Below are 56,930 nucleotides of genomic sequence, written 5' to 3' on the forward strand. Positions count from 1 at the left end.
TCGAAGTGGAATTACGCGGCGCGACGAGTTGAGCGGACAATAAAAAACGGTGCGCTTTCGGGCACACCGTTTTTTGATCAAGGCTTGGGTCAAGCCTGAACCGGATCTTCTTCCTTGTGTGCTGTATGCAGCACTTCAATCAGGCAATCTTCCAGTTCGAAACGTTCGTGAAGCAGGCCGCCGAGCTCCTTGAATTTCTCGGCAACGCATTTGCCTTCATCGCAAAGATCATTGAACGCAAGAAGCTTTTCGGTGATGACATCGATGCGCGGGTATATCGTCTCGGCGAGTTCGAGGCCGCGCTTATCGTTGAACGCCTTGGCTTCGCCGGTCAGCTGTTCATAGATTTCGAAGTGCCCGGCCGAGACGTAATCGACCAGCACGCCGCAGAATTCCTGCAAAGGCTTGCGGCTCTCCGACAGCGACTCAGGCTGTGCGCCGAGCTTGTCATAGGCGCCGATCAGCTCTTCACGCTCCTGCAACCAGCGGTCGATCAGCAGATGAACTCCACCCCAGCGTTCCTGAGCATTCTGACAACTTTCGAGCATGGCGATCTCTCTTCCCTTGTGGGTCATGCTGCTCTACACCCGCGCCCCTCTTTTGATTTTGACTTGGGGGACGGCCGGGCAGAGCGTCATCGAGCAACATAAATCCAATGACACGTGCGGGCCAGATTATGCCCGCACGCCTATGGCTTCAAGGTACGCAGGAGATAAAGTTCATACAAGTGTTTAATCCCGTAGCAGCTGCCGGTGCGACGCTTCGCCGCTGAGCGGGCGTTGCAGAGCACTCCAGGCCAGCCGTAACAATTGATACACCGCCAGTATCGATACCGCGACAAAGAACAACAGGCTCCACTCCGGGATGCTCAGGTCGAACAGCGTCCAGGATATTTCCGCGCAATCGGCACCACCGCTAAACATCCTTTGCAAGGCGCAGATCCAGGGCAGACCACTGAACAATGTCTCGGGGTGCGGGGTACATTTGAGCAGTTGCAACATCGGGTCACTCTGTATCAATACCTGTCGCCAGGCGGCCGTAGTGCCGCCCAGGCTCGCGACCAGCGTCAACAGCCAGTAGAACCACAAACCGACACGCCCGGGGCCGTGCACCGCTGCCATGCCACTGCACACGCACAGCAGCGTAAGGAACAGGCGCTGCACCAGACACAAGCTGCACGGCTTCAGACCGACAGCATATTCAAGATAATAGGAAGCTCCCAGAGCAAAGGCCCCCGCAGTGAAAGCCATGAAGAACAAGGAGCGTGAGCAGGCCAACGACATGGCTTTTCCGTAACAGTAGAGACAGACGGTTACGGTAGAGGAAAGCGTGTCAGCCTTTCAAGGCGAGGCCCTGCCGACAGTTCACCAGAGGTGTAGGGAAAACCCGACAGGTTTGAGAGGAATCGGTGTAGACCGCTGTAGGAATTTGCTTCTGGCGCTCAACGAAGTTGAAATTTCAGCCACAAAAGGTAAGCGAGGGAGCTGCCTCCCCCGCCACTTCAGACCTGCGCTGGAACCGGCAACGGCGCGGCCAGCAGGCGTTCGTCCAGCAGACCGAGGCCTTCCTGGAACAACTGATTGCTGCGCTCGGTATCGCCCAGCTGTGCGAGCAGACGCGCCAGTTCCGCACAGGCTTCAGGATTGCGCTGCACACGCAGGCTGCTTTCCAGATAATCCCGCGCCTTGCCCCACAGACTGGTTTGCAGACACAGGCGGCCAAGGGTCAGCAGCAAGCTCGGATCGTTGGGGTGATCCTTCAGCCAGCCTTCGGCAGTTTGCAACTGACGGGCCGGATCACTGCCGCGCACCAGACCGTAGAGACGGGCCAGATGGCTGTCGTACTTGCGCTTGAGGGCGGTGCGCAACACTTCTTCCGCTTCGACCTGAGCGCCCAGCTGGCGCAGCTGTTCGGCGTATGCCAGTACCAGCGGTGGCTCCTGACGCTGCGCCGAGGTGAGCTGCTGCCAGGCACGCGTGAGCGACTGCAAGCCAACGCTGCCGTCCTCCTCGCGCTGCGCTGCCAGCGAGAGGTTTTCACCCCAGGCACGGCGCTCAAGTTCAGCCAGTTCGGCTGGGGGCAAGACTTTGTCCTTGCGCAATTCCGGCAGCAAACGAATCACCGCCGACCATTCGCCGCGCTGCTGATACAAACGCTGCAACTGGCGCAGCGTCTGCGCATTGTGCGGATGACGATCATGCATCGCTTGCAAGGTCACCAAGGCACCGTCGGTATCGCCACGGTCGGTCTGCAACTGCGCATGGCTTAAAGCGATAGCCAGCTCTGCTTGAGGCTGACGCTCCAGTGCGCGCTCAAGCAAACGATCGCACTCTTCGTAATTGCCCTGCTCATTGGCCGCACGGGCAGCACCGAGGTAGTACAGCAATGGCTGACGCTCGGCTTCGGCCGCACGATAAAGATGACGCTGAGCACTGGCCCAACGACCTTCGGCCAGATCCAGTTGGCCGTGTTCGATGGCGACCTGCACCCGTCGACTGCGGTTACGCCGCGACCATGGATTGACCACACCACTCGACGTCATGACCAACTCGACCAGCGCCTTGATGCCCCAGATCAATAGCCACAACACCGCGATGACCGCCAGCGTTGCCCAAAGACTCGCTTCGTAACGGAAGCTCTTGTAGGCAATCAGCACGTAGCCAGAATGCTGTGCCACTGCAAAGCCCAGCGCCGCCGTCGCCGCGATCACCAGAAACACGATCACATACAGGCGTTTCATGGCGTGGCCTCCTGCGCGGTGTTGGCGGCAGGTTTGGCAAAGGGTTTCACCGACTCTTCGGCGTTGACGTTGCGCCGCTCAAGATAGGCTTGCACCGCACTCAGCGTACCGGCCAGATCCGGAGTCACGACCGTAACCGGTTCCTTGCTGAGCTCGCCGACCTGCTCCAGCATCACTTTGCTTTGCGGATTGTCCGGATTGAAATTGCCCTTGAGCACATCACGTGCTTCGGCCAGTGCCTGGGTGTAGACCGGCGCCTGCCCGTTGAGCGCTGCCCACTGCGCCTGTTCAAGCGCAAGGCTCAGGGCCAGACGAACCTGACTCAGGCTCTGCCCGGCCAGCAACGGCCGCACATTCTTGTCGGCGTTGAAATCGATACGGATGTAGCGCGAGACCTGATCCCACCACTGCGCCCAGCGGCTGGCGCCATCACCGTCGGCCGTCAGGCCCAGCAGCGACTCGCCACGATCCTTGTACTCCGGCGCCAGCTCGGTGAGCTCGATGACCTGATCACGCAGCGCGCCGAGACGCAGGAACAAACCGGTTCGATCCGGCTGCGCAGTGCTGCGCAGCGCCACGAGGGTTTTCGCCACTTGCTCGCGAGCGGCGAAGGAGCCGGGATCGTTTTGCTCACGGAGAATTTCGTCAGCGCCCTGCACCAGCGCCTGAGCGCTGCTGATGTCCTGCAACGCCGAAAGACGCAGGCTGGCCAGACGCAGCAAATGCTCTGCCTCAGCCAGGCGCCAGTCCTTGCGGCTGGCGCCAAGGACGGTTTCCAGACGTTGATTGAGGCGCTGTTGATCGCCCTGAAGTTGCGTCACCAGACGCTGGCGCTCGGCGAGTTCGTCGGCACCCGGCAACTGCGCGAGGCGCTCGGTCAGTCGCTGTTCATTGAGCTTCAGGCTCTGCGCCTGATCGTTCAATGCCTGTACTTCACCGGATTGCTGCTGAGTATTGGTCTGCAGATGTCGCACCTGCCAGACACCCCAGCCACCGATCGCGACGCCGGCGGCGCCGAGCAACAAGGCGACGATGGCCAGTCCATTGCCTCGGCGCGGCTCTGTGGCCGGCGGTGGAGTTTCAACCTGGGTTTCAATCACAGGTTGCACATCATCTTTAGGCAAGGCTGTTTCGCTCACGTATCCATCCTTTGCATTAGAAAACGGGTTCGGGATGCTCCCGTAGCGCCGTCAGCAAAGCCGCGGCACTCGCGCCGCGGCAATCCACAACTGTTTGAGCCCCGGCGGCAAATGCCTGCTCGGCGACTCTTGGGCTTGGTACAAACAACGGCAATTGCGCGATTGTCGGCCAGGAGTCGCCAGCCATCTGACGCAGGTGCTCAAAACCCTGTCCACTGCTGACCACCAGCCCGTTCAAGCGTTCCGCTTCGATCCGCCGCGACAGTTCCTTCGGGGCGTAGGCTGGCAGATCACGTCGATACAATTCCAGATACTCGACACTAGCACCTAGCTCGCGCAGGCGCTCGGCGAGTAGTTCGCGGCCGCCCTCACCGCGCAGGATCAACACCTGCGCACCGGGCTGGCTGACCGCCTCACGCAGACGCGGTAATTGCAGCAAGGCTTCGCTGTCATCGCCGTCAGCCGGGAAGCTGACGTCGAGGCCGTGATCGCGGAGAATCTGCGCGGTCGCGGCTCCGACACTGAACCAAGGCATCGTCAACGACGACGAGCCGTCTAGCAGATCCACCGCAATACGTGCCGCCGGTTTGCTGACCACAATCACCGCGTTGCAACGCGGCAACCGCGCAATCGCCTGACGAATTTTGTCAGAGACTGGCAGCGCGACAATGTCCAGAAGCGGCAAACAACTACTGAAAATCCCCTGCCCGGCCAACGTCTCGGCCAGCGCCGCACAGTCCTCCGCAGGGCGCGTCAGCAGCAGGCGCCAGCCAGTCACTCGTGACCTGCCTCGCCATAGACCGCTTTGAGAATATCGTCGGCGCCCTGGCTGAGCAGGTCTTCGGCGACCTTCACGCCCAATGCTTCGGCATCGGCGCGCGGCGCGCGAGCTTCGGCGCTGAGCAGCTTGCCACCGCTCGGTTCACCGACCAGACCGCGCAGCCACAACTGCTCACCTTCGAGCACGGCGTAGCAGGCGATCGGCACCTGGCAGCCGCCATTCAAATGTTTATTGAGGGCACGTTCGGCGGTCACCCGCGAAGAGGTGTCGGCATGATGCAAAGGTGCGAGCAAGGCGTGGATTTCAGTGTCGGCACTACGGCACTCGATGCCGACCGCACCCTGACCACCGGCCGGCAGGCTGTCATCAACGCTGATCGCCGAGGTGATGCGGTCTTCGAAACCGAGGCGGATCAAACCCGCTGCGGCGAGGATGATCGCGTCGTACTCGCCAGCATCAAGCTTGGCCAGACGGGTGTTGACGTTGCCACGCAGAAAACGGATTTCCAGGTCTGGACGGCGGGTCAGCAATTGCGCCTGACGACGCAGACTCGACGTGCCGACAATGCTGCCGGCCGGCAACGCCTCCAGACTTGCATACGTATTGGAAACGAAGGCATCACGCGGATCTTCACGCTCGCAGATGCAGAACAGACCGAGGCCTTCAGGGAAATCCATCGGCACGTCTTTCATCGAGTGCACGGCGATGTCGGCTTCGTTTTCCAGCAGTGCGGTTTCCAGTTCTTTGACGAACAGGCCCTTTCCGCCGATCTTCGACAGCGGCGAATCGAGCAGCTTGTCGCCGCGACTGACCATGGGCACCAGCGTCACCAGCAGGCCCGGGTGGGCCGCTTCCAGACGGGCTTTGACGTATTCGGCCTGCCAGAGGGCCAGCGCACTTTTACGGGTGGCGATGCGGATTTCGCGAGAGGACATGGATCAATCCGTACTGAATAGATACGGCGGATAATAACAGCTCAGCCAAATCCACTTTGACTTGAATCAGAAACGGCGCGGCCTCCCTGGCCGGCAATGCCTGGTAAAGGAACGAGGAGCCGCCCGGAATGACCGGGTTACAGCCCCTGCATCATTTTGCGCACACCGGCCACATGGCGACGACTGACGATCAGCGCATCACCATTAAGACCTTTGAGGAACAGCTGAAAATGCCCCAGCGGCGTGCGTTGCAGCCGCTCGATACGATCGCGGGCGACCAGCGCGTTGCGATGGATACGCACGAAGCGTTCGCCGAATTCGTCTTCAAGGGCTTTGAGCGGTTCGTCCAGCAGCACCTCACCGGCTTCGTGACGCAGGGTCACGTATTTGTGGTCGGCAATGAAATAGACCACCTGATCCAGCGGGATCAGTTCGATGCCTTTGCGGGTGCGGGCGCTGATGTGGCTGCGCGGCCCGGTGCCACTTTCGGCAGCGGGACGGGTCAGGGCCGAGAGTTGCGCCCGATTGGGACGTTCAGCCCGTTTCAGGGCGTCATGCAGATGTTCGGTTCGCACGGGTTTCACCACATAGCCCACGGCGCTGGCCTGCAGGGCTTCCACGGCAAATTCATCGGGGCTGGTGCAAAACACCACGGCCGGCGGCGTTTCGCGTTCGCACAGACGGGCAGCAACCTGCAGGCCATCGAGGCCCGGCATGCGGATATCGAGCAGCACGATATCCGGTTTGTGGCTGTCGATCAGTGCCAACGCCTCTTCGCCATTCGTGGCGCTGGGCTCCAGAACTGTATAACCCTCGAGCTCGCTCACCATTCGGCTGAGGCGCTCGCGAGCCAGTGGTTCGTCATCAACGATCAGGACATTCATATTGCGCTGGATTCCTGCGTGAGTCTCGCACAAGGATAGCGTAGACAGGTGAAGTGACGTCCGTCACCGCGATCCACGCTAAGACTAGCCCGAGCGCCAAAAAGTGCCGTACGTCGGCCAGCAATATTTGCCAGTGTCCGGGTCGTACTGCTCAAAGCCCGCTGTTTCCTGCGTTTCTCACGGGGATTGCCGAAGAACAATTACACCCACCCCCTCTTCTTATAGTCGGCGGCCAGACCTTTGCGCGATCCACAGCCGCGTCGACCCTTATGTCCAACTGTAGACGTTCGTCGGGCCGATATTGCTCAATCGAAAAATATCCTTGCGCAAAACCGCCGCGGTCAGCGTCGACTATGGCGCAGACAATGAGAAAAAAACGTATCGACCAGTGTCAACGACAGGATTGGCAACCCTGTTATTATCCGCGCCAGCGTTTCACGCCTTTTTTCTTCAAGCCGATACGAGCGAATTCATGAGCACTGACAAGACCAATCAGTCCTGGGGCGGCCGCTTCAGTGAACCCGTCGACGCCTTCGTCGCCCGCTTCACCGCCTCCGTCACTTTCGACCAGCGCCTGTATCGCCACGACATCATGGGCTCGATCGCCCACGCCACCATGCTGGCCAAGGTCGGCGTGCTGACCGATGCCGAGCGCGACAGCATCATCGATGGCCTGAAGACCATTCAGGGCGAAATCGAGGCCGGCCAGTTCGACTGGCGCATCGACCTCGAAGACGTGCACATGAACATCGAAGCACGGCTGACCGACCGCATCGGCGTCACCGGTAAAAAGCTGCACACCGGGCGTAGCCGCAACGATCAGGTCGCCACCGACATCCGCCTGTGGCTGCGTGACGAGATCGACCTGATCCTCGCCGAAATCACCCGCCTGCAAAAAGGCCTGCTGGAGCAAGCCGAGCGCGAAGCCGCGAGCATCATGCCGGGCTTCACTCACCTGCAGACCGCGCAACCGGTGACCTTCGGGCACCACATGCTGGCCTGGTTCGAAATGCTCAGCCGCGACTACGAGCGTCTGGTCGACTGCCGCAAGCGCACCAACCGCATGCCACTGGGCAGCGCCGCGCTGGCCGGCACCACCTACCCGATCGACCGTGAATACACCGCACAATTGCTGGGTTTTGACGCGGTTGGCGGCAACTCGCTGGACAACGTTTCCGATCGCGATTTCGCCATCGAATTCTGCTCGGCCGCGAGCATCGCGATGATGCACCTGTCGCGCTTCTCCGAAGAGCTGGTGCTGTGGACCAGCGCGCAGTTCCAGTTCATCGATCTGCCGGACCGCTTCTGCACCGGCAGTTCGATCATGCCGCAAAAGAAAAACCCCGACGTGCCGGAGCTGGTACGCGGCAAGACCGGCCGTGTGTTCGGCGCACTGATGGGCCTGCTGACCCTGATGAAAGGCCAACCGCTGGCCTACAACAAAGACAACCAGGAAGACAAAGAGCCGCTGTTCGACGCCGCCGATACCCTGCGCGATTCGCTGCGGGCCTTTGCCGACATGATCCCGGCGATCAAACCGAAGCACGCGATCATGCGTGAAGCGGCGCTGCGTGGTTTCTCCACCGCGACCGATCTGGCGGATTATCTGGTGCGCCGTGGTCTGCCGTTCCGTGATTGCCACGAGATCGTTGGCCATGCGGTGAAGTACGGCGTGGACACGGGCAAGGATCTGGCCGAGATGAGCCTGGAAGAACTGCGCCAGTTCAGCGATCAGATCGAGCAGGATGTGTTTGCCGTGCTGACACTGGAAGGCTCGGTGAATGCCCGTGACCATATCGGCGGCACTGCGCCGGCGCAGGTCAAGGCAGCAGTGGTTCGCGGTCAGGCCCTGATCGCCAGCCGCTAACAGAAAAAGCCAAAAGCATCGCGAGCAGGCTCACTCCTACATTGGAATGCGTTCCCCTGTAGGAGTGAGCCTGCTCGCGATAGCTGCTTTCAACTCAACTACAAACCTCACTTCTTGGCAGCGATCATCGCCAAAAACGCCGGCATCGCCGCTTCCTTGTCCGCCGCAATCTTCTGCACATGCGGATTCTGCTCAAGCCGCTCCAGCAACGCCTTCGCCTGCGGCATCTCCGCCAGCAAATCAATCCCGAACAGTTTCTGCCCGACGGCACAGGCCAGCGGCACGCTGTAGAGGAAGTACAAATCGGCGATGCTCAGACTGTCGCCCGCCACATACGGGGCGAATTTGCCGTGCCGTCCCAGTGCGGCAAACCCCAGCAGCAATTCGGTCTTGGTCTTTTCCTTGATGGCGTCCGGCAAGGTCATGCCGAAGAACGCTTCGCCATAGCAGGCGCGTCCCGGCAGTTCGATGTACAGCTCGATTTCCTTGGCAATTGCCAGCACCTGCGCGCGCTTGAACGGATCGCTCGGCAGCAGCGGCGTGCCTTTCTCGGTTTGCTCGAGGTATTCGAGGATGATCGCGGTTTCGTTGATGAAACCAGCGTCCACACCAAGCACCGGGACCTTGCCGCGCGGGCTGATGGCCAGAGACTCGGGTGTCTGCGTCGGGTAGAACGTGACCTCTTCGAACGGCAGGCCTTTTTCCAGCAGCGCCAGTTTGACCATGTTGTAGTAGTTGCTGACTGAGAATCCGTAGAGCTTGAACATCACATAGCCTCCAGGCCGTGCGGGGTGGGCAGTGCCTGTTTATAGATCGCGCAGGCGAATCGCGCCAGCAGCATCACGCCGCTGAATGCGGGTAAACTGGCGCCTTTCCATGAGGAGCCTGCCATGAGCGAGCCGACAGACATCGACAACGACGAAGAAGAGTTCACCGAGGCTACTTTGATCGAAGCCATCGAGAACCAGATCGAAAGCGACAACCCGCCAGCGGCCAAAGCGACCTTCAACAAGCTGACCCTGGTGGGCGTTGAGCGTGAAGAGATCCTCAATCTGATGGCACATGTGCTGGCCTACGAGATTGACGCGATGCTCGATGAAGACCGCGCGTTCAATACCGAATGGTACGAAGCGGCGTTGCGTGCATTGCCTGAGTTGCCGCCAGAAAAGTAGTAACAACATATTCCCCCCTGTGGGAGCGAGCTTGCTCGCGAAGGCGTTTTATCAGTCAACTTATTTGGTGAATGACACATCGCTTTCGCGAGCAAGCTCGCTCCCACACAATTTGTCACCCATCTATCGGCCCTGCGCCTGAGCCCCGACTACACTGGAATCCGCCTCAAGACAAAATCCCTGATCTGAGCACTGGACATGCCGCAAAAGCGGGTTCACCTTAGGGACGCTGTCGTCCAATTCCTAGAAAGTCTGGAGTCCTTATGTCGCTTACCCCTGAGTTGGTTGCCGAACTGGAAGTCCTCGCACTCTTTCCCCTGGACAGTTCCCAGGAAGGTTTGAAAATTCATCAGACCGCTGCCCCGAAACATATTTCTGCCGCCAAACGCCTCTTCGAGAAAGACCTGACCGATCAGCCCGATGGCGGATATCTGACCAGCCTCGGTCGCGACGCCGCACAAAATGTGCAAACCGTGCTGACCATTCTGAGAGAGCAGGAAACCGCCTGATTCCCCCTGACTTTGCCCACGGGAACTCCTGCCACGGGATTTCCGCGGGCCTGCCCGGTCATCCGCGATAGAAATCTGACGTCAAAAAACAAATTCAGCTTAAAAGTCCCGCTGCGCAAAGGCTAAACTGCCTCCCATTCCGAGACCCTCTTCGTCCGAGCCTGCGAGCCGGTTTGAGCTGATATGACGCGCACCCACGAAATCCGCCCCGACCTGGACGAAGGTATCGACCGCAAGGTACTCAGCCAGCTGCGCGCGCGTTTTCTCAAACTCAATGAAGGCCGCCTCGGCCGCGCCCTCGAAGGCCTGTCGACACGCCAACAGAGCGTGTTGACGTTGTTGCCGTTGTTCTTCCACGTCAACCATCCGCTGCTACCGGGCTATGTCTCGGGCAGTACACCGGCCGGCCTGTCGAATTACGAGCCGGACGCCAACACCCTTGCCGAAGCGCAGCGCCTGACCCGTTCGTTCTCCTACAAACCGCGCCACGGCAGCAATCCACCGCGCCCGATCCACGGACTGTTTCTGATGGGCAGCCTCGGCACGCTGGCGCAGGCCGATCAGAGTGACATGGACGTATGGGTCTGCCACGCGCCGGATATGAGCGAAAGCGAACTCGCTGAACTGGGCAAAAAATGTCAGTTGCTTGAGGCCTGGGCAGCGAGCCAGGGCGCCGAGGCGCATTTCTTTCTGATCGACCCGGCGCGCTTCGTCAAAGGCGAACGCGACACCCAGCTCAGCTCGGAAAACTGCGGCAGCACTCAGCACTATCTGCTGCTGGATGAGTTCTACCGCACCGCAATCTGGCTGGCCGGGCGCACGCCGATCTGGTGGCTGGTGCCGGTTTACGAAGAAACCGCCTACGACCTTTACACCCACACCCTACTGTCCAAGCGCTTTATCCGCGCCGACGAAACCCTCGACCTTGGCCATCTGGCGCGGATTCCGCCGGGCGAGTTCATCGGCGCCGGATTGTGGCAGTTGTTCAAAGGCATCGAGTCACCCTACAAGTCGGTGCTCAAGCTGCTGCTGACCGAGGTCTACGCCAGCGAACACCCGCAGGTGCACTGCCTGAGCCTGCGTTTCAAGAAAGCCGTGTTCGCCAATCAGCTCGATCTCGATGAGCTGGATCCGTACATGGTCGTGTACCGGCGCATTGAGGAATACCTCACCGCGCGCAACGAACCGGAACGGCTGGAGCTGGTGCGCCGCGCGCTGTACCTGAAGGTCAACCGCAAGCTCACCGGCAACAGCCGCACCCAGAGCTGGCAACGCTCGTTGCTGGAACGACTGGCCAGTGAATGGCATTGGGATCAGCGGCAACTGACGCTGCTCGACAGCCGCAGCCAGTGGAAAGTCCGCCAGGTCAGCGCCGAGCGCCGCGCGCTGGTGAATGAGCTGAACTACAGCTATCGCTTCCTGACCCAGTTTGCCCGCACCGAGCAGACCGTCAGCCTGATCAACAAACGCGATCTCAATGTGCTGGGGCGCCGACTCTATGCCGCCTTCGAACGCAAGGCCGACAAGGTCGAGTTCATCAACCCCGGCATCGCCCCGGACCTGGCCGAAGACACCCTGACCCTGGTGCAGTCGCGCAACAAAAAGGAACCGGGGCAAACCCAGTGGGGCCTGTATAACGGCAGCCTCACCGCATTGGAGTGGGAACACTTCGCGCCTATAAAGCGCAGCCGCGAATTGCTTGAGTTGCTGACCTGGTGCCACCGCAACGGCGTGATCGACAGCAGCACCCGCCTCGCTTTGCATCCCGGCACCAGCGACTTGAGCGAGTTCGAGCTGTTCAACCTGCTTGGCAGCCTGCAACAGTGCATCGCCCTGCCCCTGCCTACAGTGGCTGAAGAGCCATTGCTGCGCGCCGCGGTACCGAGCGAAGTGCTGATCCTGGTCAACGTCGGGATTGACCCGCTAAAACATCACCGCGACCTGAACATCCTGATGACCACCGAGCGCACCGACTCGCTGAGTTACGCCGGCGTGCGCGAAAACCTTGTGCTGACCCTGGATCAGGTCACGCTCAACAGTTGGAACGAAGTACTGGTCAACCGCTTCGACGGCCCGCATGCCCTGCTCGATTGCCTGCGCGACTACCTTAACAACCTGCCGCGGGGGGCCTTGCAGCCGTCGTTGAAGGTGCGTTGCTTCTGCCACAACCGCGCGCAGTTCATCGCCCGCCGGGTAGAAGAAATCATCGACACCGCGCAGAACCTGCTGCTCAGCGAGTTGAATCACCGCTATCTGATTCAGGTGCAGCAGCATTACCACGTACTGGAATTGGTGCCGGGCCAGGTCAACCACGTCGCCCTCGCGACATTGCCAGCGTTGCTGGATTACCTTGGTGAAGAACAGCCGCGCTACAGTCCGCTGCATCTGGATCCGATGGCGCTGGAGGAACACGACCTCGCATTGATCCTGCCGATGGGTCAGCCGGAATGCATCCAGGTGTTCTACCGGATCACCGAGCAGCAGGCCGAGTTGTATGTGCTGGATGAGTACAACGCGCTGTGGCAGCAACATTTGCCCTATCACGATGAGCAGAGTCTGTTGGTGCCGTTGCAGCGCTTCCTGCAATCGATCCTGTTCCGCCGCGAAGCCGTGCTGCCGATGGACGCCGGTCCCGATGCCCGCCTCGAAACTTTGTATTACCAGTTATTGCCTTCCGGCCCTGGGCGCGCACGACGGGTCGAAGCGCGACCAGCACCGCAGACGCCGGTAAACAAGCCGTTCTACGACGTACAGGCGATCGTCGGCAAAGCCGCACCGGGCGAAGTGCAGGTCACCCTGTATTGCAATCAACGGGAATTCAGTGAGCTGGAACATGGCGACCAGCTGTTCAGCGTGGTCGCCCGGGAGATCGTCGAGCAGCGCCGCGACAGCGAACGCTATCGCTGCTACATCACCGACCTCGACCTTTCTGGCCTGCTCGGTGACGGGCAGAGTTCAAGCAATCTGTATCTGCGCTACAAGGCTGACCTGGAGCGCGCCCTGAACGAAGCGCTCGAACAGGTCTGAGGCGGGTTACTCGGGAAACGCACCACCGTTGGCCGGTTGCGATTCGACTTCGAGCAAGGTCAGCTTCAGGGTCTTGCCACCCGGGGCCGGCCAGTCGATGTGTTGACCGACTTTCAGGCCCAGCAGCGCGCTGCCGACCGGAGCCAGAATGGAAATCTTGCCTTCATCGGCGTTGGCATCCTTGGGATAGACCAGCGTCAGGTGATAGTCCTTGCCACTGCCTTCTTCGCGGCAATGCACACGGGAATTCATGGTCACGACATCGGCGGGCACTTCATCGTGGCCAACCACGGTATCGGCGCGGTCCAGCTCGGTTTGCAGCGCAATCACGCCCGGCGCAGCCTGGTCTTTATCGTTCAGGCTGTCGATCAGGCGTTCCAGACGTTGCACGTCCAGACGGGTAAGGGTGATGGAAGGTGCGGTCATGATCCGGGCAGACTCCTTTCTTCTGCACACAAAAAAAGCAAAACCCCGCCAAAAAAGACGGGGTTTTCACCAGGCCTCGATGGGTTGAGGCGTGTTCGGACACTATCACAGCTCAAAAAATATACAAGTCACGCCCCGCCGCACTGTTTGCGCTGCGCCGCCTGCGCGCAAATTACCCGTCGCCGCTCGTCGTCCGCCGAGCGCCATTCGCGAATGTCTTCGACATGGCGGAAGCAGCCCAGGCAGACCTTTTGTTCGTCCAGCCGGCAAACGCCGCTGCACGGCGAAGGCACGGCCGGGCTGATGTTGCTGTAGAGCGGCTTCGGTGGACGAACAGGAGCGGTGTCAGTCACGGAATCACAGACCTTCGAAATCGAATTCGGCGCCGGCCTGTTGCTTGACGATGCGCTCGAGCATTTCGCCCAGTTGCTCTTCGCTCTTGTCGCACATCCAGCGCTCGCTTTCTTCGTCGTAGTCGAAGTGGAAACCACCGGACACCGCCGCCAGCCACAGCTGACGCAGCGGCTCCTGACGGCTGAAGATCAGCTGCGAGCCGTTTTCGAACTTGACGGTGAGCACACCGGCCGAGTTCTCCATGTCGATATCCAGATCACTTTCATCAAAGATGTCTTCCAGTTTTTCCTGGGTTTCATCGACCAGATCGTGAAAACGGGCTTCGGACAAACTCATTGCGGCAACCTCAAAAAATGTTCTGATCAGGCTCAAGCGCCGAAAGATACGGACGCTGCCGGCCGATTGCAAAGATTAACGACCAAGCACCCTGCCCCACTCCTGACACCAAACCCTTGTAGGAGTGAGCGGCGGTTCGGGCAGCTTTAGGCAAGCCCCGCCGGACGGGAGGGCCATCGCATAGGCAAGCCGCCGGGTGGCCGGTATACTCCGGCGCAATTAACGCATTTTCAAGGATTTCGCCATGAAGCGCCTGATCTCTTCCCTTGCTGCGCTCGTCGCGGTTGCCTGCCTCGTTTCGGCCTGTGGTCAAAAAGGCCCGCTGTACCTGCCGGATGACGATCAGGACCCGGCCGAGCAAGCCCAGTCTTCGCAGAAGCAACCGTCCAAAGCACACAAGCACGACGTTTACCAATAAGGGATCGCCATGGACGCTTTTAACTACCGTGGCGGGGAGCTGTTCGCGGAAGGGGTGGCGCTGTCAGCCATCGCCGACCGTTTCGGCACGCCCACTTATGTCTACTCGCGCGCGCACATCGAAGCTCAGTATCTGGCATTTGCCGATGCGCTGGCCGGCATGCCGCACCTGGTCTGCTTTGCGGTCAAGGCCAACTCCAACCTCGGCGTGCTGAATGTCCTGGCCCGCCTCGGCGCCGGTTTCGACATCGTTTCCCGTGGCGAGCTGGAACGCGTTCTCGCCGCTGGCGGCAGCCCGGACAAAATCGTCTTCTCCGGTGTCGGCAAGACCCGTGATGACATGCGTCGCGCGCTGGAAGTCGGCGTGCACTGCTTCAACGTCGAATCCACCGACGAGCTCGAGCGTCTGCAAGTGGTTGCCGCCGAGCTGGGCGTTCGTGCACCGGTATCGCTACGGGTGAACCCGGACGTCGATGCCGGCACTCACCCGTACATTTCCACCGGTCTCAAAGAGAACAAGTTCGGCATCGCTATCGCCGACGCCGAAGACGTGTACGTGCGTGCCGCGCATCTGCCAAACCTGGAAGTAGTCGGTGTCGACTGCCACATCGGTTCGCAACTGACCACGCTGCCACCGTTCCTCGATGCCCTCGACCGTCTGCTGGATCTGGTCGATCGTCTCGGCGATTGCGGCATTCACCTGCGCCACATCGATCTCGGTGGTGGTTTGGGCGTGCGTTATCGCGATGAAGAGCCGCCATTGGCTGCCGACTACATCAAAGCGGTTCGCGAGCGTCTGAACGGTCGTGATCTGGCGCTGGTGTTCGAGCCTGGCCGTTTCATCGTTGCCAACGCCGGCGTGCTGCTGACGCAGGTCGAATACCTCAAGCACACCGAGCACAAAGATTTCGCCATTGTCGACGCGGCAATGAACGACCTGATCCGCCCGGCGCTGTATCAGGCTTGGATGGACGTCACCGCGGTCAAACCGCGTGATTCCGCTGCGCGTAAATACGACATCGTCGGCCCGATCTGCGAAACCGGCGACTTCCTCGCCAAGGATCGCGAATTGGCCCTGGCCGAAGGCGATCTGCTGGCCGTGCATTCGGCCGGTGCCTACGGTTTTGTGATGAGCTCCAACTACAACACCCGTGGCCGTGCCGCTGAAGTGTTGGTGGACGGTGATCAGGCTTTTGAAGTGCGCCGCCGCGAAACCGTGGCCGAGCTGTTTGCCGGCGAAAGCCTGCTGCCGGAGTAACCCATGCTGCTGCGTTTTACCAAAATGCACGGCTTGGGCAATGACTTCATGGTTCTCGACCTGGTCAGCCAGCACGCGCATATTCAGCCAAAGCACGCCAAGCAATGGGGCGACCGCCACACTGGCATCGGTTTCGATCAATTGCTGATCGTCGAGGCGCCGAGCAACCCGGACGTGGATTTCCGTTACCGGATCTTCAATTCCGATGGCTCGGAAGTCGAGCAGTGCGGCAACGGTGCGCGCTGCTTTGCGCGCTTCGTGCTCGACAAGCGTCTGACCGCCAAACGGCAGATTCGCGTCGAGACCAAGGGCGGCATTATCGAACTGGACGTGCGTAATGACGGCCAGATCGGCGTGAACATGGGCGCCCCGCGTCTGGTGCCGGCGGACATTCCGTTCGAAGCGCCGGCTCAGGCCAGCAGCTATCAGCTGGAAGTCGACGGCACCACGGTCGAACTGGCCGCCGTGTCGATGGGCAACCCACACGCCGTATTGCGCGTGCAGGACATCAACAGCGCGCCAGTGCATGAGCTCGGGCCGAAAATCGAACACCATCCGCGCTTCCCCGCGCGAGTGAACGTCGGTTTTCTCCAGGTCATCGACCGTAACCGTGCGCAATTGCGCGTGTGGGAACGTGGCGCCGGGGAAACCCAGGCCTGCGGCACCGGCGCGTGTGCAGCGGCTGTCGCTGCGATCAGCCGGGGGTGGATGGATTCGCCGCTATTGATCGACCTGCCCGGCGGGCGTCTGTCCATTGAGTGGGCAGGCCCTGGCCAACCGGTGCTGATGACCGGTCCGGCAGTGCGTGTATATGAAGGACAAGTACGTCTTTGAGTGAGCAGAAATCATGACCGATAAGCCTCAGGTACCCGCCCGACAGTCCGACGAATCAGCGTCCGAGAGCCTCGAGGCGGCAGCGGTTGCCGCGTACCTCGAGGCGCATCCGGACTTCTTCGTCGAGCACGAAGAACTGCTGCCCGCCCTGCGCATTCCGCACCAGCGTGGCGATACCGTTTCGCTGGTCGAGCGACAGATGACCATCCTCCGTGACCGCAACATCGAGATGCGTCATCGCCTCTCGCAATTGATGGACGTCGCCCGCGACAACGATCGCCTGTTCGACAAGACCCGTCGCCTGATCCTCGCCCTGATGGACGCCTCCAGCCTGGAAGACGTGGTGATCAGCGTCGAAGACAGTCTGCGTCAAGACTTTCAGGTGCCTTTTGTCAGCCTGATCCTGCTCGGTGACAACCCGGCGCCGGTCGGTCGTTGGGTCAGCCACGCTGACGCGCAAGTCGCCATCGGCGGCCTGCTCACCGAAGGCAAAAGCGTCAGCGGCAGCCTGCGTGAGCATGAACTGGACTTCCTCTTCGGCGAAGAACAACGCAAGCAGATCGGCTCTACTGCCGTGGTCGCGGTCAGCCATCAAGGCATCCACGGCATTCTGGCGATCGCCAGCCGTGATCCGCAACACTACAAGAGTTCGGTGGGTACGCTGTTCTTGAGCTACATCGCCGAAGTCATGGGCCGCGTGCTGCCACGGGTCAACAGCTCCCTGCGCTCGGTACGCTGAACATGGAACGACAACTGGACGCTTACTGCGAACACCTGCGCAGTGAGCGACAGGTGTCGCCGCACACGCTCTCGGCCTATCGTCGCGACCTCGATAAAGTCCTCGGCTGGTGCGTCAAACAGAACATCGGCAGTTGGGCGGCGCTGGATATTCAGCGCCTGCGCAGCCTGATCGCCCGTCTGCATGCGCAAGGGCAATCCTCACGCAGCCTCGCTCGTTTGCTGTCGGCGGTGCGTGGGCTCTATCACTATCTGAATCGCGAAGGTCTCTGCGACCATGATCCGGCTACCGGATTGGCGCCGCCGAAAGGCGAGCGTCGCCTGCCGAAAACCCTCGACACTGACCGTGCTCTGCAACTGCTTGAAGGTGCGGTCGAGGACGATTTTCTTGCGCGCAGGGATCAGGCGATTCTGGAGTTGTTTTATTCATCTGGCTTGCGCTTGTCAGAGCTGACCGGGCTCAATCTTGATCAACTTGATCTGGCCGACGGCATGGTCCAGGTGCTCGGCAAGGGCAGCAAAACCCGTTTGCTGCCGGTGGGTAAAAAGGCCCGCGAAGCACTGGAGCAATGGCTGCCGCTGCGCGCGATGACCAACCCGGCGGACGACGCCGTGTTCGTCAGCCAGCAAGGTCGGCGCCTCGGCCCGCGAGCGATTCAGGTACGGGTCAAACTGGCCGGCGAGCGCGAACTGGGGCAGAACCTGCACCCGCACATGCTGCGGCACTCTTTCGCCAGCCACTTGCTGGAATCCTCGCAAGATCTGCGCGCGGTGCAGGAATTGCTCGGCCATTCCGACATCAAGACCACGCAGATCTACACCCACCTGGACTTCCAGCACCTGGCGGCGGTCTACGACAGCGCCCACCCACGGGCCAAACGCATGAAAGGCGACGATTCATGAGCATCCAGTTGATCACCTTCGACCTCGACGACACCCTGTGGGACACCGCGCCAGTGATAGTCAGCGCCGAAGCGGTATTGCGCGAATGGCTGAGCGAACATGCGCCGAATCTGGGCGCGGTGCCGGTGGAGCATTTGTGGGCGATTCGTGAGCGGGTGCTGGCCAATGAGCCGGGGCTCAAGCATCGGATCAGCGCGCTGCGTCGTCGGGTGTTGTTTCATGCAATGGAAGACGCCGGGTACGCCCATGGCGAAGCATCCGACTTGGCCGACAAGGGATTTGAAGTGTTCCTGCATGCGCGGCATCAGATCGAAGTGTTCCCTGAAGTCGAGCCAGTGCTGGAGATTCTCGCCAATCACTATGCGCTTGGCGTGGTCACCAATGGCAATGCCGATGTGCGTCGGCTGGGTCTGGCGGACTACTTCAAGTTTGCCTTGTGCGCGGAAGATATCGGCATCGCCAAACCGGATGCCCGGTTGTTTCATGAAGCGTTGCAGCGTGGTGGCGCCACCGCCGAAACCGCCGTGCACATCGGTGATCATCCGGGCGATGACATTGCCGGCGCGCAGCAGGCGGGGTTGCGGGCAATCTGGTTTAACCCGGCGGGCAAAGTCTGGGAAGCGGATCGTCTGCCGGATGCTGAAATCCGCAGCCTCACTGATCTGCCCGCGCTACTCGCCCGCTGGAATGCCACCTCGAAATAATCCACAAACCCTGTGGGAGCGAGCTTGCTCGCGAAAGCGTCAGGTCAGTCACTGCAATGCTGAATGACCTACCGCATTCGCGAGCAAGCTCGCTCCCACAAGGGAACTGCATTCACTTCAGCTCCTTTATTCCAGGCATGAAAAAGCCCGCAGCGACGGCGGGCTTTTTCAGCAAGCAAGCGACACGCCTCAGATAGGGCGGCTGCCGTACTTGTTGTCCGGCTTCTTCGGAGGATCGGCGACCACATTGGCCTCCACTTCCTGAACCTTGCCGCCGCGCGACAGGAACTCTTCCATGGCCTTGGCCAGGGCGTCGCGTTCCTTGTTCTTGGCTTCAATGCTCGGCAACTCGTCTACCGACACCGCAGCCTTGGCTTTGCCTTTGGCAGCCGGGGCCGGCGTATCGTCGCCACCATCGTCGTCAGCAACGTCTTCCGCTGCTGCTTCCAGACCTTCCTCGGCCTCGTCTTCGTCGCCTACTTCGAGGTCGTCGTTTTCCAGATCATCGTCGCTCATGTTCTACCTCATGACTTGCGAAAAGCAGATTAGTTATAGACCAGCTTTGGCAACTGTCGAAAGTCGCCGTTAAAAAATCAGTAACCATTGGTGACCAACGGTTTATGCCCCTTCACCGTGCAAGGTGGCGAGGACTTTTCGGGCACCGCCATGATCACGGTGCTCGCCCAGATAAACGCCTTGCCAGGTCCCCAGTGCCAGCCGACCTGCCGAAACCGGCAGACTGATCTGGCAACCAAGCACGCTGGCCTTGAAGTGCGCCGGGAGGTCGTCCAGGCCTTCGTCGTTATGCTCATAGCCGTCTGTTCCTTGTGGGATCAGACGATTGAAAAATCGTTCGAAGTCGCGACGGACCGCCGGATCGGCGTTCTCGTTGATGGTCAACGACGCCGAGGTATGCTGCAGCCACAAATGCAACAGACCGACCCGGCACGCCCTGAGTTCAGGCAGCCCGGCGAGTAACTCGTCCGTTACCAGATGAAAGCCCCGGGGCCGTGCCCGCAGGGTTATCAGAGTCTGTTGCCACATACAGTTCTCCGCACGTTCGGGGCGCATTCTAGCGCGCTCTGGGAAAAAACAAAGGCCCTAATATTCGCTCAATGATGTAAGCCATTGGCCGGTGAAAAACCGCCGTCGTAAACACGACTAAAGGCGTACGAAAAATCCTTTCAGCCTGTCGCTTAATGACAAATCCTGGACAAAAAAATGCCCGGCGAACCGGGCAATTTTTTTCAGTGCGCGTACTTACAGGTTGTAGCCGCGTTCGTTGTGTTGTGCCAGATCGAGGCCAACCGACTCTTCTTCCTCGGTCACACGCAGACCCATCACGGCGTCCAGGACCTTGAGGATGATGAAGGTGACGATCGCGGTGTAGATCACCGTGAAGCCGACGCCTTTTACCTGAATCCAGACTTGCGCACCGATATCGGTGACGGTGCCGAAGCCACCCAGAGCCGGCGCAGCGAAAACACCGGTGAGGATCGCGCCGAGGATACCGCCGATACCGTGTACGCCGAAGGCGTCCAGGGAATCGTCATAACCGAGTTTGCGTTTCAGGGTGGTGGCACAGAAGAAGCACACCACGCCTGCGGCCAGACCGATCACCAGTGCACCCATCGGGCCCACGGTGCCGGCAGCTGGAGTAATCGCTACCAGACCGGCCACCACACCCGAAGCGATACCCAGTGCGCTTGGCTTGCCGTGGGTGACCCACTCGGCAAACATCCAGCCCAGCGCGGCAGCAGCGGTAGCGATCTGAGTGACCAGCATCGCCATGCCGGCGGTGCCGTTGGCCGCCGCAGCGGAACCGGCGTTGAAGCCGAACCAGCCAACCCACAGCATCGCCGCGCCCATCAGGGTGTAACCGAGGTTGTGCGGAGCCATCGGGGTGGTCGGGAAGCCTTTACGCTTGCCCAACACCAGGCAGCAGATCAGACCGGCCACACCGGCGTTGATGTGCACCACGGTGCCGCCCGCGAAGTCGAGCACGCCCCAGTCCCACATCAGGCCGCCGTTGCCGGACCAGACCATGTGCGCGATCGGCGCATAAACCAGGGTGAACCAGATGCCCATGAAGATCAGCATCGCGGAGAACTTCATCCGCTCGGCGAATGCACCGACGATCAGCGCTGGAGTGATGATCGCGAAGGTCATCTGGAAGGTGATGAACACCGCCTCAGGGAACAAAGCCGCTGGGCCGGTCAGGCTCGAAGGCGTGACACCGGCGAGGAACGCCTTGCCCATGCCACCGAAGAACGAGTTGAAGTTGACGACGCCCTGCTCCATGCCGGTGGTGTCGAACGCAATGCTGTAGCCATAAATGACCCACAGGATGCTGATCAGACCGGTAATGGCGAAGCACTGCATCATCACGGAAAGAATGTTTTTCGAGCGAACCATGCCGCCGTAGAACAGCGCCAGGCCGGGGATGGTCATGAACAGCACGAGGGCTGTCGAGGTGAGCATCCAGGCGGTGTCGCCGGAATTGAGGACTGGGGCCGCCACTTCGTCTGCCGCCATTGCAAGGCTGGGCATTACGATGGACAACAGGGCTCCTAGCCCTGCGAATTTACGCAGAGTCATATTGTTTTCTCCTGGGGCGTTGGGTTTGTGGCGGCGGTTAAATCGCGTCGGTATCGGTTTCGCCGGTACGGATGCGGATCGCCTGTTCCAGATTGACCACGAAGATCTTGCCGTCACCGATCTTGCCGGTGTTGGCCGCTTTGGTTATCGCCTCGATAACCCGATCCAGATCCTTGTCGTCGATGGCCACGTCGATTTTCACCTTGGGCAGAAAATCGACCACATATTCCGCGCCGCGATACAGCTCGGTGTGACCCTTCTGCCGGCCGAAGCCTTTGACTTCAGTAACGGTAATGCCCTGCACGCCGATTTCGGACAGCGACTCGCGCACGTCGTCCAACTTGAACGGCTTGATGATGGCAGTGACTAGCTTCATGAAAACTCTCTCCCGAATTGGTGGACTTGCCCCAGGAAAACAAACCCGACTCAAGTCTAAGCGCAGTGCCTGGCTTTGTAACGCATCGTCGGCCGTACCTGCCCGACTGACGCCAGCTAACCGCTGCTGACGAAACTCCCCGCTTCGTCTGCCGCACTGCATTCGTCACAGCGACTGCATCAGTGCATGGGTCGAAGGTGACTAAGCAGAAAGCTTGCCATCTCGCCAAAAACCCCTGATTTCAATCCCTTGGCCGCTGCCGCAAGCCATCCCGTGCAAAAGCCCCTGCGGATACGCACAACAACGGTGCGTCGCCGTCCGTCCGCCTGCGCGAAAAGTGTGCATCCCTGACCACGAGATTGACTATAGACACTGCGTGATACACTGCCGGCCATTGTTTCCAGGACATCCACCATGCTCGCGCCCAAAGACTTCCTCGACGCCCTGAGCGGCACCGCCTCCCGCCTGTTCAGCGGCGACACCCCGCTGCCGAAAGCCGAAATCGAAAGCCAGTTCAAGATGCTGCTGCAGAGTGCCTTCAGCAAACTCGATCTGGTGAGCCGTGAAGAATTTGATAGTCAGATGGTTGTGTTGGCGCGTACTCGTGCCCGGCTTGAGAGCCTTGAAGCCAAGGTTGCCGAGATGGAAGCGAAGCTGACGCCGCCTGCTGAGTAACACGCTGCTCTCCCCTGTGGGAGCTAGCCTGCTAGCGATTGAAGGTCGGCACGACCTTCCCGTTCTTGGCAAACATTCGAAGTATGTATGTCGAAAGGTCAATCAAACCGCTCCTGCCGAGACAGGAGCGGTTTCCGTCAGCTCAATCCTTACAACGAATTATTCCAACGGTCTCGCAGAATCTCGTACAGGCGAAAAGCCCATAACGCGATCCTGACGAGGCGCCACATATGTTTAAGAAACTTAGACATACTTTGGCCCTCCTTGCGTGGGGCCAAACCTCCGATGCACTTTCCGGCGTACGAACACCTTCGGGACTACACACGAGTGTGTCCGCCAAGGCGGCCGGGTGTGGGCTCCCCAAGATCAGCACCGGCACGGGTCTCAAACCGTGTCGAGGAACATGAATTTTTTTCGCTCCCGGCCACACTTTGCGAACACTCGATGAGTGGGCATCGTCACGGCGAATGGTATTCACTGTCCGGCCGTGGCATTTAAACAAGTTGTATCAAGTCGTTATCATGTACCGGCAAACCGATTTCGGTCCTTGAATCTTTTAATAGATTGATTGGCTAAAATTTCAATGATGCTTGCGCCACCGGTCAAATATGCATAATCTCTGGGAACACGAGTGTGTCCGCTAAGGATACGCAGGCCTTGGCCTCACCGAAGCCTGCATATAAAAAACCGCCTTCTCAAGGCGGTTTTTTTTCGTCTCGATTTTCATGGGGCATGACCCATAATCCACGTTTACCTCATGGAGCCCACTGCGAAGCATCCATGTGAAAGCACCGAACTATTTTGCGGAGTGCCTACGCCTGTGGAACCTGAGTACCGCAAAAAATGACCGCCTAACAGGCGGTTTTTTATGCCTGCAGGTTATTGTCTCCTGCAACATCCGGTGAAAATTCGCTCATAGAATCCACCTAGCAACATCCCCTCCCCCAACTACCCTTCAAAAACCCGCAGGAAGCGGCCCCCGATTCAGCTCAAGGAACGACCATGTCCCTCTCCATCGTCCACAGTCGCGCCCAGATAGGCGTGGAAGCCCCCGCTGTCACCGTCGAAGTCCATCTGGCCAACGGACTGCCGTCGCTGACCATGGTCGGGCTGCCCGAGGCGGCGGTGAAGGAGAGCAAGGATCGCGTGCGCAGCGCGATCATCAATTCCGGGCTGCAGTTTCCGGCGCGGCGGATCACCTTGAATCTGGCGCCGGCGGATCTGCCCAAGGATGGTGGGCGGTTTGATCTGGCGATTGCCTTGGGGATTCTGTCGGCGAGTGTGCAGGTGCCGTGTTTGACGCTGGATGATGTGGAATGTCTGGGTGAGTTGGCGTTGTCCGGCGCAGTACGAGCGGTGCGCGGCGTGTTGCCGGCAGCGTTGGCGGCGCGCAAGGCGGGGCGTGCGCTGGTGGTGCCGCGGGCGAATGCCGAGGAAGCGTGCCTGGCTTCGGGGTTGAAGGTGTACGCCGTGGATCATTTGCTCGAGGCGGTGGCGCATTTCAATGGGCATACACCGGTTGAGCCCTATGTATCCGACGGGCTGATGCATGCCAGCAAGCCTTATCCCGACCTGAATGAAGTGCAGGGACAACTGGCGGCAAAACGGGCGTTGCTGATTGCTGCAGCGGGGGCGCATAACTTGTTGTTCAGCGGGCCTCCGGGAACGGGGAAGACCTTGTTGGCCAGCCGATTACCGGGACTGTTGCCGCCGCTGACTGAAAGTGAAGCACTAGAGGTAGCGGCAATACAGTCAGTTGCCAGTGGGGCGCCGCTGACCCATTGGCCGCAGCGTCCGTTCCGCCAACCGCACCACTCGGCATCCGGGCCAGCACTGGTCGGTGGCAGCTCAAAACCGCAACCCGGAGAAATCACCCTCGCCCACCACGGCGTGCTGTTCCTCGATGAGCTGCCGGAATTTGATCGCAAGGTGCTGGAAGTCTTACGGGAGCCTTTGGAGTCGGGGTTCATCGTGATCGCTCGAGCCAAGGATCGCGTGCGGTTTCCCGCGCGCTTTCAGTTGGTGGCGGCGATGAATCCTTGCCCCTGTGGATATCTTGGCGAACCCAGCGGCAAGTGCTCGTGCACCCCGGACATGGTTCAGCGTTATCGCAACAAGTTGTCGGGCCCCCTGCTGGACCGAATCGACTTACATCTGACGGTAGCGCGGGAGGCGACAGCGCTGAACCCTGCGGTAAAGCCAGGAGAAGACAGCGCCAGTGCGGCCGCGTTGGTAGCCGAAGCCCGCGAACGCCAACAGAAACGCCAAGGTTGTGCCAATGCGTTTCTTGATCTGCCAGGCCTGCGCCGCCACTGCAGGTTATCCACAGCCGATGAGGCCTGGCTGGAATCAGCCTGTGAACGGCTGACCCTGTCACTGCGCTCGGCGCACCGGTTGCTCAAAGTCGCCAGGACGTTGGCCGATCTGAGTCAGGAAAAAGACATTACACGCGAACACCTGGCGGAGGCTTTGCAGTATCGGACGGCAACGCAATGAAAATGACAGCGCTACTCGTAAGTGAACTGCCCCGAAAATAAACACCCGAGCGCTAATGGCGCTTGGCCGAGATGTGATATAACGACGGCGCTCTTTTTTACTACATTCTGTCTATCGTCAAGACATAGAGCATTTTTCATCATGGAGTGGAGGCGGGGCATCATGGACAAGATTTCTACTGTTACCGGACAAAGCTGTTCAATTCATTAGTTCAAATCAAGATAACTAAAAAGCCCTTGCCCGGCGTTATTACTCCGTTTGGCGCCGGCCTTATTTAAACAAACTTTGAAAGCAAAACTTCATTATGAAAAATGTTTACTTGCTCAGCAACGTGGCGGACGGTGGCAAAACATATCTCGAGTATCTGATTCCAGCGCTTAAATCGCTTCGAGAAAAGTATAACTGTGTCGTGCTCAATACTGATCGTACCGGCTTGAATAGAGAGGAAGTCGAAGCCGTCCTCGATTTCCCAGTAGAGCAGGTTGACAATGAATTCATTGCAGGCCTGAAATCGCAGGTTGTCATTTCAAATGATGCCTATTCCGGACGCCTGCTGGACAACTCGAATTTTGGCATCTTCATCAGCCACGGCAATGTCGGGATGCCGACCAAAGACAAGTATTACTACGCCGAATTGACCTCTTACTGGGATGTGGTCATCGCGTCTTCCCGGTCAGGCTTTGATTTGATCACGGCCGGAATGCAGGCATACCGTCGCGACAGAAAGGCCCTGAAAACACTATTGATCGATGGACTGGCCTTGCGTTCGGACATGCGCAGCACCAGCCCGGTCGCCACGCTGCCGGTGAAGATTCCCGGTAACTTCGAATCGTCACCGCCATCGACAAAAACCTCGGACGACTATGTCGTAGGGCTTCTGCCGACCCAACTGGGTATCTGCCCGAACGGGGCGACTCTGTATGAGAATCTGCAGACCGTCATCAATGCAGTGAAGTCGCAAATTCCCCACGCGACGTTCATCTTGCGTCCGTACATGGCCGAACTTTCCCATCCGACCGTGAAGGATCTGTGCGAACAACTGTCTGCCCATGACTGGATAACCATAGACAAGCCCGGGACCAGCAGCACGGCTTTCTATACACAATGCGACACGGTCATCACCGATGCATCCACCGGCGGTGTTTCGTTCATGCTCAACACCTGCAAGCTGCCGATTTATTACGTGCCCTTTACCGAAGAGAGCAATCTCACGGTCGACGCCTGGCTAAAGCAAATGGACAACCTATTGCCAATTGCCAGAAGCAGCAATGAGCTCAGAGACATGGCACTGGGGTTCAGCCTGCTGAAACCAGAAGACAGCTATTACATATACAACAAGTTCTACCAGGCACAATACAGCGACTTGCCCCTGCCTCAGGAAGTGTTCCACGACCTGATTGAATACCGGCACGAGTCGAAGTATTGCCCGCTCTCGATTGACTCTTTCGGGGACATTTACGAGCGGGACAAACATTAAAATAACGCAGGCCTGACCTCATGCAAGGAAACAGCCTGCCGATACACTCGAATCGAACACAAGTCAGAACACTATGAAATGTGATGCGGGTGGACAGGTAATCTGGATTACGGGCCTTTCAGGAGCGGGCAAATCAACGCTGGCCGGTGAATTGGTTGCCAGACTGCGTGCTGAAGGACGATCGGTGGTCATGCTCGATGGCGATGAATTGCGCGAAGTATTCGGCGCAGCCGCTGCCAACTCACAGAACCATGGCCGCGAAGGTCGCCTGGCCCTCGCACTGCAATACGCTCGTCTGTGCAAAATGATCGCAGCACAGGGACAAACCGTGGTGATCGCCACGATCTCGCTATTTCGCGAGGTTCACCAGTGGAACCGCGCCCACCTGCCCAAATATTTCGAGATTTATCTGAAGGTGCCCGTCGAGGAGTTGCGTCGCCGCGACCCCAAGGGCATCTATCGCCGTTTCGATGCGGGCGAACTGCATAACGTTGCCGGGCTCGACCTGGACATTGATGAACCGCTGGCGGCGGACTGCCTGGTTGAGTTCGATCACGAACGCTCCAGCCCGCGTCTGGCCGATGATTTGCTCCCTAAAATTCTTGGAAGGAACTGACTATGAAAACCGAATGGGACTACACCACTCTGGCCGATGCCTATTTGAAGCGCCCTGACTACGCCGACGCGGCCATCGACGCCATGCTGTCGATTGCCGGTGCCGAGCAAGGCGACAAGTTCTGCGACGTCGGCGCGGGTGTTGCGCACTTGACGCTGATGCTGGCCGCCCGTGGTCTGGATGTCACAGCGGTAGAACCCAACGATGCCATGCGCGGCAATGGCATCAAGCGCACCGCGGAACTGCAAAACGTCAAATGGCACGAAGGCACCGGTGAAGCCACCGGCCAGTCGGCGCAAGCGTTCGACATGGTCACGTTCGGCAGCTCCTTCAATGTCTGCGATCGTCAGCAGGCGCTCAAGGAAACCGCGCGCATTCTCAAGCCGCGCGGCTGGTTTGCCTGCATGTGGAACCACCGCAATCTGGAAGACCCGATCCAGGCGCGCATCGAAGCGATCATCAAAGAGCGCGTGGCCGGCTATGGCTACGGCACCCGTCGCGAAGACCAGACTGCCGTGATCGACGCCAGCGAACTGTTCGGCCCGGTCGTGCATCTGGATGCCCGCGTGATTCACGAGCAGTCGATCGAAGAATGCCTCGAAGCCTGGCGCTCGCACGCCACGCTGGAACGTCAGGCTGGCGCCAGCTTCCATGAAGTGATCGCGGCCATCGACGACTACCTGAAAAGCCTGCAGAAGCCGTCGATCCAGATTCCGTACTCGACCAACATCTGGGTTGCTCAACTGAGATAACCGCTGATGGCCCTGCATTTCTCAACCAAGGCCGGCACCCTGACCAGCCTGCAAGGGCGGCTCGCCTCGGCGCACATTGCGCCGTTGCTGGCGTTCACTGTGGCGGACTGGCAACTGGATCAGCGCGCTTGCGTTGAGGACATCCAGCAGCGGCTGCCGAGCGCTCCGTGGATCGTGCGCTCCAGTTGCGGGCGCGAGGACAGTGCACTGGCCTCGTTCGCCGGCGCCTTCCTGTCGGTGCCGAATGTCGATGAGGCTGAACTGGTCTCGGCGATCGAACAAGTCATCGCCAGTTACGGCGACGTGCACCTGACTGACGAGATTCTGATTCAACCAATGCTCGGCAATGTGCTGCGCTCCGGCGTGGCCTTCTCTCACGACCCCAACACCTGCGCACCGTATCGCGTGGTGAATTGGTCAGAGGGCGATGACACCGCCGCCGTCACTGGCGGCATGGGTGGTCGGCTCTGGCAGCAGGCGGCGCACAGTGCTGTGGCAGCGCCCGCGGCGCTCGCACCGGTGGTGGACTTGCTCGAGGAATTGCTCAGCCTGTTTGGTGATCGACCGGTCGACTGCGAGTTCGCGGTCACCCGCGATGCTGAGGGCGAGACACTCTGGCTGCTGCAAGCCCGGCCATTGATTCTGCCGGCGGTGCCTGAGTCCGCAGCCACCCAGTTCGCCCGCCTGCAAAGCATTCAGAGCAAAGTCGAACGGGGCATGCGTCCGCACCCATTTCTGATCGGTCAGCGCACCGTGTACGGCGTGATGCCCGACTGGAACCCGGCCGAGATCATCGGTATCCGGCCCAAACCGTTGGCGCTTTCGTTGTATCGGGATCTGGTCACCGATTCGATCTGGGCTTACCAGCGCCACAACTATGGCTATCGTAACTTGCGCAGCTTCCCGCTGATGCCGCATTTTTTTGGTCTGCCGTATATCGATGTGCGCCTGTCGTTCAACTCGTTCATTCCGGCCGACCTTGATGAAGGGCTGGCCGGTCGCCTGGTCGATTACTACATCGATCGCTTGCTGGCGGAACCGACGCTGCACGACAAGGTAGAGTTCGAGATCGTTTTCTCCTGCTACACCCTCGACTTGTCGCAGCAACTGGAGCGTTTGCGCAGTGCCGGTTTTCTTGAGCATGAACTGGACGCCATCAGCACCAGTCTGCGCAAGCTGACCAACCGCATCGTGCACCCCAAGGACGGTTTGTGGCGCAGCGATGCCAATAAACTTGAGGTACTCAACGCCCGTCGCGAAGAGTTGCTGGCCTCCAATGCCGACCCGCTCGAACGCATCTACTGGCTGCTGGAGGATGCCAAGCGTTATGGCACCCTGCCCTTCGCCGGTCTGGCCCGCGCCGGGTTTGTTGCCGTGCAGATGCTGCGATCGCTGGTCAGCGTCGGCGTGTTTTCGCAGGCGGATTACGATGCGTTCATGGCCGGGGTTTCTACGGTCAGCGGGCAGTTGGCTCGTGACCGCGCCACCCTCGACAAAACCACGTTCCTCGCCCGTTACGGGCATTTGCGACCGGGCACCTACGACATCCTCTCGCCGCGTTACGACGAGGCGCCGGAGCTGTATTTCGACTGGACGCAAAGCCCCGCTGCGCCGGAACCGCTGCGACCGTTTTCGCTGACGCTGCCGCAGATGCGCGAAATCGTCAAACAGCTCGAGGCCCATGGCCTGCAGCCTGATCCGGTGGGGCTGCTGGACTTCCTGCAGAACGGCATCGAGCTGCGCGAGCTGGCCAAGTTTCACTTCACGCGTAACCTCTCCGATGCCTTGGCCTTGATCGCTCAGGTCGGTGCGCAGTACGGCATTGGTCGCGAGGATCTGGCTTATTGCGACATCAGCGCTTTCCAGGAGCTGCACGTAGCAGCGGCGGACCCGAAAGAGCTGCTGTTGCGCAGCATCGAACAAGGCAAGGCGCGTTACGCCGAAACACTCAAGGTGTCGCTGCCGCCGGTGATCACCTGCCCAGAAGATGTCTGGAGTTTCGAGTGGCCGGAAACGGCGCCCAATTTCATTACGCAAAAACGCGTGACTGCGCCGGTGGTGCTGTGTGATGACCGGGAAAAACTCGCCGGGGCGATTGTTTGCATTCCCAACGCCGATCCGGGGTTTGACTGGCTGTTCGCCTACCCGATTGCCGGGCTTATCACTGCGTGGGGCGGGGCCAATTCGCATATGGCGATCCGTGCCGGTGAGCTTGGCTTGCCGGCGGTGATTGGCGCTGGCGAAGTGCTCTACCGTCGATGGTCGACGGCGGATTTCCTGCATCTCGATTGTCCGGGTCGCCGAGTGGAGTTGATGTCATGAAAGTGGTCGCGATCAGCCAACGTGTCGACATGCATCCAGAACGCGGTGAAAGCCGTGACGCGCTGGATCAGCGCCTGATCGCGTTTGTGCTGGCGGCAGGCTTTATCCCTGTGCCAGTGCCCAACGGCTGGCAATCACCCGACGACCTCGATCGTTGGCTGGCAGCGGTAAACCCACAAGCCATCGTGCTGTCGGGCGGCAACGACATCGGTCAGTGCCCGGCTCGCGACCTCACCGAAAGCAGGCTGCTGGACCACGCCCATGCGCGCCATCTGCCGTTGCTGGGGATTTGCCGGGGTATGCAGATGCTTGGGCACTGGTCGGGTGTCTCGTTGAAACCGGTCACCGGCCATGTACGCACCCGGCATCAGCTATCCGGGCAGATCGTCGCCGAGGTCAATAGCTATCACACCTTCGCCCTCGCCGGTTGCCCGCTCGGGTTCGAGGTGCTGGCGCGCAGCGAGGACGGCGAAATCGAAGCGATCCACCACCTGCAACGACCGTGGCAGGGCTGGATGTGGCACCCGGAGCGTGAAAGCGATTTCGCGGTGCACGACCTTCAGCGTCTGCAGCGCCTGTTTGGCGAAACCGATTCCACTGAAGAATTCACGGGATAGACCTGTAGTGAAAGCCATTATTCTGGCTGCCGGACGTGGCAGCCGCATGAAAAGCCTCACCGACGAACGCCCAAAATGTCTGGTCGAGTTGCGCGGTAAACCGTTGCTGGAATGGCAGCTGGAGTCATTGCGGGCAGCGGGCATCAGCGACATCGCGGTGGTGACCGGTTACAAGCGCGAGCTACTGGCAGAGCGTGGTCTGAGCGAGTTTCACAACCCGCGCTGGGCCGAGACCAATATGGTTTCGTCACTGGCCTGCGCCGAGTCCTGGCTTGAGGGTCAGCCGTGCATCGTCAGCTATTCGGATATTTTCTACAGCCCTGTGGCCGTGCAGTCGTTGATCAACAGCGACGCGGCGTTGGCCGTCACCTACGACCCCAACTGGTTGCAGTTGTGGACCGAGCGCTTCGGCGACCCGTTGCTGGATGCCGAAACCTTTCGCCTGACCGCCACGCACACGTTGGCCGAAATCGGCAACAAGCCGCAATCGGTGGATGACGTTCAGGGTCAGTACATGGGGCTTTTGCGTTTCACGCCCGAAGGCTGGGCGGAAGTCGTACGGCTGCGTGCCGAACTGTCGCCGCAGCAACGCGACAGCATGCACATGACCAACACTTTGCAACGCGTTATCGATGCCGGTCGTGTGCCGATTGCAGCTGTCACCTACACCGGCGAATGGGGAGAGGTCGACTCCAGTGAGGACCTCTCGGTGTATCAATAAGGCACCGGCGCCTTAACGGAACCGGTCAACCTCCTGACGCAGTTCGGCCGCCAGACCTTCCAGCTCCTTGGCGGTCACGGCCAGGTTGGACACCACTTCGCGCTGCTCACTGTTGGCCATCGCAATGCTCTGCAGGTTACTGCTCAACAGAGTCGCGGTGCTGCTCTGCTCCTGCGTCGCGGTGGTGATCGCGGCAAACTGCTGCCCCGCCGAACGGCTTTGCTCATCGATCCGCGCCAGCGCCGAAGCGACGTTGGCGTTACGCGACAAGCCTTCCTGCATCAGCACATTGCCCTGTTCCATGGTGCTGATCGCGTTGCCGGTTTCCTGCTGGATGCTGTGGATCATGCTGGAAATTTCATCAGTGGCCTGACGAGTACGCGAAGCGAGGCTACGCACCTCATCGGCCACCACGGCGAAGCCGCGACCTTGTTCACCGGCACGTGCCGCTTCAATCGCGGCGTTGAGCGCCAGCAAGTTGGTCTGCTCGGCAATCGAAGTAATCACGCCAACGATGCCACCGATTTCCTGCGAGCGCTGACCGAGGGTGTTGATCACGGTGGCGGTGCTGTTCAGGGCGCCAGCGATTTGCTCCAGCGAGGACGACGCTTCTTCCATCGAGCTGCGACCGATCTGCGTTTGCTGAGCGTTTTCTTGCGCCAGACGCTGGGTCGCGCCCATGTTGTCGGCAATGTTCAGCGAGGTTGCGCTGAACTCTTCCACCGCGCCAGCCATGCTGGTGATTTCGCCGGACTGCTGCTCCATGCCCTCATAAGCACCGCCGGACAAACCGGACAGCGCCTGCGCACGGCTGTTAACTTCTTGCGAGGCGCGACGGATGTGCTCAACCATGGTCGATAAAGCCTGACTCATCTGGTTGAACGCCCGCGACAACTGGCCGATTTCGTCGTTGCTCGACACGTTCAGGCGCACGCTCAGATCGCCGGCGCCCAAGGCTTCGGCCTGACGCACCAAGTCGCTCAGTGGCGCCAGTTTGCTGCGCAGCAACCAGACCACCGAACCGACCGCCAACAGCATCGCCAACAGACTGCCGATCGCCAGTTGCGTGCCGACGCTCCAGGTCACCGCGCGGATCTCGGCTTTCGGCATGCTCGCCACGACCGACCACGGCCCGCCGTCGAAAGGCACGGCAACGCTGTAGAAATCCTCGGACTTGTCGTCCCAGAACTGACCTTTGCCCGGCGTCTTGGCCAGACTATTGATCACTGGAATCGCCTGATCCACCGCCTGCACACCCGCCGGCGCGACCAGCCATTTGTTCTGTTCATCAAGCAACGCCAGCGAACCGGTCTGGCCGATACGGAAGCGCTTGAGGTTGTCGAACTGGGCGTTCTGCGCGTCGGTGTAATCGAAACCAACGAACAGCACCGCAATCACCTTGCCGCTGCCATCGCGCACCGGGGTGTATTGGGTCATGTAGGAACGCTCGAACAACAAGGCGCGACCGACGTAGCTTTGTCCTGCCATCAGCTTTGCGTAGGCCGGGTGCGCGTGATCGAGCAAAGTGCCGATGGCGCGCGTGCCGTCCTGCTTGGTCAGCGAGGTGCTGACGCGCACGAAGTCTTCGCCGCTGCGCACGAACAGGGTGGCAACACCGGCGGTCATCTGCTTGAACTCGTCGACTTCCTTGAAGTTGTTGTTCAGCACTTCGCTGCCCAGGTGCAGGCCCGGGGTTGGGGTGCCGGCGACTGTCACCGGTTCACTCGGGTGAATGCTCAGACCCGCGCTGAAGCGCTTCTCGAACAGCCCGCTCAGGCGCTGGGTGCTTTCACGCAGCGTGCCGTGAAAGGTACTCAGCTGGTCTGCCAGCAGCCGCGCCTCACTGGCCAGATGCTCTTCACGGGTGGCGAGGTTGGCGGAATCCAGCGAACGCAAGGCGAACACCGTACTGCCACTGATAACTATCGCCAGTATTACAGCGAGCGCGAGGCCCAGCTGCGAGGCGATCCGAGCGCGAGGTTGAGACATGGACAGCTCCTGGCCGAGCCACGGGATCCTCCTTGATCTCGACTCGGATAATTTTCTAATAGTGGGGGTGAATCGTGGATACCGGCACGACGGTTCCACTTGCTCATAGTCGGCGGGAAAACCGAATACTTGAGCGCGCAACGTGGGTATGGCGCAAGGCCGCCATTGTGGCGGCTCGAACGTTTCAGCTCAAGCGCTCAACCGCCGGCAGCTCCATGGCGCGGACTTCGCCTTGCAGGAAGTCGCTGAGGCGACGCAAACGTTCACCTCCCGGACGGGTCTTTGGCCACACCAGGTAATAATTCAGTCCGCTGGCGACCGCCGTTGGCCACGGCAGGCTCAGGCGTCCTTGCGCGACGTCCTCGGCGACCATCAACAGATCGCCCATCGACACACCGTAGCCGCGCGCCGCTGCGATCATGCCCAGCTCGAGGGTATCGAACACCTGTCCGCCCTTGAGTGAAACCTGATCAGACAGCCCCATGTGCTCCAGCCAACTGCGCCAGTCACGACGATCCGGGGTCGGATGGAGCAATTCGGTGGACGCCAGCCGGGTCAAATCCCACGGCTGATCATTCAGCAGGTTTGGCGCCCCCACCGGAATCAGTTCTTCGGGAAATAACAGGCTCGCTTCCCAGTCCGGCGGAAAATGCCCGTCACTCAGCAGCACAGCGCAATCGAACGGCTCATCGTTGAAGTCCACCGAATCGACATCCATCCAGGCACTGGTCAGTTGCACTTCGTTGCCCGGCTGCAAGTGACGGAAACGACTGAGCCGCGCCAACAGCCAGCGCATGGTCAAGGTCGACGGCGCCTTCATGCGCAGAATGTCGTCTTCGGCGCGCAAGGTATTACAGGCCCGCTCCAGCGCACTGAAACCTTCGCGGATACCGGGCAACAGCAGGCGAGCCGCTTCGGTCAGTTGCAGATTGCGCCCGCTGCGATGGAACAGCCGACAAGCGAAATGATCTTCCAGGGTTCGAATATGCCGACTGACCGCACTCTGGGTGATCGACAACTCTTCCGCCGCACGGGTGAACGAGCTATGTCGCGCCGCCGCTTCAAATGCGCGCAGGGCATACAAGGGAGGAAGACGACGAGACATACAGAAAGCTCCTATAGCGGGATGCAGCCGGACTGACAGAATCTGATCAGCATGAGTTTTAATCATGCCACCCATCCTTTTTATCCCTTTGTGCAAAGCCTGCCAAGCGCCGAGAATCGACGGTTTCCTGTTCCCTCTGAAATCGAGTGGTGATGACCATGCAGCATCCTGTGCGTACCGAACTCTGGGCCATTCTGCGGCTGGCAGGGCCGTTGATCGCTTCACAGTTGGCGCACATGTTGATGGTGCTGACTGACACCCTGATGATGGCGCGATTGAGTCCTGAAGCGTTGGCCGGTGGCGGTCTCGGTGCGGCGAGCTATTCATTCGTGTCTATTTTCTGCATTGGCGTGATTGCGGCGGTCGGCACGCTGGTGGCCATTCGCAAAGGTGCCGGCGATATCATCGGTGCTGCGCGTCTGACCCAGGCCGGTTTATGGCTGGCGTGGCTGATGGCGCTGGGCGCCGGGTTGCTGCTGTGGAACCTGAAACCGGTGTTGCTGCTGTTCGGCCAGACCGAAACCAACGTCAATGCCGCGGGGCAATTTCTGATCGCCCTGCCCTTCGCCCTGCCCGGCTACCTGAGCTTCATGGCTTTGCGCGGCTTCACCAGTGCGATTGGCCGGGCGACGCCGGTGATGGTCATCAGCCTCGCTGGCACGGTGGCCAACTTCCTGCTCAATTACGCGCTGATCACCGGGATGTTCGGTCTGCCGAAAATGGGCTTGACGGGCATCGGACTGGTCACGGCGATCGTCGCCAACTGCATGGCGTTGGCGCTGGCCTGGCACATCCGTCGGCATCCGGCGTATGACGCGTATCCGCTGCGCGCGGGCCTGTCACGGCCGAACCGGCAGTACCTGAAAGAGCTGTGGCGCCTCGGCCTGCCCATCGGTGGCACCTACGCCGTCGAAGTCGGTTTGTTCGCCTTCGCGGCGCTGTGCATGGGCACCATGGGCAGCACGCAATTGGGCGCGCACCAGATTGCCCTGCAGATTGTTTCGGTGGCGTTCATGGTGCCGGCGGGCATGTCATATGCGATCACCATGCGTGTCGGCCAGCATTACGGCGCGGGGCAATTGAGCGATGCGCGGATGTCCGGGCGGGTCGGGATCGTCTTCGGCGCCGTGGTGATGCTGGGTTTCGCCATGGTGTTCTGGCTGCTGCCAAATCAGTTGGTCGGGTTGTTTCTCGATCACAACGATCCGGCGTTTGCCGAGGTGATTCGCCTCGCGGTGAGCCTGTTGGCGGTGGCAGCGTGGTTCGAGCTGTTCGACGGCACGCAGACGATTGCCATGGGCTGCATTCGTGGGCTCAAGGATGCCAAGACCACATTTCTGGTCGGGCTCGCTTGCTATTGGCTGATTGGTGCGCCGGCGGCGTGGTGGATGGCGTTCCATTTGAACTGGGGGCCGACGGGTGTCTGGTGGGGATTGGCGCTGGGCCTGGCGTGTGCGGCGGTGAGTTTGACGCTGGCGTTTGAATGGAAGATGAAGCGGATGATTCGGCTGGAGCCTGCGTCATCAAGTCAGTTTACGGTCCCGCAGGCCGACTGAGATCCCTTGTAGGAGTGAGCCTGCTCGCGATAGCGGTGTGTCAGTCGAAGCAAATGTTGACTGGTAGATTGCTATCGCGAGCAGGCTCACTCCTACATTGGTTATGCGTTCAGCTTACGATTTCGAGGGCTGGCTGTTGGCTTGAGCCGAAGGTCAGGTACTCAACCAGTTCCGCCAGCGGCAACGGCCGACTGATCAGATAACCCTGCACCTGATCGCAACCAAACCCGCGCAGCAGTTCCAGTTGCTCCGGCGTCTCGACACCTTCGGCAACCACTTCCAGATGCAGGTTATGCGCGAGATTGATCATCGCGTGCACCAGTTTGCGGTTCTCCTCACGCTGTTCCATGCCGCCAACGAAGCTCTTGTCGATCTTCAGCAAGGTGATCGGCAGGCTGTTGAGGTGCACGAACGAGGAAAACCCGGTGCCGAAGTCATCCAGCGAGAAACGCACACCGAGACGGCCGAGGGCGTCCATGGTCTGCTTGACCAGATCGCTACGACGCATTACCGCCGTTTCAGTCAGTTCGAATTCCAGCCACTGCGCTTCGACACCGCGCTCGGCAATCAAGCGGCTGAGCGTCGGCAACAACTGGCTGTCCTGAAACTGGCGGAACGACAAGTTGATCGCCATGTGCAGTGCCGGCAACCCGCGTTCACGCAAGGCCTGCATATCGCGCAGCGCCCTGGAAATCACCCAGTAACCCAACGGCACGATCAAACCACTCTGCTCGGCCAGCGGCACGAATTCACTCGGCGGCAGCAGGCCGCGCTCGCTGTGACGCCAACGTACCAACGCTTCGAGGCCGACAATCTGGCCATCCTGCATATTCAGACGGGGCTGGTAATGCAGCTCCAGCTCATCGCGGCGCAAGGCCCGGCGCAGCTCGCTTTCCAGATCAGCCATGCTCCGCGCGTTGCGGTTGATGCGTTCGTTGAAGATATGAAAAGTGCAGCCCTGGGTGCTCTTGGCCTGCTGCATGGCGATGTGCGCGTGCCACATCAGCGGATCGGCGCCGCCCTGCGCGCGGGCATGGGCGATGCCGAGGCTGGAGCCGATCAGCAAGCTTTCGCCATCGACCCAATACGGTTCGGCGAGCGCTTCGGTGATGCGTTCGGCCATCCACTCGGCGCGCTGCGGTGCACGGCGAGTGTCGATCAGCAGGGCAAACTCGTCGCTGCCCAGCCGCGCCAGCTGATCGCCGGCCTCCAGCTGACTTTTCAGCCGTGCGACGACTTGCAGGATCAAGCGGTCGCCGGCCTGATGGCCAAGCGCATCGTTGGCGTGACGAAAGTTGTCGAGATCGAGATGCCCGAGGGCCAGGCCGCGGCCGTCGTTTTCCGCGAGGCGCGCGGCGAGCAAGGTCTGGAAGCCCTGGCGATTGGCGATGCCGGTCAACGGATCCTGTTCGGCGAGGCGTTGCAGGGTGTTTTCGAGAACGCCACGTTCGCGCACATGGCGCAGGCAACGGCGCAGCATGCCGGCGTCAAGGGCGTCGAACACCAGCCAGTCGCTGACGCCAACCGGCGCGGTGTCCGGTTCATGCTCCAGCAGCAAGACCGTCGGCAGGCTGCAACGGCCCGGTGCCGGTTGCAACGCCGGAAGGGTCAACAACACCGCATTGCGGTTGTCTTCGAACAAACTGCTGACCGAGTCCCAGCTCGGCGCGCTGATCAGCACCGCCGCGCTCCCCATCGGAGCCAGACACTCGCGCAATAACGCTGTCCACGCTGGCTCTTCGGCCAGTAGCAGCAAACGCAAGGGTTCGACAGGCGTAGACAAGCTAGCTCCCTAGACTCTGCAATGATGTGGGCGGGGCATTATGCCGTCGCGATGTTCAATGACCAAATGACAACGGTTATCAAAACGTTATTTTGTGTCACGAATGAGAACATTAGCCGCAAAATCACCGCGCATCCTCCGCGAAAGTAACAAAACCGGCAAATTTGAATCGCGTGGTACGTCACAAGTCGGACAGAGCAGCACAAATCGCTGAGCCTGTTAAAATGCCGGCCCATTTCGTCAACGACTCCCGAATTTTCGTATGTCCCGACTCAATCCCCGGCAGCAAGAAGCCGTGAACTACGTCGGCGGCCCTCTATTGGTGCTCGCCGGTGCTGGCTCCGGCAAGACCAGCGTGATCACGCGCAAAATTGCGCACCTGATCCAGAACTGCGGCATCCGCGCCCAGTACATCGTCGCCATGACCTTTACCAACAAGGCCGCGCGCGAGATGAAAGAGCGGGTCGGCACCCTGCTGCGCGCCGGCGAAGGCCGCGGCCTGACCGTCTGCACCTTCCACAACCTCGGTCTGAACATCATCCGCAAGGAACACGTGCGGCTGGGCTACAAACCCGGTTTCTCGATCTTCGACGAGACCGACGTCAAGTCCCTGATGACCGACATCATGCAGAAGGAATACGCGGGCGAAGACGGCGTCGACGAGATCAAGAACATGATCGGCGCCTGGAAAAACGACCTGATCCTGCCGCCTCAGGCGCTGGAGAATGCGCGTAATCCCAAGGAACAGACCGCCGCCATCGTCTACACCCACTATCAGCGCACGCTGAAAGCGTTCAACGCAGTGGACTTCGACGACCTGATCCTGCTGCCGGTAAAACTCTTCGAAGAACACGCCGACATTCTCGAAAAGTGGCAGAACAAGGTCCGTTACCTGCTCGTTGACGAATACCAGGACACCAACGCCAGCCAATACCTGCTGGTAAAAATGCTTATCGGCAAGCGCAACCAGTTCACCGTGGTGGGCGACGACGACCAGTCGATCTATGCCTGGCGCGGCGCGCGGCCGGAAAACCTGATGCTGCTCAAGGACGACTATCCATCGCTGAAAGTGGTTATGCTCGAGCAGAACTACCGCTCGACGAGTCGCATCCTGCGCTGCGCCAACGTGCTGATTTCGAACAACCCGCACGAATTCGAAAAGCAGTTGTGGAGTGAGATGGGCCACGGCGACGAGATCCGCGTGATCCGTTGCCGTAACGAAGACGCCGAAGCCGAGCGCGTGGCCATGGAAATCCTCAGCCTGCACTTGCGCACCGACCGCCCGTACAGCGATTTCGCGATCCTCTATCGCGGTAACTATCAGGCCAAACTGATCGAGCTGAAGTTGCAGCACCACCAGGTGCCGTACCGTCTGAGCGGCGGCAACAGCTTCTTCGGACGTCAGGAAGTGAAAGACCTGATGGCCTACTTCCGCCTGATCGTGAACCCGGATGATGACAACGCCTTCCTGCGCGTGATCAACGTGCCGCGCCGTGAAATCGGCTCGACCACCCTGGAAAAACTCGGCAACTACGCCACCGAGCGCAAGATCTCGATGTACGCCGCCACCGACGAAATCGGTCTGGGCGAACATCTGGACAGCCGCTTCACCGATCGCCTGTCGCGCTTCAAGCGTTTCATGGACAAAGTCCGCGAGCAGTGCGCCGGGGAAGACCCGATCTCGGCGCTGCGCAGCATGGTCATGGACATCGACTACGAGAACTGGCTGCGCACCAACAGCTCCAGCGACAAGGCTGCCGACTACCGGATGAGCAACGTCTGGTTCCTGATCGAGGCGTTGAAAAACACCCTCGAGAAGGACGAAGAAGGCGAAATGACCGTCGAGGACGCCATCGGCAAACTGGTCCTGCGCGACATGCTCGAACGTCAGCAGGAAGAAGAGGACGGCGCCGAAGGCGTGCAGATGATGACCTTGCACGCCTCCAAAGGTCTGGAATTCCCCTACGTGTTCATCATGGGCATGGAAGAGGAAATCCTCCCGCACCGCTCCAGCATCGAAGCCGACACCATCGAAGAAGAACGCCGCCTGGCCTACGTGGGCATCACCCGCGCCCGTCAGACCCTGGCGTTCACCTTCGCCGCCAAGCGCAAGCAGTACGGCGAGATCATCGACTGCGCGCCGAGTCGCTTCCTCGATGAGCTGCCGCCGGACGATCTGGCCTGGGAAGGCAACGACGACACCCCGACCGAAGTCAAAGTCGTGCGCGGCAACAGCGCATTGGCTGATATACGCGCGATGTTAAAGCGCTAGAATTGACCACTTTTTTACTAGACCTTCGGCGCACCAAGCGCCAAAAGAGGACAGCTTCATGGAAGCATTGCACCAGAAAATCCGCGAACAAGGCATTGTGCTTTCCGACCAGGTCCTGAAGGTCGACGCCTTCCTGAACCACCAGATCGACCCGGCCCTGATGAAGCTGATCGGCGACGAATTCGCCGCGCTGTTCAAGGATTCGGGCATCACCAAGATCGTCACCATCGAAGCCTCGGGCATCGCCCCGGCGATCATGACCGGTCTGAACCTCGGCGTGCCGGTGATCTTCGCCCGCAAGCAACAGTCCCTGACCCTGACCGAAAACCTGCTGTCGGCGACCGTTTACTCGTTCACCAAAAAGACCGAAAGCACCGTGGCCATCTCCCCGCGTCACCTGACCAGCAGCGACCGCGTGCTGATCATCGACGACTTCCTGGCCAACGGTAAGGCGTCGCAAGCGCTGATCTCGATCATCAAACAGGCCGGCGCCACCGTTGCCGGTCTCGGCATCGTCATCGAGAAGTCGTTCCAGGGCGGCCGCGCCGAGCTGGATTCGCAGGGCTATCGCGTTGAATCGCTGGCCCGCGTGAAATCGCTGACAGGTGGCGTGGTCACCTTCATCGAATAAAGCCACACCGCAGCGCCCCTGTAGGAGCCGAGCTTGCTCGCGAAGGCGTCGTGTCAATCGATACATTCTTTGACTGGCACACCGCTTTCGCGAGCAAGCCCGCTCTCACAGATAAAGTCTCAAGCCTTCGACAAATCCATTCTGTACCCCGCCCCCGGCACTCCCTCATGCATCGCAGCTTGAATATCCGCATACAAGGCATTCGCCTCGCCGGTAGTAATCGAGCGCGAACAATCGCGCAACACCACATGCAAAAGCACGTTCTCCTGACCCGGCAGCATTCCGAGTCGCTCAATGGCTTGCGCCGGTAAATCCGAACGCTGCCAACGCCCCTTGATTCGCATCTCCTCAATCCATCCAGAACAATCCCCTGCCGCCTGCAACATCCTCTCGGTCAATACCTCTTCACTCAATCCCGGCGTTACCGCCAACGAGATATCGCGGGCAATCGACGGCAAACGAGATACCGCAGTCCACGGATCCAGATCATGCATCTGCGCCTGCACGCGCACATTCTGATCACGCAACAAACGAATATCAGGAATGCCTTTGCGCAACATCGTCAGGCGATCCAGCCCCATCCCAAGAGCGAGCCCGCCATGGCGCAGAGGATCAATCTGCAAACGCTGCAATAGCGACTTCGCGATACGCCCGCACTCAAGAACCTCGACCGGCACGCCATCATTCAACACATTCACTTCAATCCCGCCCTCGGTGTAGTGATGTGGACTATCGCTATAAACCCAGGATTTTTCAGGAACGACCAACTGCAAAATATCGCTAACAAGCCGCAGCAAATGCTCATGGGATGCCAACTCCGGGTCGCCCAACACCCAAATGTCCATTTGATGCGGCTCGGCGCAATGCCAACGATCTCGGCTATCACGCCTGAAGGTAATGCCCGGCGCTGCCAGCAAAATGGTTTGTCCCGGCTGACGAACCTCGGCGGCCTGCTGAAGCGCCGCAGGGATCTGGCTCGTGGTCTGTGTTCGCAAAAGCGAATGCTCATCGACCCAACGTGTGTGCTCACTGCCGAGGGTAATTTCTGTCGGGTCGTAACCAAGCAAACCGTAGTTTTCTTCTGCGGACACAATCCTTGGGCCAATCTGCAACTGTGCTCGGGGCCAGCCCTTTTCTTCGAGTCCCTGAAGGACCTCATTCAGTAATAGTCGGACAGCGTGATCAGGGTGGCTCTTTTCGGTTAAGTCAGTGAGGAGTAAGGCTTGGTGGACAGCTACATCTGTCAGGTATTTCTTTGATATATGCACTGTGTGCCCTCTGGATTTCGGCTGGCTAGAAGTCCTCTTAAAAAACGCCCACAAACAAACCTATCGATAGGCGAACGCCGACGACAATCCAAATACTCATTGATTGATGATTTTCAGAACGGGACTACAGAAGTCATTCCGTATCCATTCAGATCTCGGGCATACCCCGTGTAGGAGCTGTCGAGTGCAACGAGGTTGCGATCTTTTGATCTGCTCAAAGATCAGGATCAAAAGATCGCAGCGTGCCGCAGCTCCTACGGGGTTTGGATGGTGGCTTTCAGGCCGGTGAGGAGCAGGCGTTGGAAGAGGTCTTCTTTCAGGCCTTCCGGGTTTGTGAGTTGCATGCGTTCGAGGTGTTCGGGATATAGCGATGCTTCGGGGGCGTCGAGGGCTGCTTTGCCGAGTTCAAGGATTTCGGTGAGTTTGAATTTGCTTTTTAACCAGTTCAGCGCACGCAATAGATCCCGTTCGATCGCGGTGAAATCACAGCCCAGCGGGTACTCCGGAAACAGGTTCGGATGCCGTGCGGCGATCGCTTGCAAACGCTGTGGTGTGTTGTCGGCGAAGCGTGGATCGAGGCGGAAATCCTTTGGCAGTTTGCCGACCTTTTGCGCTTGCTCGATCAGCCCCTGCTGGAAGCGCGAGTCACTGATGTTCAGCAGCGACTCGATCACCACCGCGTCGGATTTACCGCGCAGATCGGCGATGCCGTATTCGGTCACGACGATGTCGCGCAGGTGCCGTGGGATCGTGCAGTGGCCGTACTCCCAGACGATGTTGGAACTGACGTCGCCACCGGATTCACGCCAGCTGCGCAGGATCAGAATCGAGCGCGCATCGTGCAATGCGTGACCCTGCGCCACGAAGTTGTACTGCCCGCCGACACCGCTGAGCACCCGTCCGTCTTCCAGTTGATCCGCCACGCCGGCGCCGAGCAAGGTCATGGTGAACACGGTGTTGATGAACCGCGCATGAAGGCGCTGCAGACGCTTGAGCTCTTCCTGCCCATACAACTCGTTGATGTAGCTGATGCGGGTCATGTTGAATTCGAGGCGTTTGCTCTGCGGTAACTCACGCAGGCGCTCGTAGAAACTGCGCGGGCCGAGGAAGAATCCGCCGTGCACCGAGATGCCATCGGTTTGCGCCGCCTCGTCGAGAGTGCCGGCGTTGGCCTGTTCCTGAGTCTGTATGTCTGGATAGACCTTGCGCCGGATTATCCCGGCATCTGCCAGCACCAGCAGACCGTTGACGAACATTTCGCTGCAGCCGTAAAGACCTTTGGCGAATGGCCCCGTGCCGCCCTCGCGCTCGATCAATTGCGCCCACTGGCTGAGGTTGATGTCGTCGAGCAATGCCCTATAACCGGTGTTATCCGCCTGACGCGCCAGCAATGCGGCGGTCAACGCGTCGCCCATCGAACCGATGCCGATCTGCAATGTGCCGCCGTCGCGCACCAGCGTACTGGCATGCAAACCAATGAAATGGTCCTGAAATCCCACCGGCATGTTCGGCGTGGAGAACAGCGTGCTGCTGTCCTTCGCGTCGATCAGCAGGTCGAAGGTGTCGATATCGACTTCTGCATCGCCGGGCATGTACGGCAGATCGGTGTGCACCTGGCCGACCAGCAAAATAGTCTCCCCGGCTTCGCGACGTTTGGCGATCATCGGCAACAGGTCGAGGGTGATGTCGGGATTGCAACTCAGGCTCAGGCGATCCGGGTGTTCGCTGCTGCTGGCCAATAACTGCGCCACAAGATTGAGCCCGGCAGCGTTGATGTCGCGGGCGGCGTGGCTGTAGTTGCTGCTGACGTAATCCTGCTGGGCCGGCGCGCTGTTGAGCAGGCTGCCGGGTTGCATGAAGAACTGTTCGATGCGGATGTTGGCGGGCAGGCTGTCGCGGTGCAGGTCGGCGAGGAAATCGAATTCCGGGTAGTCACCGAAGACGCGCTCGACGAAGGGTTCGATAAAGCGCTTCTGCAAACCATCGCCCAACGCCGGGCGGCCGAGGCACAGGGCGGTGTAGATCGTCAGTTGCCGCTCGGGCAGGTCTTTGATCCGTCGGTACAGCGCGTTGACGAAGTGATTGGGTTTGCCCAGGCCCAGCGGCATGCCCATGTGGATATGCGCCGGCAAGCGCGCCAGCACGTCGTCCACTGCCTGTTCGATCGAACACAACTGCACCATCTGAAGCCTCCTGCCCGTTCCGTGAATAGGGGTAGACCGAGCTTGCCTTGAGTTTGCTGCAAAGGACAGCCCAAAGTCCTGGACGATTGTCGGCCACAGGAGTTTTTTATGGCTGGAGATCGCTTGCCCTCACCCTAGCCCTCTCCCAGAGGTAGAGGGGACAGATTGGGGGATATTGGGGAGATACGCCGACTTGAAATAGCTTTGCTGAATCCATAATCGCTAAGGTCTTTCAGGTCGATGGATAGCGAAAGACACCTCGGTCGGCTCCCTCTCCCCCTGGGAGAGGGCTGGGGTGAGGGCTCTTGAATCACAGGCACAAAAAAACCGTCCGAAGACGGTTTTTTTCATCAGAAGCGCGCCTTATTTCAGGCCGGACATCTTCTGGATCGCGCCCTTCAACTCATCATCCGAGCAATCGGCGCAGGTGCCTTTCGGCGGCATCGAATTGATACCGGTGATGGCTTTGGCGAGGATGCCATCAAGACCACCCTGATGATCAGCACGCTCTTTCCACGCTGCGGTGTCACCGATCTTCGGCGCGCCCAACAACCCGGTACCGTGGCAAGCGTTGCAGTGCTTGGCAATCACTTCATCCGGGGTTTTCGCCCCGCCACCGCCGCCTGCGGAAGCGGCAACTTCCATCCCCTTGCATTCCTGCCCTTGAACACACACCTGGCCGACTGGCTCGAGGCGCTTGGCAATGTCGTCATTCGTCGCAGCTTGAGCGCTGACAGCCCAGAGGGCCAATACAGTTGCTGGTGCAGCCAGCATTTTCATAATTAGATTCACGCGTTCACCCTCAATGGTGGCTATTCACGCCTGCGGCCACGGTTCGCAGGCGGGCGGAAGTATAGCGGGTAGCCCGTCACACTGAAACAACCCCATAGTCGAAGGGGTTATACCGCACGGTAGAAAAACTCTCCGGATGCCTTTGCCATCATGGCTTGGCACCTCTTTGTTAAAAATTCGCCGGCGTGGCTGCGCTGATTAGTCGCGCAGGCAAGTCGAACGGATTACGGAAACGATGCGGCTTGGTACTTTCAAAGTAGTAGCTGTCGCCGGCTTCGAGAATAAAAGTTTCCAGACCCACCACCAGTTCCAGACGACCTTCCACCAGAATCCCGGTTTCCTCGCCTTCATGGGTGAGCATTTCTTCGCCGGTATCGGCGCCCGGCGGGTAGATTTCATTGAGGAAGGCGATGGCGCGGCTGGGATGCGCGCGGCCGACCAGTTTCATGGTCACGGCGCCGTCGGAAATGTCGATCAGCTCGTTGGCCTTGTAGACAATCTGGGTCGGGACTTCCTGCAGGATTTCTTCGGAAAAGAACTCGACCATCGACATGGGAATGCCGCCCAACACCTTTCTCAGCGAACTGATCGAAGGGCTGACGCTGTTCTTTTCGATCATCGAAATGGTGCTGTTGGTGACACCCGCGCGTTTGGCGAGTTCACGCTGGGAAAGCCCTTTGAGCTTGCGGATCGATTGCAGTCGTTCACCGACGTCCAAGGCGCGAGCCTCCTGATGTTGTAAGAATATTGAGCGTTATCATGGCGACAGCGTTCAGTATTTACAACACTTGGCCCCCGCAGTGGCGTCAACCCTCGGAATAGAGCCTTGGCACTCGACGCAGGTTGCAGAAGATCTGGTACGGAATGGTGTCCGCCCACTGCGCCACCTCGCTGGCGAGGATGTTTTTGCCCCACAGTTCGACGCTCGAACCGAGGCCTGATTCCGGCACATCGGTGAGATCGATGCAGAGCATGTCCATCGACACGCGACCGAGAATGCGACTGCGTTTACCCGCCACCAAAACCGGCGTACCGGTCGGCGCCTGACGCGGGTAGCCGTCGGCGTAACCCATGGCGACCACGCCGATGCGCATAGGCTTGTCGGTGATGAATTTGGCGCCGTAGCCGATCGGCTCGCCAGCGGGCAGCTCACGGACGCAGATGACTTTCGATTCCAGGGTCATCACCGGTTGCAGGCGATCAGCCACGGCGTTGGCTTCTTCGAACGGCGTGGCGCCGTAGAGCATGATGCCCGGACGCACCCAGTCGCTGTGAATCTGCGGCCAACCGAGCACCGCCGGCGAGTTACGCAGGCTGACTTCCGCCGCCAAGCCCTGACGCGCCGCTTCAAACACCGCGACCTGCTCGGTGCTGCTCTGCGCGTGCAACTCATCGGCGCGGGCGAAATGGCTCATCAAGACGATCTTTGCCACTTTGCCGCTGGCCAGCAGACGCTGGTAAGCCGCCGGATAATCCTTTGGATGCAAACCGACGCGGTGCATACCGGAATCAAGCTTTAGCCACACGGTAATCGGTTTGCTCAGTGTTGCCTGCTCGATCGCTTCGAGCTGCCACAGCGAATGCACCACCGTCCAGAAATCATGCTCGACGATCAGCGCCAGCTCATCGGCCTCGAAAATCCCTTCCAGCAACAACACCGGCGCACGAATGCCAGCGGCGCGCAGCTCCAGCGCCTCCTCGATGCAGGCCACGGCAAAACCGTCAGCCTCGGCCTCCAGCGCTTGGGCGCAACGCACCGCGCCATGCCCATAGGCATCGGCCTTGATCACCGCAAGCGCCTTGGCGCCGGTGACCTCGCGGGCAATTCGGTAGTTGTGGCGCAGGGCTTCTAGGTCGATCAGGGCACGGGCAGGACGCATGGCGGCAGACTTCTAGGCGGTCATGGGAATAAAAACCGGCGCCGACTGACGACGTGAACCGCCAACAGCGCCGGGAGAGGGATCTTTACAACGGCTTACGGCAGCGCGGCGACGATGGAGATCTCCACCAGAATGCTCGGCTTGGCCATCTTCGCCTCGACGGTGGCGCGGGCCGGGGCAGCACCTTTTGGCAGCCACTGGTCCCACACCGAGTTCATTCCGGCAAAATGCGCCTCGATGTCGTTCAGGTAAATCGTCGCCGACAACAGGTGCTGTTTGTCAGTCCCGGCCAGATCAAGCAAACGCTCGATATTGGCCAGTACGTCGCGGGTCTGCTGTTCAATTCCGGCGTCGAAGTCGTCGCCGACCTGCCCGGCCAGATACACGGTGCCGTTGTGGCTGACGATCTGACTCATGCGCTCATTGGTGAGCTGGCGCTGGATTGACATGTTTTGCGGACTCCTGGGTTTTGTTGCCGTAACGGGAAATATCGAGGCCTTCGGCGCTGATCTGTGGCTTTTTCTTCGCCATCAGGTCGGCCAGCAAACGACCGGAACCGCACGCCATGGTCCAACCGAGCGTGCCGTGACCGGTGTTGAGGAACAGGTTCTTGAACGGCGTGGCGCCTACGATTGGCGTGCCGTCCGGGGTGGTCGGACGCAGACCGGTCCAGAAACTCGCCTCGGCCAGATTGCCGCCCTGAGGATAAAGGTCGTTGACGATCATCTCCAGGGTTTCGCGGCGGCGCGGGTTCAGCGACAAGTCAAAACCGGCGATCTCGGCCATGCCGCCGACGCGGATGCGGTTGTCGAAACGGGTGATCGCGACCTTGTAGGTCTCGTCGAGAATGGTCGAGGTCGGGGCCATTGCCGGGTTGGTGATCGGCACGGTCAGCGAGTAACCCTTGAGCGGATACACCGGGGCCTTGATGCCCAGCGGTTTGAGCAGTTGCGGCGAGTAGCTGCCGAGCGCCAGTACGTAGCGGTCAGCAGTTTCCAGCTTGCCGTCGATCCACACACCGTTGATGCGATCACCGGCGTAGTCGAGTTTCTGGATGTCCTGGCCGAAGCGGAATTCGACACCGAGCTTCACGGCCATTTCGGCGAGACGCGTGGTGAACATCTGACAGTCGCCAGTCTGGTCGTTCGGCAGGCGCAGGGCACCGGCGAGGATGTCAGTCACGCCCGCCAGCGCCGGTTCAACGCGGGCAATGCCGGCGCGGTCGAGGACTTCAAACGGCACACCGGACTCTTTCAGCACGGCGATGTCTTTGGCGGCGCCATCAAGCTGCGCCTGAGTGCGGAACAGTTGAGTCGTACCGAGGCTGCGGCCTTCGTAGGCGATGCCGGTTTCGGCGCGCAATTCATCGAGGCAGTCGCGGCTGTACTCGGACAGACGCACCATGCGCTCCTTGTTCACCGCGTAACGGTTGGCGGTGCAGTTGCGCAGCATCTGCGCCATCCACAGGTACTGGTCGATGTCGGCGGTGGCTTTGATCGCGAGAGGGGCGTGGCGCTGCAACAGCCACTTGATCGCTTTGAGCGGCACGCCCGGCGCGGCCCACGGCGAGGCGTAGCCCGGCGAGACCTGGCCGGCGTTGGCGAAACTGGTCTCCATGGCCGCAGCCGGCTGCCGGTCGACCACCACCACTTCAAACCCGGCACGGGCCAGATAGTAAGCACTGGCGGTACCGATGACGCCGCTACCCAAGACCATTACGCGCATTTTTGTATCCCTCATCGCGGCAGGGCCGCGTACGTCTGTTGTTAGAGCAATGATGCGCGCAGTGTAAAAAAGAAATGCCAGTGCTTTTCACTATATAAGCGCCTATATTTGGCGACAATTCTCGGCAAAAACCCTTTTCACGGAGGCGCATCCCCTATGCGTACCAACACTCAGACCAAACGTGAGCTGGACAAGATCGACCGCAACATCTTGCGGATCCTCCAGGCGGACGGGCGGATTTCCTTTACCGAACTCGGCGAAAAGGTTGGGCTCTCGACCACGCCGTGCACCGAGCGCGTGCGGCGTCTGGAGCGCGAAGGGATCATCATGGGCTACAACGCCCGGCTCAATCCGCAGCACTTGAAGGGTAGCTTGCTGGTGTTTGTCGAGATCAGCCTCGACTACAAATCCGGCGATACTTTCGAAGAGTTCCGACGCGCGGTGCTGAAGTTGCCGCATGTGCTGGAGTGTCATCTGGTGTCAGGGGATTTCGACTATCTGGTGAAGGCGCGGATTTCCGAGATGGCCTCGTACCGCAAGCTGCTGGGCGACATTCTGCTGAAACTGCCACATGTGCGGGAGTCGAAGAGTTATATCGTGATGGAAGAGGTGAAGGAGAGCTTGAGCTTACCTATTCCGGATTGAGTTTTTGAAGATCAAAAGATCGCAGCCTTCGGCAGCTCCTACATGGGAATGCATGTCTCTGTAGGAGCTGCCGAAGGCTGCGATTTTTTAAACCAACACCTGCCGATTCGCCGCCATGTACTCGAAAATCTGCTTCTCGACACGCGGATGAATCAGCTCCACCGGCCGCCGCTCATTCGGGCAAGGCAAGGTTTTGGTCGTGCCGAACAGCCGGCAAATCAGCGGCCGCTCTTCATACACCGTGCAGCCATTCGGCCCTAGATGCACACAGTTCAGTTCTTCCATTGCCGCATCCTGCTCGGCGCGGGTCTTGCGCGGCAGGCGGGACATTTCTTCCGGCGAAGTGGTCACCGGCCCGCAGCAGTCGTGGCAGCCGGGCACGCACTCGAACGAGGGGATCTGCTGACGCAAGGTGCGGACTGTCTGGCTGTTGCAGCTCATCGAAACGGTAACCAAGGTGGAATAGACGGCAATTGTGCCGCAAAAGCCGTGATCCAGACACCGCAGGCCGACCAGTGTTGCCCACGTTCAGGCGTGCGGCTTATGCTCCGTCAAATTTTCTCGACACTTAGCCGTTGGATGACGCCCATGACTGCCCGCGCCTTCACCTCCGCGAGCCAACCCCACGTTGCCTCTTACTACGCCGCCAGCAGCCTGCCGCAACCCGACCATCCTGCTCTGCAAGGTGAAGTCGTGGCCGATGTCTGCGTGGTTGGTGGCGGTTTTTCCGGGTTGAACACGGCACTGGAACTGGCTGAACGCGGCCTCAGTGTGGTGTTGCTCGAGGCGCACAAGATCGGCTGGGGCGCCAGCGGCCGCAACGGCGGGCAGTTGATTCGCGGCGTCGGTCACGGTCTCGATCAGTTCGCCAATGTCATCGGCAGCGACGGCGTGCACGAGATGAAACTCATGGGCCTGGAAGCGGTGGAAATCGTTCGCCAGCGGGTCGAGCGCTTTCAGATTGCCTGCGACCTGACCTGGGGCTACTGCGATCTCGCCAACAAGCCCGCCGACCTCGAAGGTTTTGCCGAAGACTCTGAAGAACTGCGCAGCCTCGGCTATCGCTACGAAACCCGTCTGCTGCAAGCCAACGAAATGCACACGGTGGTCGGCTCCAAGCGCTATGTCGGCGGTTTGATCGACATGGGTTCAGGACATCTGCATCCGCTGAATCTCGCGCTGGGTGAAGCCGAAGCGGCGCAGCAGTTGGGCGTCAAACTGTTTGAACACTCCGCAGTGACGCGTATCGATTACGGCCCCGAAGTCAAAGTCCATACAGCCCAAGGTTCGGTGCGCGCCAAAACGCTGGTGCTTGGCTGCAACGCTTATCTGAATGATCTGAATCCGCAACTCAGCGGCAAGGTTCTGCCCGCCGGCAGCTACATCATTGCCACCGAACCCTTGAGCGAAGAACAGGCGCACAACCTGCTGCCGCAGAACATGGCGGTCTGTGATCAACGGGTGGCGCTGGACTACTACCGACTCTCGGCGGATCGGCGTTTGTTGTTCGGCGGCGCCTGCCATTACTCGGGACGCGACCCGAAAGACATTGCCGCGTATATGCAGCCAAAGATGCTCGAGGTCTTCCCGCAACTGGCCGGGGTGAAGGTCGATTATCAGTGGGGCGGTATGATCGGCATCGGCGCCAACCGTTTGCCGCAGATCGGCCGGCTCAATGATCAGCCGAATGTGTATTACGCCCAGGCCTATTCAGGCCACGGGGTGAACGCCACGCACCTGGCGGGCAGGCTGCTCGCCGAAGCGATCAGTGGGCAGCACAGCGGTGGCTTTGATCTGTTTGCCAAGGTGCCGCACATCACCTTCCCGGGCGGCAAGCATTTGCGTTCGCCGTTGTTGGCACTCGGCATGTTGTGGCATCGGATGAAAGAGCTGGTCTGATGGTTTTGCGGCGCTCATGAGGCCGCTTTCGCGAGCAGGCTCGCTCCCACTGGAGATCTGCGGTGGATGGGAATCTTGTATCCACTGGAGATCAATGTGGGAGCGAGCCTGCTCGCGAATGGATCGAAAAAACAATACAGATCTCAGATCCGCCAGAACGGCTTCAACCCCTCCTCCTGCGCCTGCTCAAGCGTCAACCCGATGTCCTTGAGCTGATCCGCCGTCAGTGCCAGCAACGCCCTGCGCGTGTGCAGACGATGCCAGAACAGGTCCCAGCGGCTCAGGCCGGACGGCGCATTACGCAGGGTTTCATTGCGCGCACGATCCTTCTGCCCTGCCTCCAGTTCCTGACTGTGTAACGTCAGCCGCACATCGCTCAAGCCGTTCATTTTCATTGCTCCTGTTTACTTGGGTAGCCAGAGATTCCATGATGCGCGGGTGAGCAAAACCATTACAGATTCAAAGTATCTGTATTAACTCCATACAGATTTGCCGCTTTGAGGACTGAATTGTCGATTTCCGCCGTATCTGTACTGGTTTATCGAATCATTTGCACCGAGGCAGCGCCATGACCCTTTACGTAAACCTCGCCGAACTGCTCGGCACGCGCATAGAGCAAGGCTTCTATCGCCCCGGCGATCGGCTGCCGTCGGTGCGCGCCTTGAGCGTCGAGCACGGGGTCAGCCTGAGCACAGTGCAGCAGGCCTATCGCATGCTCGAAGACAGCGGCCTGGCCACGCCGAAACCCAAGTCCGGCTACTTCGTGCCGGTCGGCCGCGAGTTGCCGGAGCTGCCCGCCGTCGGCCGTCCGGCGCAACGGCCGGTGGAAATTTCGCAGTGGGATCAGGTGCTGGAGTTGATTCGCGCGGTGCCGCGCAAGGATGTCGTGCAACTGGGTCGCGGGATGCCGGACATCAGCTCGCCGACGATGAAACCACTGCTGCGTGGATTGGCGCAGATCAGCCGCCGCCAGGATATGCCCGGCCTCTATTACGACAACATCCACGGTACCCTCGAACTGCGCGAGCAGATCGCCCGGTTGATGCTCGACTCCGGCTGCCAGTTGAGCGCCAGCGATCTGGTGATCACCACCGGCTGCCACGAAGCGCTGTCCACCAGCATTCACGCAATCTGCGAGCCGGGCGACATCGTCGCGGTGGATTCGCCGAGCTTCCACGGCGCCATGCAAACGCTCAAAGGCCTCGGCATGAAAGCCCTGGAAATTCCCACAGACCCACTTACCGGCATCAGCCTTGAAGCGCTGGAACTGGCACTGGAACAATGGCCGATCAAGGTCATCCAGCTCACGCCCAACTGCAATAACCCGCTCGGTTACATCATGCCGGAGGCACGAAAACGCGCCCTGCTCAACCTTGCGCAGCGCTTCGACGTGGCGATCATCGAGGACGATGTGTATGGCGAGCTGGCCTACACCTACCCGCGCCCACGCACGATCAAATCCTTCGACGAAGATGGCCGCGTGTTGCTCTGCAGTTCGTTTTCCAAGACCCTGGCGCCGGGACTGCGCATTGGCTGGGTCGCGCCGGGTCGATATCTGGAGCGGCTGCTGCACATGAAATACATCAGCACCGGATCCACAGCACCGCAGCCGCAGATTGCCATCGCCGAATTTCTCAAGGCCGGCCATTTCGAACCGCATTTGCGACGGATGCGCACGCAATACCAGCGCAATCGCGACATGATGATCGACTGGGTTGCACGCTATTTTCCGGCCGGAACTCGTGCCAGCCGTCCGCAGGGCAGTTTCCTGCTGTGGGTCGAACTGCCGGAGGGTTTCGATACCCTGAAACTCAATCGTGAGCTGCACGAGCAAGGCGTACAGATTGCCGTCGGCAGCATCTTTTCCGCCTCGGGCAAGTACCGCAATTGCCTGCGAATGAACTACGCTGCCAAACCGACACCGCAGATCGAAGAGGCGGTGCGCAAGGTCGGTGCCACGGCCATCAAACTGCTCGCCGAAGCCGACTGACCTTTTTCCAGAGACCAGCGTCCATATGCCGACCCCTGCCGCCAACCGGAACGATCCTACGTGAGCTTCAGACAGCCCCTACTCGCTTTGCTGTTACTCGCCTCGTTCCTGAGCGGTTGTGCCAGTTTCGATGTGCCGCGCGAGCCAAGTCAGGCCTTGCCAGCGGCCGATTCCAGCTTCGGCCGTTCGATTCAGGCGCAAGCGGCGCCCTATCAAGGCCGCTCGGGGTTTCGCCTGCTGTCCAACAGCAGCGAGGCGTTCACCGCCCGCGCCGAGCTGATCCGTAACGCCCAGACCAGTCTCGATCTGCAGTACTACATCGTCCATGACGGTATCAGCACGCGAATGCTGGTGGAGGAACTGCTCAAGGCTGCCGACCGCGGCGTGCGCGTGCGCATCCTGCTCGACGACACCACCAGCGATGGCCTCGACCAGATCATCGCCACACTCGCAGCGCATCCGCAGATTCAGATTCGCCTGTTCAACCCGCTGCATCTGGGGCGCAGCACCGGCGTAACGCGCGCAGCCGGACGCCTGTTCAACCTGTCGCTGCAGCATCGACGCATGCATAACAAGCTCTGGCTGGCGGACAACAGTGCGGCCATCGTCGGCGGACGAAATCTGGGCGATGAATATTTCGACGCCGAGCCAAACCTGAATTTCACCGACATCGACATGCTCAGTGTCGGGCCGGTGGCCGAGCAGCTCGGGCACAGTTTCGACCAATACTGGAACAGCGCGCTGAGCAAACCGATCGACGAATTCCTTACCAGCCAACCGACCGCCAAGGACCTGGAGAACACCCGCACACGCCTGGAAGAATCGCTGGAAGAAACGCGCAAACAGAATCACGCGCTGTATCAGCAGCTGATGACGTTCAAGACCGAGCCGCGCATGGACATCTGGCGCAAAGAGCTGATCTGGGCGTGGAATCAGGCATTGTGGGACGCGCCGAGCAAGGTCTTGTCCAAGGGTGAGCCGGATCCACAATTGCTGCTGACCACGCAACTGGCACCCGAGCTCAGAGGCGTGAGCAAAGAGCTGATCATGATTTCGGCATACTTCGTGCCGGGCCAGCCAGGGCTGGTGTACCTGACCGGTCGCGCCGATGCCGGCGTCTCGGTGAGCCTGCTGACCAACGCGCTGGAGGCCACCGATGTACCGGCGGTGCATGGCGGCTATGCACCGTATCGCAAGGCGTTGCTGGAGCATGGCGTGAAGTTGTATGAACTGCGCCGTCAGCCTGGGGATAACTATGGCAGCGGCCCGCATGTGTTTTACAGCAAGTCGTTTCGTGGTTCGGACTCAAGCCTGCACAGCAAAGCAATGATCTTTGATCGGCAGAAATCGTTTATCGGCTCATTCAACTTCGACCCGCGCTCGGTGCTGTGGAATACCGAAGTCGGGGTGTTGGTCGACAGCCCCGAACTGGCCGAACATGTTCGCGAACTGGCCTTGCAGGGCATGGCGCCAGCACTGAGCTATGAGGCGAAATTGCAGGATGGCCAGATTGTCTGGGTCACCGAAGACAACGGCCAGATGCATACCCTGACCAAGGAACCGGGGAGTTGGTGGCGACGCTTCAATGCGTGGTTCAGCACCACTGTCGGCCTGGAACGCATGCTTTAAAAAGCAAAAGATCGCAGCCTTCGGCAGCTCCTACAGTTGAAATGCATTCCTCCTGTAGGAGCTGCCGAAGGCTGCGATCTTTTGACTTCAAGCCGTCTGAGCTGTGCCAAACGCCCCTTGGCGCAAGAGCAGAATCACCAAACCAAAGGCCCCAATCGCCATCAACAAAGGCAACGCATGGCCGCTGATCCACTGGCTGCCCGCCCCGGCCGCAAGCGGCCCGACCAGACAACCTACACCCCACAACTGCGCAATGTGCGCGTTCGCCCGCACAAGCGCATCGTCACGATAACGCTCGCCAATCAGAATCAGCGACAGGGTGAACAGTCCGCCAGCACTCGCCCCGAACAATACCCAAAGCGGCCAGATCAGCAGCGTATCGAGCAACAGCGGAATCGCCAGACTCGACACCATCAACACCACCGCACAGCCGGCAAACAACGTACGCCGCGACAAGTAATCGGCCAACGCGCCAATCGGCAACTGCAGCAACGCATCGCCGACCACCACGGTGCTGACCATCGCTAGGGCGATCTCAGCGGTGAAGCCCTGTTGCAGGCAATACACCGGCAGCAACGTCAGGATCATTGCCTCGAACGCGGCAAACAACGACACCGCCCAGGCAATTGCCGGCAGCTCGCGCGCGAATCCCCAAAGATCGCGGAACGTCACGCTGCTGGCCTCACTGCTCGGCGCGCCGCTGCGACCGAGTAACAGCAACGGTGAAACCAGCAGCAAACCGACACCGACCCAAAAGCCGTAATCATGCTCGGTGCCCAGCGCGCCCAACAGCAACGGCCCCGACAGCTGGCTCAACGCATAGCTGCTGCCATACAGCGCCACCAGGCGACCGCGCCAGTGTTCTACCACCAGTTGATTGATCCAGCTCTCACCGAGGATGAACACGATGGTCAGGATCACCCCGATCATCAGGCGCAGCACCAACCAGATCGGGTAACTCGGCAACAGCGCCAGCAAGCCGATCGACAGCGCCCCGGCCCACAGGCACAGACGCATCAGATTAGCGGTGCCGAAGCGTGCCGCCAGATGACTGGAAATCTTCGCGCCCAACAACACGCCTATCGCCGGCATCGCCGCCATCACACCGATGGCGAAAGAGCCGTAACCCCAACCCTCCAGGCGCAACGACACCAACGGCATGCTGACCCCCAGGGCCAGGCCGACACTCAAGACAGACGCCAACACGGCGAAATACGTCGCCCACCGCATGTTCCACGCTCCTGTGGATTATTTTTATGTGCACCACAAAACCACTGTGGGAGCGAGCTTGCTCGCGAATACGGTTTCACATTCAGCAGATTTGCTGACTGATACACCGCATTCGCGAGCAAGCTCGCTCCCACAGGGGATCTCTGTCTGGTTTGGGAGCCTGATTGAATCAGGCTCCCCTCAGCGGCTTACAGCTTGATCCACGTCGCCTTCAGCTCGGTGTACTTGTCGAACGCGTGCAGCGACTTGTCGCGGCCGTTGCCCGACTGCTTGAAGCCGCCGAACGGTGCGGTCATGTCACCACCATCGTACTGGTTGACCCACACGCTACCGGCACGCAGAGCCTTGGCGGTCAGGTGCGCCTTGGAGATGTCCTGGGTCCAGACCGCAGCGGCCAAACCGTAAGGCGTGTCGTTTGCAATCTGGATCGCTTCTTCAGCGGTATCGAAAGCGATGACCGACAGCACCGGGCCGAAGATCTCTTCCTGAGCGATCTTCATCGCGTTGCTCACGCCGTCGAAAATCGTTGGCTCAACATAAGTGCCACCGGTTTCCTGCAGAATGCGCTTCCCGCCAGCGACCAGTTTGGCGCCATCGGTATGACCGGATTCGATGTACGACAGCACGGTGTTCATCTGCTGGGTATCGACCAGCGCACCGACGTTGGTCGCCGGGTCCA

General features: G+C 59.8%; 55 protein-coding genes and 1 pseudogene (2 of these 56 running past the window's edge). 26 read left to right on the plus strand and 30 right to left on the minus strand.

Translation table 11 applies throughout. The features are described 5' to 3' along the window. Window positions 1–32 carry the final stretch of an FKBP-type peptidyl-prolyl cis-trans isomerase gene (locus GTU76_RS02675; protein ID WP_016985890.1) on the plus strand. 634 nt of this gene lie to the left of the window's left edge, so only the last 32 of its 666 coding nucleotides appear in the window; its start codon lies beyond the left edge, outside the window; the stop codon is at window positions 30–32. 57 nt (window positions 33–89) lie between these two features. On the opposite strand, the gene GTU76_RS02680 is transcribed toward GTU76_RS02675, so the two are convergent. The 8 genes and pseudogenes from GTU76_RS02680 to GTU76_RS30510 all read right to left on the minus strand — a co-directional run. Further along, complete coding sequence (locus GTU76_RS02680) at window positions 90–548, minus strand: Rsd/AlgQ family anti-sigma factor (protein ID WP_016985889.1); 459 nt, start codon at window positions 546–548, stop codon at window positions 90–92. Between the two features lie 183 nt (window positions 549–731). Beyond that, complete coding sequence (locus GTU76_RS02685; RefSeq protein ID WP_016985888.1) at window positions 732–1,283, minus strand: disulfide bond formation protein B; 552 nt, start codon at window positions 1,281–1,283, stop codon at window positions 732–734. Between the two features lie 218 nt (window positions 1,284–1,501). Beyond that, window positions 1,502–2,740 (minus strand): heme biosynthesis protein HemY, encoded by a 1,239-nt coding sequence (locus GTU76_RS02690; protein WP_016985887.1) that lies wholly within the window; start codon window positions 2,738–2,740, stop codon window positions 1,502–1,504. Then, a complete protein-coding gene (locus GTU76_RS02695) occupies window positions 2,737–3,879 on the minus strand; it encodes a uroporphyrinogen-III C-methyltransferase (protein ID WP_016985886.1) in 1,143 nt (380 codons plus the stop codon). Before GTU76_RS02695 ends, GTU76_RS02690 begins: the two co-directional genes overlap by 4 nt. Before the next feature lie 16 nt (window positions 3,880–3,895). Beyond that, window positions 3,896–4,657: a uroporphyrinogen-III synthase gene (locus GTU76_RS02700; protein ID WP_016985885.1), complete on the minus strand. Its 762-nt coding sequence runs from the start codon at window positions 4,655–4,657 to the stop codon at window positions 3,896–3,898. Next, window positions 4,654–5,595: a hydroxymethylbilane synthase gene (hemC, locus tag GTU76_RS02705; RefSeq protein ID WP_180698026.1), complete on the minus strand. Its 942-nt coding sequence runs from the start codon at window positions 5,593–5,595 to the stop codon at window positions 4,654–4,656. Before hemC ends, GTU76_RS02700 begins: the two co-directional genes overlap by 4 nt. A gap of 137 nt (window positions 5,596–5,732) precedes the next feature. After that, window positions 5,733–6,479: a LytR/AlgR family response regulator transcription factor gene (locus GTU76_RS02710; protein WP_007911111.1), complete on the minus strand. Its 747-nt coding sequence runs from the start codon at window positions 6,477–6,479 to the stop codon at window positions 5,733–5,735. After that, window positions 6,476–6,616, minus strand: a pseudogene (locus GTU76_RS30510) (sensor histidine kinase); the annotation flags it as partial. The gene GTU76_RS02710 and the pseudogene GTU76_RS30510, both read right to left, overlap by 4 nt. A gap of 335 nt (window positions 6,617–6,951) precedes the next feature. Between GTU76_RS30510 and argH the strand changes: the two are divergent. Continuing rightward, window positions 6,952–8,346, plus strand: a complete 1,395-nt coding sequence (gene argH / locus GTU76_RS02715; protein ID WP_007911110.1) for an argininosuccinate lyase — start codon at window positions 6,952–6,954, stop codon at window positions 8,344–8,346. Window positions 8,347–8,453: 107 nt separating this feature from the next. On the opposite strand, the gene GTU76_RS02720 is transcribed toward argH, so the two are convergent. After that, window positions 8,454–9,113, minus strand: a complete 660-nt coding sequence (locus tag GTU76_RS02720; protein ID WP_180698027.1) for a glutathione S-transferase family protein — start codon at window positions 9,111–9,113, stop codon at window positions 8,454–8,456. 123 nt (window positions 9,114–9,236) lie between these two features. Here GTU76_RS02720 and GTU76_RS02725 point away from each other — a divergent pair, with 123 nt between their 5' ends. From GTU76_RS02725 to GTU76_RS02735, 3 genes are all read left to right on the plus strand, one after another. Further along, a complete protein-coding gene (locus tag GTU76_RS02725; RefSeq protein ID WP_180698028.1) occupies window positions 9,237–9,518 on the plus strand; it encodes a hypothetical protein in 282 nt (93 codons plus the stop codon). 263 nt (window positions 9,519–9,781) lie between these two features. After that, window positions 9,782–10,027 (plus strand): TIGR02647 family protein, encoded by a 246-nt coding sequence (locus tag GTU76_RS02730; RefSeq protein WP_008084565.1) that lies wholly within the window; start codon window positions 9,782–9,784, stop codon window positions 10,025–10,027. Between the two features lie 183 nt (window positions 10,028–10,210). Then, window positions 10,211–13,054 carry a class I adenylate cyclase gene (locus GTU76_RS02735; protein ID WP_016985882.1) on the plus strand — a complete coding sequence of 948 codons (2,844 nt, stop codon included), beginning with the start codon at window positions 10,211–10,213 and terminating at the stop codon, window positions 13,052–13,054. A gap of 6 nt (window positions 13,055–13,060) precedes the next feature. Here the strand turns inward: GTU76_RS02735 and rnk are convergent, their stop codons facing one another. The 3 genes from rnk to cyaY form a co-directional block, all read right to left on the minus strand. Further along, window positions 13,061–13,480, minus strand: coding sequence for a nucleoside diphosphate kinase regulator (gene rnk, locus GTU76_RS02740; protein ID WP_016985881.1), 420 nt, complete (start codon window positions 13,478–13,480; stop codon window positions 13,061–13,063). Between the two features lie 128 nt (window positions 13,481–13,608). After that, window positions 13,609–13,833 (minus strand): DUF1289 domain-containing protein, encoded by a 225-nt coding sequence (locus tag GTU76_RS02745; RefSeq protein ID WP_175555616.1) that lies wholly within the window; start codon window positions 13,831–13,833, stop codon window positions 13,609–13,611. Between the two features lie 4 nt (window positions 13,834–13,837). Beyond that, the gene (cyaY, locus tag GTU76_RS02750) at window positions 13,838–14,170 is read right to left on the minus strand and encodes an iron donor protein CyaY (protein WP_007911100.1); all 333 of its coding nucleotides are present in this window, start codon (window positions 14,168–14,170) and stop codon (window positions 13,838–13,840) included. Between the two features lie 244 nt (window positions 14,171–14,414). Here cyaY and lptM point away from each other — a divergent pair, with 244 nt between their 5' ends. Genes lptM through GTU76_RS02780 form a run of 6 tightly spaced genes read left to right on the plus strand, consistent with a single transcriptional unit; the run spans window position 14,415 to window position 19,024 of the window. Then, on the plus strand, window positions 14,415–14,588 hold the full coding sequence (lptM, locus tag GTU76_RS02755; RefSeq protein ID WP_007911098.1) for an LPS translocon maturation chaperone LptM: 174 nt from the start codon (window positions 14,415–14,417) through the stop codon (window positions 14,586–14,588). 9 nt (window positions 14,589–14,597) lie between these two features. After that, window positions 14,598–15,845 (plus strand): diaminopimelate decarboxylase, encoded by a 1,248-nt coding sequence (gene lysA / locus GTU76_RS02760; protein ID WP_016985879.1) that lies wholly within the window; start codon window positions 14,598–14,600, stop codon window positions 15,843–15,845. A 3-nt stretch (window positions 15,846–15,848) separates the two neighbouring features. Further along, complete coding sequence (gene dapF, locus GTU76_RS02765; protein ID WP_016985878.1) at window positions 15,849–16,679, plus strand: diaminopimelate epimerase; 831 nt, start codon at window positions 15,849–15,851, stop codon at window positions 16,677–16,679. Window positions 16,680–16,692: 13 nt separating this feature from the next. After that, window positions 16,693–17,418: a DUF484 family protein gene (locus GTU76_RS02770; protein ID WP_016985877.1), complete on the plus strand. Its 726-nt coding sequence runs from the start codon at window positions 16,693–16,695 to the stop codon at window positions 17,416–17,418. 2 nt (window positions 17,419–17,420) lie between these two features. Continuing rightward, window positions 17,421–18,320, plus strand: coding sequence for a tyrosine recombinase XerC (gene xerC / locus GTU76_RS02775; protein WP_007950060.1), 900 nt, complete (start codon window positions 17,421–17,423; stop codon window positions 18,318–18,320). Beyond that, window positions 18,317–19,024 (plus strand): HAD family hydrolase, encoded by a 708-nt coding sequence (locus tag GTU76_RS02780; RefSeq protein WP_175555619.1) that lies wholly within the window; start codon window positions 18,317–18,319, stop codon window positions 19,022–19,024. Before xerC ends, GTU76_RS02780 begins: the two co-directional genes overlap by 4 nt. Window positions 19,025–19,213: 189 nt before the next feature. Here GTU76_RS02780 and sutA read toward each other — a convergent pair whose 3' ends face one another. From sutA to glnK, 4 genes are all read right to left on the minus strand, one after another. Next, complete coding sequence (sutA, locus tag GTU76_RS02785) at window positions 19,214–19,540, minus strand: transcriptional regulator SutA (protein WP_007920420.1); 327 nt, start codon at window positions 19,538–19,540, stop codon at window positions 19,214–19,216. 102 nt (window positions 19,541–19,642) lie between these two features. Further along, window positions 19,643–20,068 carry a secondary thiamine-phosphate synthase enzyme YjbQ gene (locus tag GTU76_RS02790; protein WP_034152034.1) on the minus strand — a complete coding sequence of 142 codons (426 nt, stop codon included), beginning with the start codon at window positions 20,066–20,068 and terminating at the stop codon, window positions 19,643–19,645. A gap of 216 nt (window positions 20,069–20,284) precedes the next feature. After that, window positions 20,285–21,622 (minus strand): ammonium transporter, encoded by a 1,338-nt coding sequence (locus GTU76_RS02795; protein ID WP_016985874.1) that lies wholly within the window; start codon window positions 21,620–21,622, stop codon window positions 20,285–20,287. Between the two features lie 37 nt (window positions 21,623–21,659). Then, entirely contained in the window at window positions 21,660–21,998 is a 339-nt protein-coding gene (gene glnK, locus GTU76_RS02800) for a P-II family nitrogen regulator (RefSeq protein WP_002555808.1), read from the minus strand. Between the two features lie 414 nt (window positions 21,999–22,412). Here glnK and GTU76_RS02805 point away from each other — a divergent pair, with 414 nt between their 5' ends. The 8 genes from GTU76_RS02805 (at window position 22,413) to GTU76_RS02840 (ending at window position 31,674) form a co-directional block, all read left to right on the plus strand. Further along, complete coding sequence (locus GTU76_RS02805; protein ID WP_007920416.1) at window positions 22,413–22,673, plus strand: accessory factor UbiK family protein; 261 nt, start codon at window positions 22,413–22,415, stop codon at window positions 22,671–22,673. A gap of 1,002 nt (window positions 22,674–23,675) precedes the next feature. Continuing rightward, complete coding sequence (locus GTU76_RS02810) at window positions 23,676–25,169, plus strand: YifB family Mg chelatase-like AAA ATPase (protein WP_180698029.1); 1,494 nt, start codon at window positions 23,676–23,678, stop codon at window positions 25,167–25,169. A gap of 304 nt (window positions 25,170–25,473) precedes the next feature. Next, window positions 25,474–26,646, plus strand: coding sequence for a hypothetical protein (locus GTU76_RS02815; RefSeq protein ID WP_180698030.1), 1,173 nt, complete (start codon window positions 25,474–25,476; stop codon window positions 26,644–26,646). A 73-nt stretch (window positions 26,647–26,719) separates the two neighbouring features. Further along, window positions 26,720–27,262, plus strand: a complete 543-nt coding sequence (locus tag GTU76_RS02820; RefSeq protein WP_180698031.1) for an adenylyl-sulfate kinase — start codon at window positions 26,720–26,722, stop codon at window positions 27,260–27,262. Window positions 27,263–27,264: 2 nt separating this feature from the next. Continuing rightward, window positions 27,265–28,014, plus strand: a complete 750-nt coding sequence (locus tag GTU76_RS02825) for a class I SAM-dependent methyltransferase (RefSeq protein ID WP_180698032.1) — start codon at window positions 27,265–27,267, stop codon at window positions 28,012–28,014. A gap of 6 nt (window positions 28,015–28,020) precedes the next feature. Then, window positions 28,021–30,336: a PEP/pyruvate-binding domain-containing protein gene (locus tag GTU76_RS02830; RefSeq protein WP_180698033.1), complete on the plus strand. Its 2,316-nt coding sequence runs from the start codon at window positions 28,021–28,023 to the stop codon at window positions 30,334–30,336. Beyond that, window positions 30,333–30,953, plus strand: coding sequence for a gamma-glutamyl-gamma-aminobutyrate hydrolase (locus tag GTU76_RS02835; RefSeq protein WP_016985840.1), 621 nt, complete (start codon window positions 30,333–30,335; stop codon window positions 30,951–30,953). The genes GTU76_RS02830 and GTU76_RS02835 overlap by 4 nt, the downstream gene beginning before the upstream one ends. A gap of 7 nt (window positions 30,954–30,960) precedes the next feature. Continuing rightward, window positions 30,961–31,674 (plus strand): phosphocholine cytidylyltransferase family protein, encoded by a 714-nt coding sequence (locus GTU76_RS02840; protein ID WP_175555624.1) that lies wholly within the window; start codon window positions 30,961–30,963, stop codon window positions 31,672–31,674. 12 nt (window positions 31,675–31,686) lie between these two features. Here the strand turns inward: GTU76_RS02840 and GTU76_RS02845 are convergent, their stop codons facing one another. After that, window positions 31,687–33,663, minus strand: a complete 1,977-nt coding sequence (locus GTU76_RS02845; RefSeq protein WP_175555625.1) for a methyl-accepting chemotaxis protein — start codon at window positions 33,661–33,663, stop codon at window positions 31,687–31,689. Window positions 33,664–33,847: 184 nt separating this feature from the next. Next, on the minus strand, window positions 33,848–34,768 hold the full coding sequence (locus tag GTU76_RS02850) for a LysR substrate-binding domain-containing protein (protein ID WP_016985837.1): 921 nt from the start codon (window positions 34,766–34,768) through the stop codon (window positions 33,848–33,850). A 158-nt stretch (window positions 34,769–34,926) separates the two neighbouring features. Here GTU76_RS02850 and GTU76_RS02855 point away from each other — a divergent pair, with 158 nt between their 5' ends. After that, window positions 34,927–36,324, plus strand: coding sequence for a NorM family multidrug efflux MATE transporter (locus GTU76_RS02855; protein ID WP_180698034.1), 1,398 nt, complete (start codon window positions 34,927–34,929; stop codon window positions 36,322–36,324). Between the two features lie 109 nt (window positions 36,325–36,433). Here GTU76_RS02855 and GTU76_RS02860 read toward each other — a convergent pair whose 3' ends face one another. Further along, window positions 36,434–38,107 carry a putative bifunctional diguanylate cyclase/phosphodiesterase gene (locus tag GTU76_RS02860; protein ID WP_016985835.1) on the minus strand — a complete coding sequence of 558 codons (1,674 nt, stop codon included), beginning with the start codon at window positions 38,105–38,107 and terminating at the stop codon, window positions 36,434–36,436. Between the two features lie 262 nt (window positions 38,108–38,369). Between GTU76_RS02860 and rep the strand changes: the two genes are divergently transcribed. Together rep and GTU76_RS02870 are read left to right on the plus strand one after the other, a co-directional pair. Beyond that, window positions 38,370–40,379 (plus strand): DNA helicase Rep, encoded by a 2,010-nt coding sequence (rep, locus tag GTU76_RS02865; protein ID WP_053124992.1) that lies wholly within the window; start codon window positions 38,370–38,372, stop codon window positions 40,377–40,379. Window positions 40,380–40,437: 58 nt separating this feature from the next. After that, entirely contained in the window at window positions 40,438–41,010 is a 573-nt protein-coding gene (locus GTU76_RS02870; protein ID WP_016985833.1) for a xanthine phosphoribosyltransferase, read from the plus strand. Window positions 41,011–41,129: 119 nt separating this feature from the next. On the opposite strand, the gene srmL is transcribed toward GTU76_RS02870, so the two are convergent. The 7 genes from srmL to dadA all read right to left on the minus strand — a co-directional run bounded on the left by srmL (window position 41,130) and on the right by dadA (window position 48,858). Beyond that, window positions 41,130–42,278 carry a PheS-related mystery ligase SrmL gene (srmL, locus tag GTU76_RS02875; RefSeq protein ID WP_180698035.1) on the minus strand — a complete coding sequence of 383 codons (1,149 nt, stop codon included), beginning with the start codon at window positions 42,276–42,278 and terminating at the stop codon, window positions 41,130–41,132. 254 nt (window positions 42,279–42,532) lie between these two features. Then, window positions 42,533–44,461, minus strand: a complete 1,929-nt coding sequence (locus tag GTU76_RS02880) for an acetyl-CoA hydrolase/transferase C-terminal domain-containing protein (RefSeq protein WP_180698036.1) — start codon at window positions 44,459–44,461, stop codon at window positions 42,533–42,535. Between the two features lie 363 nt (window positions 44,462–44,824). Then, entirely contained in the window at window positions 44,825–45,241 is a 417-nt protein-coding gene (locus GTU76_RS02885) for a c-type cytochrome (RefSeq protein WP_016985831.1), read from the minus strand. Between the two features lie 181 nt (window positions 45,242–45,422). Then, window positions 45,423–45,971 carry a cupin domain-containing protein gene (locus tag GTU76_RS02890; RefSeq protein ID WP_008086779.1) on the minus strand — a complete coding sequence of 183 codons (549 nt, stop codon included), beginning with the start codon at window positions 45,969–45,971 and terminating at the stop codon, window positions 45,423–45,425. 88 nt (window positions 45,972–46,059) lie between these two features. Continuing rightward, window positions 46,060–47,133 (minus strand): alanine racemase, encoded by a 1,074-nt coding sequence (gene alr / locus GTU76_RS02895; RefSeq protein ID WP_180698037.1) that lies wholly within the window; start codon window positions 47,131–47,133, stop codon window positions 46,060–46,062. A 95-nt stretch (window positions 47,134–47,228) separates the two neighbouring features. Next, complete coding sequence (locus tag GTU76_RS02900) at window positions 47,229–47,582, minus strand: RidA family protein (protein WP_034152045.1); 354 nt, start codon at window positions 47,580–47,582, stop codon at window positions 47,229–47,231. Continuing rightward, complete coding sequence (gene dadA / locus GTU76_RS02905; protein ID WP_016985828.1) at window positions 47,554–48,858, minus strand: D-amino acid dehydrogenase; 1,305 nt, start codon at window positions 48,856–48,858, stop codon at window positions 47,554–47,556. Before dadA ends, GTU76_RS02900 begins: the two co-directional genes overlap by 29 nt. Window positions 48,859–49,014: 156 nt before the next feature. On the opposite strand from dadA, the gene GTU76_RS02910 reads away from it, so the two are divergent. Beyond that, complete coding sequence (locus GTU76_RS02910) at window positions 49,015–49,503, plus strand: Lrp/AsnC ligand binding domain-containing protein (protein ID WP_003177284.1); 489 nt, start codon at window positions 49,015–49,017, stop codon at window positions 49,501–49,503. 87 nt (window positions 49,504–49,590) lie between these two features. Here the strand turns inward: GTU76_RS02910 and GTU76_RS02915 are convergent, their stop codons facing one another. Next, entirely contained in the window at window positions 49,591–49,944 is a 354-nt protein-coding gene (locus tag GTU76_RS02915; RefSeq protein WP_016985827.1) for a YkgJ family cysteine cluster protein, read from the minus strand. A gap of 147 nt (window positions 49,945–50,091) precedes the next feature. Between GTU76_RS02915 and GTU76_RS02920 the strand changes: the two genes are divergently transcribed. Continuing rightward, window positions 50,092–51,402, plus strand: coding sequence for an NAD(P)/FAD-dependent oxidoreductase (locus tag GTU76_RS02920; RefSeq protein WP_180698038.1), 1,311 nt, complete (start codon window positions 50,092–50,094; stop codon window positions 51,400–51,402). 143 nt (window positions 51,403–51,545) lie between these two features. On the opposite strand, the gene GTU76_RS02925 is transcribed toward GTU76_RS02920, so the two are convergent. Continuing rightward, window positions 51,546–51,791, minus strand: coding sequence for a DUF1127 domain-containing protein (locus GTU76_RS02925; RefSeq protein ID WP_180698039.1), 246 nt, complete (start codon window positions 51,789–51,791; stop codon window positions 51,546–51,548). Between the two features lie 179 nt (window positions 51,792–51,970). Here GTU76_RS02925 and GTU76_RS02930 point away from each other — a divergent pair, with 179 nt between their 5' ends. After that, window positions 51,971–53,392, plus strand: a complete 1,422-nt coding sequence (locus GTU76_RS02930; RefSeq protein WP_016985824.1) for an aminotransferase-like domain-containing protein — start codon at window positions 51,971–51,973, stop codon at window positions 53,390–53,392. A 60-nt stretch (window positions 53,393–53,452) separates the two neighbouring features. Next, window positions 53,453–55,021, plus strand: coding sequence for a phospholipase D-like domain-containing protein (locus GTU76_RS02935; RefSeq protein ID WP_180698040.1), 1,569 nt, complete (start codon window positions 53,453–53,455; stop codon window positions 55,019–55,021). An 87-nt stretch (window positions 55,022–55,108) separates the two neighbouring features. Here the strand turns inward: GTU76_RS02935 and GTU76_RS02940 are convergent, their stop codons facing one another. Together GTU76_RS02940 and GTU76_RS02945 are read right to left on the minus strand one after the other, a co-directional pair. Continuing rightward, window positions 55,109–56,251, minus strand: coding sequence for an MFS transporter (locus tag GTU76_RS02940; RefSeq protein ID WP_016985822.1), 1,143 nt, complete (start codon window positions 56,249–56,251; stop codon window positions 55,109–55,111). A gap of 188 nt (window positions 56,252–56,439) precedes the next feature. Further along, a protein-coding gene (locus GTU76_RS02945; RefSeq protein ID WP_180698041.1) for an aldehyde dehydrogenase crosses the window boundary here: on the minus strand, window positions 56,440–56,930 show its final stretch. Its footprint extends 1,003 nt past the window's final position; only the last 491 of its 1,494 coding nucleotides appear in the window; its start codon lies beyond the right edge, outside the window — the gene reads right to left on this strand; the stop codon is at window positions 56,440–56,442.

The organism is Pseudomonas crudilactis (genome assembly GCF_013433315.1).
Taxonomy (GTDB): Bacteria; Pseudomonadota; Gammaproteobacteria; order Pseudomonadales; family Pseudomonadaceae; genus Aquipseudomonas; species Aquipseudomonas crudilactis.

Bases quoted from the DNA above. Each gene is read 5' to 3' on its own strand.
- GTU76_RS02680 (WP_016985889.1), bottom strand. From the start codon at position 548: ATGCTCGAAAGTTGTCAGAATGCTCAGGAACGCTGGGGTGGAGTTCAT.
- GTU76_RS02685 (WP_016985888.1), bottom strand. From the start codon at position 1,283: ATGTCGTTGGCCTGCTCACGCTCCTTGTTCTTCATGGCTTTCACTGCG.
- GTU76_RS02690 (WP_016985887.1), bottom strand. From the start codon at position 2,740: ATGAAACGCCTGTATGTGATCGTGTTTCTGGTGATCGCGGCGACGGCG.
- hemC (WP_180698026.1), bottom strand. From the start codon at position 5,595: ATGTCCTCTCGCGAAATCCGCATCGCCACCCGTAAAAGTGCGCTGGCC.
- GTU76_RS02710 (WP_007911111.1), bottom strand. From the start codon at position 6,479: ATGAATGTCCTGATCGTTGATGACGAACCACTGGCTCGCGAGCGCCTC.
- argH (WP_007911110.1), top strand. From the start codon at position 6,952: ATGAGCACTGACAAGACCAATCAGTCCTGGGGCGGCCGCTTCAGTGAA.
- GTU76_RS02720 (WP_180698027.1), bottom strand. From the start codon at position 9,113: ATGTTCAAGCTCTACGGATTCTCAGTCAGCAACTACTACAACATGGTC.
- GTU76_RS02725 (WP_180698028.1), top strand. From the start codon at position 9,237: ATGAGCGAGCCGACAGACATCGACAACGACGAAGAAGAGTTCACCGAG.
- GTU76_RS02730 (WP_008084565.1), top strand. From the start codon at position 9,782: ATGTCGCTTACCCCTGAGTTGGTTGCCGAACTGGAAGTCCTCGCACTC.
- GTU76_RS02735 (WP_016985882.1), top strand. From the start codon at position 10,211: ATGACGCGCACCCACGAAATCCGCCCCGACCTGGACGAAGGTATCGAC.
- rnk (WP_016985881.1), bottom strand. From the start codon at position 13,480: ATGACCGCACCTTCCATCACCCTTACCCGTCTGGACGTGCAACGTCTG.
- cyaY (WP_007911100.1), bottom strand. From the start codon at position 14,170: ATGAGTTTGTCCGAAGCCCGTTTTCACGATCTGGTCGATGAAACCCAG.
- lptM (WP_007911098.1), top strand. From the start codon at position 14,415: ATGAAGCGCCTGATCTCTTCCCTTGCTGCGCTCGTCGCGGTTGCCTGC.
- lysA (WP_016985879.1), top strand. From the start codon at position 14,598: ATGGACGCTTTTAACTACCGTGGCGGGGAGCTGTTCGCGGAAGGGGTG.
- dapF (WP_016985878.1), top strand. From the start codon at position 15,849: ATGCTGCTGCGTTTTACCAAAATGCACGGCTTGGGCAATGACTTCATG.
- GTU76_RS02770 (WP_016985877.1), top strand. From the start codon at position 16,693: ATGACCGATAAGCCTCAGGTACCCGCCCGACAGTCCGACGAATCAGCG.
- xerC (WP_007950060.1), top strand. From the start codon at position 17,421: ATGGAACGACAACTGGACGCTTACTGCGAACACCTGCGCAGTGAGCGA.
- GTU76_RS02780 (WP_175555619.1), top strand. From the start codon at position 18,317: ATGAGCATCCAGTTGATCACCTTCGACCTCGACGACACCCTGTGGGAC.
- sutA (WP_007920420.1), bottom strand. From the start codon at position 19,540: ATGAGCGACGATGATCTGGAAAACGACGACCTCGAAGTAGGCGACGAA.
- GTU76_RS02790 (WP_034152034.1), bottom strand. From the start codon at position 20,068: ATGTGGCAACAGACTCTGATAACCCTGCGGGCACGGCCCCGGGGCTTT.
- GTU76_RS02795 (WP_016985874.1), bottom strand. From the start codon at position 21,622: ATGACTCTGCGTAAATTCGCAGGGCTAGGAGCCCTGTTGTCCATCGTA.
- glnK (WP_002555808.1), bottom strand. From the start codon at position 21,998: ATGAAGCTAGTCACTGCCATCATCAAGCCGTTCAAGTTGGACGACGTG.
- GTU76_RS02805 (WP_007920416.1), top strand. From the start codon at position 22,413: ATGCTCGCGCCCAAAGACTTCCTCGACGCCCTGAGCGGCACCGCCTCC.
- GTU76_RS02810 (WP_180698029.1), top strand. From the start codon at position 23,676: ATGTCCCTCTCCATCGTCCACAGTCGCGCCCAGATAGGCGTGGAAGCC.
- GTU76_RS02815 (WP_180698030.1), top strand. From the start codon at position 25,474: ATGAAAAATGTTTACTTGCTCAGCAACGTGGCGGACGGTGGCAAAACA.
- GTU76_RS02820 (WP_180698031.1), top strand. From the start codon at position 26,720: ATGAAATGTGATGCGGGTGGACAGGTAATCTGGATTACGGGCCTTTCA.
- GTU76_RS02825 (WP_180698032.1), top strand. From the start codon at position 27,265: ATGAAAACCGAATGGGACTACACCACTCTGGCCGATGCCTATTTGAAG.
- GTU76_RS02830 (WP_180698033.1), top strand. From the start codon at position 28,021: ATGGCCCTGCATTTCTCAACCAAGGCCGGCACCCTGACCAGCCTGCAA.
- GTU76_RS02835 (WP_016985840.1), top strand. From the start codon at position 30,333: ATGAAAGTGGTCGCGATCAGCCAACGTGTCGACATGCATCCAGAACGC.
- GTU76_RS02845 (WP_175555625.1), bottom strand. From the start codon at position 33,663: ATGTCTCAACCTCGCGCTCGGATCGCCTCGCAGCTGGGCCTCGCGCTC.
- GTU76_RS02850 (WP_016985837.1), bottom strand. From the start codon at position 34,768: ATGTCTCGTCGTCTTCCTCCCTTGTATGCCCTGCGCGCATTTGAAGCG.
- GTU76_RS02855 (WP_180698034.1), top strand. From the start codon at position 34,927: ATGCAGCATCCTGTGCGTACCGAACTCTGGGCCATTCTGCGGCTGGCA.
- rep (WP_053124992.1), top strand. From the start codon at position 38,370: ATGTCCCGACTCAATCCCCGGCAGCAAGAAGCCGTGAACTACGTCGGC.
- GTU76_RS02870 (WP_016985833.1), top strand. From the start codon at position 40,438: ATGGAAGCATTGCACCAGAAAATCCGCGAACAAGGCATTGTGCTTTCC.
- GTU76_RS02880 (WP_180698036.1), bottom strand. From the start codon at position 44,461: ATGGTGCAGTTGTGTTCGATCGAACAGGCAGTGGACGACGTGCTGGCG.
- GTU76_RS02885 (WP_016985831.1), bottom strand. From the start codon at position 45,241: ATGAAAATGCTGGCTGCACCAGCAACTGTATTGGCCCTCTGGGCTGTC.
- alr (WP_180698037.1), bottom strand. From the start codon at position 47,133: ATGCGTCCTGCCCGTGCCCTGATCGACCTAGAAGCCCTGCGCCACAAC.
- GTU76_RS02900 (WP_034152045.1), bottom strand. From the start codon at position 47,582: ATGTCAATCCAGCGCCAGCTCACCAATGAGCGCATGAGTCAGATCGTC.
- dadA (WP_016985828.1), bottom strand. From the start codon at position 48,858: ATGCGCGTAATGGTCTTGGGTAGCGGCGTCATCGGTACCGCCAGTGCT.
- GTU76_RS02910 (WP_003177284.1), top strand. From the start codon at position 49,015: ATGCGTACCAACACTCAGACCAAACGTGAGCTGGACAAGATCGACCGC.
- GTU76_RS02915 (WP_016985827.1), bottom strand. From the start codon at position 49,944: ATGAGCTGCAACAGCCAGACAGTCCGCACCTTGCGTCAGCAGATCCCC.
- GTU76_RS02920 (WP_180698038.1), top strand. From the start codon at position 50,092: ATGACTGCCCGCGCCTTCACCTCCGCGAGCCAACCCCACGTTGCCTCT.
- GTU76_RS02925 (WP_180698039.1), bottom strand. From the start codon at position 51,791: ATGAACGGCTTGAGCGATGTGCGGCTGACGTTACACAGTCAGGAACTG.
- GTU76_RS02930 (WP_016985824.1), top strand. From the start codon at position 51,971: ATGACCCTTTACGTAAACCTCGCCGAACTGCTCGGCACGCGCATAGAG.
- GTU76_RS02940 (WP_016985822.1), bottom strand. From the start codon at position 56,251: ATGCGGTGGGCGACGTATTTCGCCGTGTTGGCGTCTGTCTTGAGTGTC.